The organism is Pseudomonas sp. BNK-7 (assembly GCF_048072025.1).
In the GTDB taxonomy this organism is placed as follows: domain Bacteria; phylum Pseudomonadota; class Gammaproteobacteria; order Pseudomonadales; family Pseudomonadaceae; genus Aquipseudomonas; species Aquipseudomonas danubii.
This window is the reverse complement of the sequence record NZ_CP182252.1, coordinates 1,048,366-1,103,606: the sequence shown is the minus strand read 5'-3', so window position 1 is coordinate 1,103,606 and position 55,241 is coordinate 1,048,366. Positions and strand designations below refer to the sequence as shown.

Here is a 55,241-nt window from a genome sequence, read left to right as displayed (position 1 = left end):
GTTCCGCGAAGGCAACCACGAAACGCCGCTGGTGCTGATGGGCTACTACAACCCGATCCACCATTACGGCGTGGCGCGCTTCATTGCCGACGCCAAGGCATCTGGTGTGGATGGCCTGATCGTGGTGGACATGCCGCCGGAACATAACAGCGAGCTGTGCGACCCGGCCCAGGCCGCCGGCATCGACTTCATCCGCCTCACCACCCCAACCACCGACGACGCGCGCCTGCCCAAGGTTCTCGACGGCAGTTCCGGCTTTGTCTACTACGTTTCGGTAGCCGGGGTGACCGGTGCCGGCGCCGCCACCCTGGAGCATGTGGAAGAGGCCGTGACCCGCCTGCGGCGCCACACTGACCTGCCCATCAGCATCGGTTTCGGCATCCGCACCCCGGAGCAGGCCGCCGCCATCGCCCGTCTGGCAGACGGCGTGGTCGTGGGCTCGGCACTGATCGACCACATCGCCAACGCCGAGTCTTCCGAGCAAGCGGTGGATGGCGTCCTGAGCCTGTGCGCAGCCCTTTCCGAAGGCGTACGCAAGGCTCGGGTCAGCTGAAGGTAAAGACCAGACCGCAAGATCAGGGGGGCGCAACCAAAGGTTGCGCCCCCCTTTTGCATGGTGTGCACGAGCAACCACCGGCTCCTTAGAACCACGTCAGATCCAGCGGCCGCATGGCCCCCATCCAGATCGCATGATCGGTGTGATCGAGCAAATCGTCCCCGGTATCCGGGTGCAGGAACACCACCAGCCCCCGGCGATTGAGAGCCAGCCACGGCACTACCTGGGCAAACACCTCAGGGGCGAACGCCAACTGGCAACTCCAGTCCGGATGGGGCCCCACCGGCCGCTCGTGGACCCGACCCATTTTCAGGTCAAACAGCTGCGCGGCCTGCTCGCACAAGGCCCGCGCCTGGTCGATGGTACTGGCGTCGAAGTAGACGTGGGCGTGATAGCCCTTGATCCGTTGCATGCAAACCCTCGCGATAAAAGACCAAGCCTCAAGGCTCGTCACAGAGGCTGAGCACCCTCTGTGGAAAAAACACCGGCCCCATGAAAACACCGAAAGCCGAGCAGCTCAAAGCGGTTGCGCCAGCGCGCCTGCCACCGCCAGCAACTGCTGGCGCAACCAGAGATGGGCCGGGTCTGCCGTGTTGCGTCCATGCCAGATCGCCAACAGCGACGACGCTTCAACCGCCAGTGGCAGCGCCCGCTGACACAGGCCAAAGCGCTGTTCGAAAGCCCGGGCCAGCGGCCCCGGCACAATCGCCACCAGCCGCGACTGTTCCAGCAACTGCGGCAGCACCAGGGCATGGGGCAGGGTGACCTTGTACTGGGGACTGCGGCCAATCGCCGCCAGCGCCTGCTCCAGGCGCTGGCGATCGAACATCTCCGACTGCCGGGCAATACCGCGCTCAAGAATGTAGCCGTTGACCGCGCCTTCCTCCTGCCCGCCTACCGACAGTGTGATCAATGGCTGGTCCGCCAGGACCTCAAGGGTCAACTCGGGCAGGTCGAGCAAGGGATGCTCGGGACACATCAGCAACACATCCTGCTGCTGCCAGAGACGGGCGCTGTGCACTCGCTGCGGCAGCTCGGCAAACACCCCCACGGCCAGGTCGATGCGCCCGACGTCGATCTGCTCGGCCAGATCCAGGCGGGTCGCCGGGCGCACCACCAGGTCCACCCCCGGAGCTTCCTGGGCCAGGCGCCGCAATAGCGGTGCCAGCAGCACCGAACTCAGATAGTCATTGGCGGCAAGGGTGAAGGTCCGCGTTGCGCTGGCGGGGTCGAACGCCTCCACGCCCACGGTGCGCTGAATGGTCAGCAGTGCTTCGCGCAGCGGGCCGGCAATGGCTTCGGCACGGGCCGACGGCTGCATGCCCTTGGCGGTGCGAATAAACAACTCGTCCTGCAGGGACTCACGCAACCGGGTCAAGGCATGGCTGACCGCCGACTGGCTCAGATGCAGGCGCTTGCTGGCCAGCAGGATGCTGCGGTCCTCATAGACGGCATCGAAAACCCGTAGCAGGTTGAGGTCGATACGCGGGACGCGGGGCACTTCATCACGGAGCATATTGCATATCCTGCAGGAGGCTATTGCGGATTGTTCCCTTGCCCCAAGGGGCGGGCGCGGGCAACTTTAGCGCATCCGACAAGCGAGCAGATGGCACTGAAAATCAAACCGTGCGATCACGGCCACGGCTTGCCCGAAGTTCAGTGAACGCAACTGACCTGAGTGTTTTTCGACCCCTTTAAACCTCGTCCTCAGTTGCGATCAAGACCGTGCTCAAGTTCAGGGAACGAAGATGCCCGCAAGCCCCGACCTCAATGACATTCGCGCCCACGATTGGGTCGCCAACCGGCTGCCCCGCTCCTGGCAGGCCTACGCCCGCCTGATGCGCCTGGACCGGCCCATCGGCACCTGGCTGACCCTGCTGCCGGCGCTGGCCGCGTTGATCCTCTGCGCCGGACGTATTCCGCAGGTCGGCACCGTGCTGGTGTTCGCCCTCGGCGCCCTGCTGATGCGCAGTGCCGGCTGCTGCATCAACGACATCCTCGACCGACGCTTCGACGCCCAGGTCAACCGCACCCGCCAGCGGCCCCTGGCCAAGGGCTCACTGAGCCTGAATCAGGCCCTGGCTTGCCTGGTCGTACTCTTGCTGCTGGCGGCCGCATTACTGCCAATGCTGCAACCACTGACGGTGCTGCTGGCCCTGGGCTGCGTGCCGCTGACCCTGGTCTACCCGCTGTTCAAACGCTTCACCCACTGGCCCCAGGCGTTTCTCGGCGCGGTGTTCAACTGGGGCGTGCTCATGGCCAGCGTGGAAACCACCGGCAGCCTGCAACCCAGTGCGCTGGCGCTGTGGCTGGGCTGCCTGTTCTGGCAGTTGGGCTACGACACGCTCTATGCCTACAGCGACCGTGAGGACGACCTGAACATGGGCCTGCGCTCCACCGCGACGCTGTTCGCCGAACGGGGCAAGACCTGGATCGCCGGGTTCTACGCCATGACCCTGCTGTGCTGGTGCGGCGCGGGCCTGCTGGCCGGTGCCAACCCGGGCTTTTTCATCCTGCTGCTGCCGATCACCCTGTCCCTGGCCTACCAGCTCAGCCTGTTCAGTCCGGACCACCCGGAGCCCTGCAACGACCTGTTTCGCAGCAACTTCCACGTCGGCGTGCTGCTACTGGCCGGCGCCTCGGTGGCCATCGTTTAACCGCTGAACACTCAGCAATCGGCAACATTCCCAACCACACAAGGACTTGTCATATGCCTGCCCGCTCAATCGCATCACCACTCTCGGCACCGGAACAATGGGCCGCTCTGTTCCTGCGCCTGGCCCTGGGCGCCATGTACATCGCCCATGCGCTGTTCAAAGTCCTGGTCCTGGGTTGGCCGGGCACCCTCAAGCTGTTCGGCGCCACCGGCATGCCCGAGTGGCTGACCTACCCGGCGGTGTGCGCCGAGCTGGTGGGGGGCTTGTTGCTGATACTCGGGGTCGGCGTGCGCTGGATCGCCCTGGGGCTGCTGCCGATGCTGCTGGGGGCGATTGTCTTCGTCCACGGCGCCCACGGCTGGATCTACACCAGCCCGGGCGGCGGCTGGGAATACCTGGCCTTCCTGGCGGTGGTGTCGGTGTCGCTGGTGTGCCTGGGCAACGGCGCACTGTCCCTGTTGAGCCTGTTCAAGGCGCCGCCTACAGGGCAATGGACGGCAACGACAGCCCCTTGAGAGATTGAGCGCTGCCGGCTTGCTCGGCCATCAGCCAGTCGACGAAGCGCTGGATCAACGGACCACGGCGCTTGCGTGGCGGCAGCACCACGTAGTAGCCGTAGGCGGACAGCGCACTCTGGGCGATCGGCCGGCACAACAGCCCCTGCGCCAGCAAATCGTCCACCAGATGACGCCAGCCGATGGCCACGCCCTGGCCGCCGATGGCCGCCTGGATCAGCAAGGTGTAGTTGTCGAAACGCAATTGCCCCGGGGGCGGGGCGCCAGCCAGGCCCAGTTCGCGGAACACCCCGCTCCAGTCGAACCAGTGGCTGGCGTTTTCACCCCGCAGGTGCAGCAGCGGCATCTCCAGCAGGGCATGGGCGGGCAGGGGAGCCAGACGCTCCTTGAGCAGCAGCGGGCTGCACACCGGAAATACTTCCTCGCTGAACAGCCAGCGACTTTCGCCATGCTTGAAACGCCCGTCGCCGAACAGCACTGCCACGTCGATATCGCTGCGCAGCATGCTGTGGCTGCGTTCACTGGTCACCAGGCTGACGTCCACCTGGGGATTGGCCTCATGAAAGCGATGCAGGCGCGGCATCAGCCAATAGGCGGCGAAGGCGAAGTCCGTGGCCACCTGCAACACCTCATGCTGATGCTGCTGGGCCAGAGCCGTGAGGCCGGCGTCGATGCTCTGCAGGCCGGCCTGCACCTGTTCCAGTAACAAGGCGCCGGATTCGGTCAGTTCGATACCGCGGTAGATCCGGTCGAACAGGCGCACGTTCAACCGCTCCTCCAACCGTTTGATCTGCTGGCTGATGGCCGGCTGGGTGGTCCCCAGTTCCACCGCCGCAGCGGTGAAGCTGCGCAAACGGGCCGCTGCTTCAAACACCCGGAGCAGGTCCAGGGACAGGTCGCCAAGGGCTTCATACATAAGCTGTGCTTATCCTAGTCATTGCCGTGCATGGGCTTTACCGCCAAAGACATGGAATCCATGCTCGATCGCAGCACTTTCGCATAACCATCGACTATGGAATGCCGCGAATCCATGAAGCGCAAGAACATTCTTTTCATCATGGCCGACCAGATGGCCGCGCCCTTGCTGCCGTTCTACGGTTCATCGCCGATCAAGCTGCCGCACCTGAGCCGCCTGGCCGCCCAGGGCGTGGTATTCGATGCCGCCTACTGCAACAGCCCACTGTGCGCGCCGTCGCGCTTTACCCTGGTCAGCGGGCAGTTACCGAGCAGAATCGGCGCCTACGACAACGCTGCGGACTTTCCCGCCGACGTACCCACCTACGCCCACTACCTGCGGCGCCTGGGCTACCGCACCGCGCTGTCGGGCAAGATGCACTTCTGCGGCCCGGATCAGTTGCACGGCTATGAAGAGCGCCTGACCACCGATATCTACCCCGCCGACTACGGCTGGGCGGTGAACTGGGATGAACCCGAAGTGCGTCCCAGCTGGTACCACAACATGTCCTCGGTGCTGCAGGCTGGGCCCTGCGTGCGCACCAACCAGCTGGATTTCGATGAAGAGGTGGTGTTCAAGGCCCAGCAGTACCTGTTCGACCATGTCCGCGAAGCCGCCGACCAGCCGTTCTGCCTGACGGTGTCCATGACCCACCCCCACGATCCCTACACCATTCCCAAGGCCTTCTGGGACCTGTACCGCGACGACGAAATCCCACTGCCCCAGACCCCGCCGCAGAGCGAACTGGACCCGCATTCCCAGCGCCTGCTCAAGGTCTACGACCTGTGGGACAAGCCGCTGCCTGTGGATAAGATCCGCGATGCACGACGGGCCTACTTCGGCGCCTGCAGCTACATCGACAGCAACGTCGGCAAGCTGCTGCAGACCCTGGAAGACACCGGGTTGGCGGACGACACCCTGATCGTGTTTTCCGGCGACCACGGCGACATGCTCGGCGAGCGCGGCCTCTGGTACAAAATGCACTGGTTCGAAATGGCTGCCCGGGTGCCGCTGTTGATCTGCGCGCCGGGGCAGTTCGCCGCCGGGCGAGTCAGCGCGGCAGTCTCCACCGCCGACCTGCTGCCGACCCTGGTGGAACTGGCCGACGGCCGGGTGGAAGCGGACCTGCCCCTGGACGGCCGCTCCCTGGTCCCCCATCTGCTGGGGCAGGGCGGCCACGATGAGGTCTTCGGCGAATACATGGCCGAAGGCACCATCAGCCCGCTGATGATGATTCGTCGGGGCGCCTACAAATTCATCTACAGCGAAGACGACCCCTGCCTACTCTTCGATGTAGCCAACGACCCTCAGGAACACCGCGACCTCAGCCAGTCGGCCGAGCATCGAGCGCTGTTCGACGCCTTCCTCGCCGAAGCCCGGGCCAAGTGGGACATCCCCACCCTTCACCAACAGGTCCTGGCCAGCCAGCGCCGTCGCCGCCTGGTGGCCGACGCCCTGGGCCGGGGCACACGCAAGAGCTGGGATCACCAGCCACTGGTAGACGCCAGTGCGCAATACATGCGCAACCACATCGACCTCGACGATCTGGAGCGCAAGGCGCGTTACCCACAACCCTGCCAACACCAATAATCCAAGGGGAAGAGCATGCAAAAGTTATCCACAGCGCTGGCCGTCGGGTTCCTGGCTCTGGGCAGCACAACCGCCTGGGCCGACTCGTGCGCAACCGTGAAGATGGCCGACCCGGGCTGGAGCGACATCGCCGCCACCAACGCCATCGCCAGCTTTCTACTGGACGGCATGGGCTACAAGGCCAAGATCGACACCCTGGCGGTGCCGATCACCTACGGCGGCCTCAAGGACGGCCAGGTGGATGTGTTCCTGGGCAACTGGATGCCGGCGCAACAGGGCTTCTACGACAAGTTCGTGGCCAATGGCGAGGTGATCCAGCTGGCGAAGAACCTGGAAGGCACCGAGTTCACCCTGGCAGTTCCAGACTACGTGTGGGACGCCGGGGTGCACGACTTTGCCGACCTGAGCAAGTTCGCCGACAAGTTTGACCAGAAGATCTACGGCATCGGCTCCGGTGCCCCGGCCAACCTGTCGCTGCAGGAAATCATCAAGAACAACGAGTTCAGCCTCGGCCAGTGGAAGCTGATCGAGTCCAGCGAGCAGGCGATGCTCGCCGAAGTGTCCCGGGCCACGAAAAAACAGCGCTTCGTGACCTTCCTCGGCTGGACCCCGCACCCGATGAACGTGCAGCTGAACATGCATTACCTGACCGGGGGCGAGAAGTACTTTGGCGCCAGCGGCAGCGTCTACACCCTGACGCGCAAAGGTTATGCACAGGCCTGCCCGAACGTCGGCAAGCTCCTGACCAATCTGCGGTTCACCCAGGACATGGAGAACGCCATCATGGCCGAGGTGGTGAACAAGAAGGTCAGCAACGCCGACGCCGCCAAGGCCTGGATCAAGGCCAACCCGGCGGTGCTGGAGCAATGGCTGGAAGGGGTCCGGACCATTGATGACAAAGAGGCCCTGGCGGCGGTGAAGGCCAAGTTGTAGCCCGAGGTGCGCCGGCCATTTGCCGGCAAGCCGGCTCCTGGGGGATCAGGGGCCGGCCTCGGCACATGCCCAAGACCGGACAATGCTTTACCCTGGCCCCCCCTGAATCTACCCACCCGTGAGGAACCATGGCCTGGCCCAACCGCCATTCACTCCTGCCTTTCCTCGGCTGGCTGCCACAGCAGACCCGGGCCAGCGTTGGCCGGGATCTGCTGGTGGGCCTGAGCGGCGCGATCCTCGCCCTGCCGCAATCGATCGCCTATGCGCTGATCGCCGGCCTGCCGCCGGAGTACGGCCTGTACGCGGCCATAGTCCCGGTGCTGATCGCCTGCCTCTGGGGTTCGTCCTGGCACCTGATCTGCGGGCCCACGGCAGCGATCTCCATTGTTCTGTATGCCAGCGTCAGCCCTCTGGCCGTGCCGGCATCCGAGGACTACATCACCCTGATCCTGCTGCTGACCCTGCTGGCCGGGGTCTTTCAGTGGCTGCTGGGGCTGCTGCGCTTCGGCGCCCTGGTGAACTTCGTCTCGCATTCGGTGGTGCTGGGTTTCACCCTCGGTGCCGCGGTGGTGATCGCCCTGGGGCAATTGCCCAACCTCCTGGGCCTGGACCTGCCGAACCAGGCCACCGCCCTCAATAGCCTGAGCTTGCTGCTGGAACACCTGGACGCTGTGGACAAGCCTTCGCTGTTGCTGGGGCTGGGCACCCTGATCGTCGGCCTCGGCCTGAAGCTGCTGGCGCCGCGCTGGCCCAGCCTGTTGCTCAGCCTGGTCCTCAGTGCGCTGGTGGTCTGGCTGCTGCCGGGGGTGTTCGGGCACGTCAAATTGGTCAGCGCCTTCGTGGGCCGGCTACCGCCCTTGAGCCCGTTGCCACTGGACCTGGATCTGGTCCTGCGGCTGTTGCCCAGTGCCGTGGCGGTGGGGATGCTGGGGCTGGTCACCAGCCTGTCGATTGCCCGCTCACTGTCGGCACGTTCGGAACAACTGCTCGACGCCAACCAGGAAGTCCGCGCCCAGGGCTTGTCGAACATGGTGGGGGCGTTTTTCTCCGGCTACCTGTCCTCCGGCTCCTTCACCCGCTCGGGCTTGAGTTATGAAGCCGGTGCCCGCTCGCCCCTGGCCGGGGTGTTCTCGGCGCTGTGGGTGGCACTGTTCGCGGTAGCCGGCGCCGGGCTGATCGCCCATATCCCGATTCCGGCCATGGCCGGGAGCATTCTGCTGATCTGCTGGGGCCTGGTGGATCATCGGGGCATCCGCGCGCTGTTCCGGGTCAGCCGCGCCGAATTTGTGGTGATGAGCCTGACCTGCATCGCCACCTTGCTCCTGGAGTTGCAGACGGCGATCTATGCCGGGGTCCTGGCGTCGCTGTTCTTCTACCTCAAGCGCACCTCCCAGCCACGGGTGCAGCACTCCAGCGAGGGCGATGCAGACATCCTGCGGGTGGGTGGCTCGATCTTCTTTGGCGCCAGTCATTACCTGCAAGTGCGCATGCAACGCTGCCACGCACCGAAACTGGTGATCGACGCCCGGCAGATCAACTTCATCGACTATTCAGGGGTGGCGATGCTGCACCAGGAGGCGCGCCGGCTGAAACGCCAGGACCGCAGCCTGACCCTGCGCCGGGCACGGCAGACGGTGAAAGAGGAATTGATCAAGCTCGAAGGACCGGAGCACTGCCCGATCCGCTTCGAAGACTGACCCCAAGGTTTGAGGGAGACACCACCTGTGGCGGGCGAGCTTGCTCGCGCTGGCTTGCGCAGCAAGCCCAAGGCCGACTTCCCGGTTTTGCCTGTTGCTGCGCGATAGCCGGTTTACGACCGCTGCGCGCCCGAGCGGGAGCAAGCTCCCTCGCCACACATAATCTTCAGGGGTTTACAGGGCCAACTGGCGGCGCAGTTCGGCCAGCACCGGGGCGCTGTCCGGGCGCACGCCGCGCCACAGGTAGAAGGCTTCCGCCGCCTGTTCGGCCAGCATGCCCAAACCATCAAGCACCAGCGCCGCGCCATGTTCACTGGCCCAACGGCAGAACGGCGTCGGCTCCTTGGCGTACATCATGTCGTAGCACACCGTTTTGCCCGGCTCGATCAGGCTGCTGGCAATCGGCGGCAGTTCACCCGACAGGCTGGCGGAAGTGGCATTGATGATCAGGTCCACCGACTCCTGCAACCAGTCGAAGCCGCTGGCCGACACCGGCCCCAGGTCGGCGAACAGTTCGGCCAGCAACTCGGCTTTTTCCACGGTGCGATTGGCGATCACCACCGACGCCGGCCGCTGCGCCAGCAACGGCTCCAGGGCCCCGCGCACGGCGCCCCCGGCGCCCAAAAGGAGGATGCGCTTGCCCTTGAGGCTGACCCCGGCGTTGACCGTCAGGTCGCGCACCAGTCCGGCGCCGTCGGTGTTGTCTCCCAGCAGAGTGCCGTCCGCTTGCTTGCTCAGGGTGTTCACCGCACCGGCCCGCTGGGCGCGCTCGGTCAGGCTGTCGCACAGGCGATAGGCATCTTCCTTGAACGGCACGGTGACGTTGGCACCGCGGCCCTGGGCGAAGAAATCGCGGGCGGCACCGGCGAAATCGTCCAGAGGCGCCAGCAGGGTGTTGTATTCCAGTTGCTGGCCGGTCTGCTGGGCGAACAGCCGATGGATCAAGGGTGATTTGCTGTGGCCGATCGGATTACCAAAGACAACGTACTGATCCATCTCTCATCCCATTTGCTCAACACACTGGCAGGAACCGTGTCCGCCTTGAAGGCCTCTTCACCGGCAAGCCGGCTCCTGCGCAGTGGGTGCGGTTTAGTTGCTGGCGGCCAGCCAGTCGCGGTCTTGCAGGAAGTATTCGGTCAGGCGCGCTTCTTCGCTGCCCGGCTCGGCCTTCCAGTCGTAGCCCCAGCGCACTTGCGGCGGCAGCGACATGAGGATCGACTCGGTGCGACCACCCGATTGCAGGCCGAACAGGGTGCCACGGTCGTAGACCAGGTTGAACTCCACATAGCGACCGCGACGGAACTCCTGGAACTCGCGCTGCTGCTCGGTATAGGCGTCAGCCTTGCGGCGCTGGACGATGGGCAGATAGGCCTCGATGTAGGCATCGCCGATGGCGCGCATGAAAGCGAAGCTGGTGTCGAAGTCCCATTCGTTGAGGTCGTCGAAGAACAGGCCACCGATGCCCCGCGGTTCGTTGCGGTGCTTGATGTGGAAATAGCTGTCGCACCAGGCCTTGTAGCGCGGGTAGACGTCGGCACCGAAAGGCGCACAGGCGCGCTCGGCAACCCGGTGCCAATGCACGCAGTCTTCCTCATTGCCGTAGTAGGGGGTCAGGTCGAAGCCGCCGCCGAACCACCAGACCGGCTCTTCACCTTCCTTCTCGGCAATGAAGAAACGCACGTTGGCGTGGGACGTCGGCACATGAGGGTTGTGTGGGTGAATCACCAGGGACACGCCCAGGGCCTCGAAACCCCGGCCGGCCAGTTCCGGACGGTGGGCACTGGCCGAGGGTGGCAGGCCGCTGCCGAACACATGGGAAAAGTTGACCCCACCCTTTTCGATCACTGCGCCGTCGCCGATCACCCGGGTGCGACCGCCACCGCCGGCAGGGCGGGTCCAGGCGTCCTCGATAAAGCGTGCGCCACCGTCTTCGGTTTCCAGTGCAGCGCAAATGCGGTCTTGCAGGTCGAGCAGGTAGGCTTTTACGGCCTCGGTGCGGGTAGTCATGGCATCACCTTGAATCGGGCAAAGCTACGCGGCGCTAGGGATGGAGCAGGGGACGCGCGCAAATGGGCGCGTAGCATAACACCGCGTCGGGGCGCTCCGCAGTTGACGAAGGTCAAGCACAGGAGTCCGATAGAGCACTTTCACGACACGACCAAGGAGAGAGTGCAGATGGCCAAACGTATCCAGTTCCGTGCCCATGGCGGCCCCGAAGTACTCGAGTATGTGGATTACCAGCCCGCCGAACCTGGACCACAGCAGGTTCGCGTCAGCAACAAGGCCATCGGCCTGAACTTCATCGACACCTATTTCCGCAGTGGCCTGTATGCCCCACCAGCATTGCCATCCGGCCTCGGCGCCGAAGGCGCCGGGGTGGTGGAAGCGGTGGGCAGCGCTGTGACGCGCTTCAAGGTAGGTGATCGTGTGGCCTATGGCAGCGGCCCACTGGGCGCCTACAGCGATGTGCATGTACTGCCGGAAGCCAATCTGGTGCATCTGCCAGAGGCCATCAGCTTCGAGCAAGCCGCCGGGGTCATGCTCAAGGGCCTGACCGTGCAGTACCTGCTGCGTCAGACTTATGAACTCAAGGGTGGCGAAACCGTACTGTTTCACGCCGCAGCGGGGGGCGTCGGTTCCCTGGCCTGCCAATGGGCCAAGGCCCTTGGGGTCAAACTGATCGGTACCGTCAGCTCACCGGAAAAGGCCGCCATTGCCAAAGCCCTCGGCGCCTGGGAAACCATCGACTACAGCCATGAAGACGTCGCCAAGCGCGTGCTGGAACTGACGGATGGCAAGAAGTGCCCGGTGGTGTATGACGGTGTCGGCAAAGACACCTGGCTGACCTCTCTGGATTGCCTGGCACCGCGCGGGCTGATGGTCAGCTTCGGCAATGCCTCGGGAGCGGTGGACGGGGTGAACCTGGGGATTCTCTCAGCCAAGGGCTCGCTGTACGTGACCCGGCCGACCCTGGCCAGCTACGCCAACAATGCCGAGAACCTGCAGCTCATGGCCGACGACCTGTTCGGCATGATTGCCAGCGGCAAGCTGAAGATCGAGATTGGCCAGCGCTTCGCTCTGGCGGACGCGGCCAAGGCCCATATCGAGTTGTCGGCCCGGCGTACTACCGGCTCGACCGTGTTGTTGCCTTAAGCGCTTTCGCCGGCAAGCCGGCTCCTACGGATGTTCATAGGAGACGGCTTGCCGGCGAAGCGGTTCAGGAAGGCCGCACCACCTTGCCGGTGGCCAGATCCCGAATCAGGCTCGGGTTCTTGCGCCCGCCCAGGCTGCCGGTGAGCACCAGGTCCAGTTGTCCACGGAAGTACTGCTCGATGCGCAACCGCGTACGCGCTGCCGGCCGCCCCTGGGGATTGGCCGAAGTGGAAATCAACGGCCCCACCAAGGCACAGAGTTCACGGACCAGCGGATGGTCGCTGACCCGCAACGCCACCGTGTCATGCACCCCGGTCACCCACTCCGGCAGCAGGTTCTGATGGGGCACCAGCCAGGTATTGGGCCCCGGCCAGGTACTGGACATGCGCTCGATCCAGGTATCCGGGAAATCCTCGAAGAGGAAATCGAACTGGTGGATGTTGTCGGCGATCAGGATCAGGCCCTTGTCCACCGACCGTGACTTGATTGCCAGCAGGCGATCCACCGCCTCTTCATTCCACGGATCGCACCCCAGGCCCCAGACCGCTTCGGTTGGATAGGCAATCACCGCCCCTGCGCGAATCTCTCGTGCGGCTTGCTGCACACGCCAACTGCTGACCATTGCCGAATCTCCAGATAAAAGCTGTGCGCAGTTTACCGATCCTGCCTATAAAACCTAGCTCAGACGCGCAAACCAGCGGCCGTTTTCGTTGACGGCCCGCGCCTCGATTTCCAGCTCGGTCAGTGCCGCCAGCACCCGGGGCAGGGACCAGCCGCTGGCAAGCGCCAGGGCCTCGCTGCTGTGGGGGGCCGCCTGAAGCAGCGCCAGCAGCGGATGCTCGCTGGCCTCCAGCGGCGCTGCGGCAGGCGGCGGCAGGTGTTGCCAACCTCTCAGGGTTTCCAGGATGTGCTGCACACTTTCCACCAGCACCGCGCCGTCACGGATCAGTTGATGACAACCCCGGGCACCAGGGTGATGAATCGAACCGGGGATCGCGTATACCTCGCGGCCTTGCTCGGCCGCCAGGCGGGCGGTGATCAGCGAGCCGCTGGCGACACTGGCTTCCACTACCAGCACCCCCAGGGACAAGCCACTGATGATCCGGTTGCGCCGGGGGAAGTGCTCCGGACGTGGGCCAGTGTCCAGGGGGAACTCGGAAATCACTGCGCTGCCCTGCTCGATCATCGCCCTGGCCAAGGCCCGATGCCGCTGTGGATAACATTTTTCCAGGCCCGTGCCCAACACCCCCACGGTACGCCCACCCACGTCCAGGGCCGCCTGGTGCGCAGCGCCATCGATGCCCAGGGCCAGGCCGCTGGTGATCACGAATCCGGCGGCGGCCAGACTCCGGGAAAACGCCGCGGCCGTGTCCAGTCCCGGACGCGAAGCCCGACGGCTGCCCACCAGCGCCAGCTGCGGCCGTTGCAGAATCGACGGATCGCCGGCCACGAACAACAGCGGTGGGGCATCCTCCAGTTGCGCCAGCAGCGGGGGATAGTCGGGCTGGTCCCACATCAGCAAATGCTGGGCCTGGTTGTCTATCCAGGCCAGTGCGCGGCGGGCGCCTTCCCGGACTTCGACACTGCGCCGGGCATCGGTACAGGCCGTCGGCAGACCCAGGGAGTGCCAGGCGCGGGCCGGGGCACTGAGGGCCTTGGAGGCTGAACCGAAGGCCTGGAGCAAACGCCCAAAGCGCATGGCGCCCAGGGCGGGCAGGCCATGCAAACGTAAACGGGCTTCCAGTTCCGCGGGGGAAATGGCAGCACTGATCGAGTGCGACATGGATCATCCTTGATCGTCATCGGTCCGGCGAAAGCCGGAACAAGCTGTGGATAAGTCTGTTGGTAACTTGTTGAGGAAAGGTTTCCCGCTGCGCCAGGGAGATGCCCTGCCGAGGTCGGCCATGCGCTGCCCAACCACCCGTGCAGCCAACCGCAAGCACGCCAATCAGGCCTGACGCAGCCGCTTGCAGGTCCGACCGATGGCGGTCCAGCCCAGTAGCAGCAGGGCGAACAGACATTTCCTCAGGGGCTGAATCCCTTTATTATGTGCGTTCGCGTAAAACGCCAGAGCCTGCGCGGCTCGCTCCTTTGCAGAGCACGTTTTGCATCGGCGGCCCAGGTCCAGGACCTGCCAGGACGCCGACTCCGCCCTTACTTCACACGTGTAGCAATTACGCTTATGGCCATTTTAAACATCCTCGAATTCCCCGATTCGCGCCTGCGCACTATCGCCAAACCCGTGGCCGTAGTGGACGACGAAGTGCGTCAGTTGGTCGATGACATGTTTGAAACAATGTATGAGGCCCCAGGCATTGGTCTGGCGGCGACCCAGGTCAACGTGCACAAACGCGTCGTGGTCATGGACCTGTCCGAAGATCGCAGCGAGCCCCGGGTGTTCATCAACCCCGAGTTCGAAGCCCTGACCGACGAGATGGACCAGTATCAGGAAGGCTGCCTTTCGGTGCCGGGTTTCTACGAGAACGTCGACCGTCCGCAGCGCGTCAAGATCAAGGCCCTGGACCGCGACGGCCAGCCCTATGAGCTGATCGCCGAAGGTTTGCTGGCGGTGTGCATCCAGCACGAATGCGACCACCTCAACGGCAAGCTGTTCGTCGACTACCTGTCCACGCTCAAGCGTGACCGGATCAAGAAGAAGCTGGAAAAGCAGCATCGCCAGCAGGCTTGATGACCGTCTTGCAAAGGCTTGCCACGGCAAGCCTTTTTCTTTTCCGCATGTTTAACATCGAGAATTCCCATGACTGAGCCACTGCGCATCGTCTTTGCCGGCACCCCCGAATTCGCCGCCGAACACCTCAAGGCCCTGCTCGACAGCCCTCACCAGATTGTCGCGGTCTACACCCAGCCGGACCGTCCGGCGGGGCGCGGGCAGAAGCTGATGCCAAGCCCGGTCAAACAGCTGGCCCTGGAGCACCAGATCCCGGTGCTGCAACCACCCACCCTGCGCAATGCCGAGGCCCAGGCCGAACTGGCGGCGCTCAAGCCGGACCTGATGGTGGTGGTGGCCTACGGCCTGATCCTGCCTCAAGTGGTGCTGGATATTCCGCGCCTGGGCTGCATCAACAGCCACGCCTCCCTGCTGCCGCGCTGGCGCGGTGCCGCGCCGATCCAGCGCGCCGTAGAAGCCGGCGACGAGGCCAGCGGCGTGACCGTGATGCGCATGGAAGCCGGCCTGGACACCGGGCCGATGCTGCTCAAGGTCAGCACCCCGATCAGCGCCCAGGACACCGGCGGCAGTCTGCACGACCGCCTGGCCGAGCTGGGCCCGCCGGCAGTGCTGCAAGCCATCGAAGGCCTCGCCGCCGGCACCCTGGAAGGCGAAATCCAGGACGACAGCCTGGCCACCTACGCCCACAAGTTGAACAAGGATGAAGCGCGCATCGACTGGAATCGCCCGGCCGTGGAGCTGGAGCGCCTGGTCCGGGCCTTCAATCCCTGGCCGATCTGCCACAGCACCCTCAATGGCGAAGCCCTGAAAGTCCTGGCAGCCACCCTGGCCGAAGGCCGTGGCGCCCCGGGCGAGATCCTCGGCGCCAGCAAGGATGGCCTGATCGTCGCCTGCGGTGAGCAGGCGCTGTGCCTGACCCGCCTGCAACTGCCCGGGGGCAAGGCGCTGAACTTCAGCGACCTGTTCAACAGCCGCCGCGAGAAATTCGCCATCGGCACCGTCCTCGGCCAGACGGCGGACGCCCAATGAACCCGCGCCTGGCCGCCGCCAAGGCCCTGACCGCGGTCCTCAACGGCAAGGCCTCGCTCAACAGCTCGCTGCCGGTCCAGCTGGACAAGGTCGAGGTCCGGGACCGCGGCTTCACCCAGGACCTGGCGTTCGGCACCGCGCGCTGGCAGCCGCGGCTGTCGGCGCTGGCGGCCAAGCTGCTGCAGAAGCCGTTCAAGGCCGCCGATGCCGATGTCGAGGCGCTGCTGCTGGTGGGTCTCTATCAGTTGCTCTACACCCGGGTGCCGGCCCACGCCGCCATCGGCGAAACCGTGGGCTGCGCCGACAAGTTGAAAAAGCCCTGGGCCAAGGCTCTGCTCAACGCCGTGCTGCGCCGCGCCCAGCGTGAAAGCGAGGCCCTGTTGGCCGAGCTGGAACATGATCCGGTGGTGCGCACCGCCCACCCACGCTGGCTGCAGAAGTCCCTCAAGGCCTTCTGGCCCGAGCACTGGGAAGCCATCTGCGCCGCCAACAACGCTCACCCGCCGATGATCCTGCGGGTCAATCGCCGTCATCACTCCCGGGATGCCTACCTGAAGCTGTTGAGCCAAGCGGGGGTTGCGGCCAAGGCCTGCGTCTACAGCCAGGACGGCATCATCCTCGACGAAGCCGGTGATGTGCGCAGCCTGCCGGGCTTTGCCGAAGGCTGGGTCAGCGTCCAGGACGAAGCCGCACAACTGGCTGCCGATCTGCTGGAACTGGCCCCGGGGCAACGGGTGCTGGATGCCTGCTGCGCCCCGGGCGGCAAGACCTGCCACATCCTCGAAGTGCAGCCGCAATTGGCTGGCGTGGTGGCAGTGGACCTGGAAGCCAAGCGCCTGGTGCGAGTGCGAGAAAACCTCGACCGCCTGGGGCTCGATGCCCAGCTGATTGCCGCCGACGGCCGGGATACCCAGGCCTGGTGGGACGGCCAGCCGTTCCAGCGCATCCTGCTGGACGCTCCCTGCTCGGCCACCGGGGTGATTCGTCGCCACCCGGATATCAAACTCACTCGCCAAGCCGAAGACATCGCCGCCCTGGCGCAATTGCAAGGCGAACTGCTGGACGCCCTGTGGCAGACCCTGGAAGTGGGCGGCATCCTGCTCTACGCCACCTGCTCGACCCTGCCCACCGAGAACACCGAAGTGATCGAGGCCTTCCTGTCCCGCACCCCGGGAGCTCGTGAGTTGGACATCGGCGGCCAACTGGGGCAGCCTGCGGCCGGCCTCAAGCAGCCCCACGGACGCCAGTTGCTGGCACAAGAGGGCGGCCACGACGGCTTCTATTACGCCAAACTGATCAAGATCGCCGCAGCTCGCGGCTAAACGGTTTTAAGGGAGTGACTGGATGAAGATCATCATCCTCGGCGCCGGGCAAGTGGGCGGCACGCTGGCGGAACACCTGGCCAGCGAAGCCAACGACATCACCGTGGTCGACACCGACGGCGAACGCCTGCGCGACCTCGGCGACCGCCTGGACATCCGCACCGTGCAGGGCCGCGCCTCGTTCCCGACGGTGCTGCGCCAGGCCGGCGCCGACGACGCCGACATGCTGGTGGCGGTGACCAACAGCGACGAAACCAACATGGTTGCCTGCCAGGTCGCCCACACCCTGTTCCACACCCCGACCAAGATCGCCCGGGTGCGCGAAGCCGCCTACCTGACCCGCGCCGGGCTGTTCGACAACGACGCGATCCCGGTGGACGTGCTGATCAGCCCCGAGCAGGTGGTGACCAACTACATCAAGCGTTTGATCGAACACCCCGGCGCCCTGCAGGTGATCGACTTCGCCGAAGGCAAGGCGCAACTGGTGGCGGTCAAGGCCTATTACGGCGGTCCGTTGGTGGGCCAGCAGCTGCGTCAGTTGCGCGAGCACATGCCCAATGTCGATACCCGGGTGGCGGCGATCTTCCGCCGCGACCGGCCGATCATGCCCAAGGGCGATACGGTGATCGAGGCCGACGACGAGGTGTTCTTCATCGCCGCCAAGGCCCACATCCGCGCGGTGATGAGCGAAATGCGCCGCCTGGAGGAATCCTACAAGCGCATCGTCATCGCCGGTGGCGGGCAGATCGGCGAGCGCCTGGCCGAGGCCATCGAAAGCCGCTACCAGGTGAAGATCATCGAGATGAACCCGGCCCGCTGCCGCTACCTGTCCGACACCCTGGACAGCACCGTGGTGCTGCAGGGCAGCGCCTCGGACCGCGATCTGCTGCTGGAAGAGAACATCGCCGACGCCGATATCTTCCTGGCCCTGACCAACGACGACGAGGCCAACATCATGTCCTCGCTGCTGGCCAAGCGCCTGGGGGCGAAGAAGGTCATGACCATCATCAACAACCCGGCCTATGTCGACCTGATCCAGGGCGGCGATATCGACATTGCCATCAGCCCGCAACTGGCCACCATCGGCACCCTGCTGGCCCACGTGCGCCGCGGCGATATCGTCAGCGTGCACTCCCTGCGCCGTGGCGCGGCGGAAGCCATCGAGGCCATCGCCCACGGCGACGCCAAGTCGAGCAAGGTGATCGGCCGCGCCATCGAGAGCATCGGCTTGCCGCCGGGCACTACCATCGGCGCGATCATTCGCGACGAGGAAGTGCTGATCGCCCACGACGACACGGTGATCGAAGCCGGCGACCACGTGATCCTGTTCCTTGTGGATAAAAAGCACATTCGCGACGTGGAAAAACTGTTCCACGTCGGCCTGAGCTTCTTCTGATCAACCACTGTGTATCCGCTGCCGCAGACTGCGATCGACTGCACCGCAGGCGCTGCCCTTGCACAGCCTGCGGCAGCGGCTACATGAGCCCACAGGAGTGACAACGATGCTTGAATCGCTGGAAAAAATGCTCGCCAAGGGTGTGGATAACGCCTTGCTGCGCTTTGGCCTGGGCAAGGGCTATCTGGACCAGGGCGATTTCGCCAGGGCCGCCGAGCACCTGCAGCACTGCGTGAGTTTCGATCCCAAGTATTCGGCGGCCTGGAAGCTGCTGGGCAAGGCTTGCCAGGGACAGGGCGACCTGGCGGCGGCGCGTCAGGCCTGGGAACAGGGCCTGGAAGCGGCCCGGGGGCATGGCGACAAACAGGCAGAAAAGGAAATGACCGTGTTCCTGAAAAAACTCGACCGCCAGTCTCAAGGCTGACCTCTATCCCCTGTAGCCGCTGCCGAAGGCTGCGAACGGCCCGCAGGGACGCAAAGATCTTGAGACGACACAGGTTCGGCTGGAGATCGCCAAGCAAGGCCCTTCGGTCCTTTTCCCAGCCTCGCGGGCTCGGCAGCGGCTACAGGACGATTTCACAGGTAGCGCAGGGCGATCCCTTCCGCGTCCGCCTGGACCACTTCCATGCGCACCCTGGGCGCCGCCGCCGGCAAGCCCTGCACCTGGCCATAGACCACCGCGCCCTTGGGCAATTGCGCCAGGACCGGGCTTTGCACATAGACGCCACTGGCAGACAGGTTGCGAGTCTGCCCCAGGCATTCGCCAATGCTCTCGTGGGAAATCTTGATGCGAAACGACTTGCGGTGCTCGGACATCTTCTGCGCCCTTGTTGTGTGTGCTGTGGATAACGCCCTACGCGAAGTTATCCACAGATCGTGCCAGCTCGGTCAGTACCAGCGTGCCTCACCCGGCGGGCGCTTCTTGAAGCGTTTCATGCTCCACATGTACTGGCTCGGATACGCCCCGACATAGCGCTCGACCACCTTGCTCATAGCCGCACAGGAGGTTTCGGTATCGGTGCTGTACATCTCTTGCGGCGCCGCCTCGAGGATCACCTTGTAGCCCGAGCCATCGGGCAGGCGCAGGGCATGGAGGAACACGCCCACGGCCTTGCCGCCGGCCAGCATGTTCGGCACGAACTTGCTGGTCAGCGCCTGGGTGGCGAAGAAGGGCACGAAGATCCCGGCGGATTCGGCCGGTTCCGGGTCGGCAGGAATGCCCACCGCACCGCCTTTGCGCACTTCCTTGATGACGCTGAGGATGCCTTCCTTGGTGGAGGCCGCCACGCGGTTGCCCAGTTGCACCCGCTGCTTGCGCAGCAGTTCGTCCACGGCCTTGAGCTTGGGCGGACGGTAGAAAATGATCGGTTTGCACTGGCTGCAATAGAAGTGGTTGAGCACTTCCCAGTTGCCCAGGTGGCTGGTGATGCCGACCACGCCCTTGCCCGAGGCCAGGGCGTCCTTGAGTACGTCCAGGCCCTCGACCTCTCGCACCAGAGCAATGGAGCGCTCCGCTGGCCAGATCCAGGCGCAAGCGCTTTCGGTCAGGGACTTGCCGATGTCTTTCAGGCTCTGTCCCACCAGACGCTCGCGCTCGGCGGGGTCCATCTGTGGAAAACATTTGGCCAGGTTGATGCGCACCACGTCGCGGGAGCGATTGGGGGTCTTCCACATGATCCAGCCGATGGCCGCGCCGACCGCCTGCACCGCGCGCCAGGGCAGCAGGGCAAACAACCGCAGAGCGCCCACCAGCAGGGCGCCTTTGAACTTATCCACAAATGACTCCTGATCTGTCGGTCTGAAGCGTGTCGCGAGCCGGCTATTCTAACCGCGCGTTGGTGAGGATGGCGTAACGATCACAGTCGCGGGTGTGATCCATGACCATGCCCGAAGCCTGCATCAGCGCGTAGCAGATGGTCGGGCCGACGAAGGTGAAACCGGCTTTCTGCAGGCCGCGGCTCATGGCTTCGGCCTCCGGGGTCACCGCCGGCACTTCGCTGCGGTCCCGGAAATGATTGATCTTGGGCACACCACCGACGAAGGACCAGAGAAAGGCCACCGGGTCTTCCAGCTCCAGCCAGGCCTGGGCATTGCGCCGGGCGGCGTTGAGCTTGAGGCGGTTGCGGATGATGCCGGGATCCTGCATCAGGTCCTCGATCTCGGCGTCGCTCATCTGCGCCACGCGCTGCACATCGAAGCCGAACAGCACCTGGCGATAGCGCTCGCGCTTCTTCAGCACGGTGATCCAGGACAGCCCGGCCTGGAACCCTTCGAGCAATAACAACTCGAACAGACGCTGTGCATCGCGCAGCGGCACGCCCCACTCCTGATCGTGATAAGCCATGTACAGCGGATCGTCGGAACACCAAAAGCAGCGTGGCATAAGGCTCCAGGGGGCGTGCGCAGGACTGAATCGGGTATACTCCCGCTCCTTAAATCGCAGCCCAAGTAACAGGTGAATTTCGTGAGCCAGCCTACGCCAGCCGTGCGTACCTTCCAAGACTTGATCCTCGCCCTCCAGCAGTACTGGGCCGAGCAAGGTTGTGTGGTACTTCAGCCCTACGATATGGAAGTAGGCGCCGGCACTTTCCACACCGCCACATTCCTGCGGGCCATCGGCCCGGAAACCTGGAACGCCGCTTATGTGCAGCCCAGTCGTCGCCCGACTGACGGCCGCTACGGCGAAAACCCCAACCGCCTGCAGCACTACTATCAGTTCCAGGTGGTCTTGAAGCCCAACCCGGAGAACTTCCAGGAGCTGTACCTGGGTTCCCTGAAGCACGTGGGCCTGGACCCGCTGGTGCACGACATCCGTTTCGTCGAGGACAACTGGGAATCGCCGACCCTGGGCGCCTGGGGCCTGGGCTGGGAAGTCTGGCTCAACGGGATGGAAGTGACTCAGTTCACCTACTTCCAGCAGGCCGGTGGCATCGAGTGCTACCCGGTGACCGGCGAGATCACCTACGGCCTGGAACGCCTGGCCATGTACCTGCAGGGCGTGGACTCGGTATACGACCTGGTCTGGGCCGACGGCCCGTTCGGCAAGGTCACCTATGGCGATGTGTTCCACCAGAACGAAGTGGAGCAGTCGACCTACAACTTCGAACACGCCAACGTCGAGAAGCTGTTCGAACTGTTCGATTTCTACGAAAGCGAGGCCAAGCGCCTGATCGAGCTGGATCAGCCGCTGCCGCTGCCGAGCTATGAAATGGTCCTCAAGGCCTCGCACACCTTCAACCTGCTGGATGCACGCCGGGCGATCTCGGTGACTGCGCGTCAGCAGTACATCCTGCGTGTGCGCACCCTGGCGCGTTCCGTGGCGCAAGCCTACCTGCTGGCTCGCGCCAAGCTGGGCTTCCCCATGGCGACCCCGGACCTGCGTGATGAAGTGTTGGCTAAGTTGGAGGCGGCACAATGAGTGCGCAAGATTTTCTGGTTGAACTGGGCACTGAAGAACTGCCACCCAAAGCCCTGAACACCCTGGCCGAAGCCTTCCTGGCCGGCATCGAGAAAGGCCTGCAGAGCGCCGGCTTGAGCTTTCAGGCCAAGCACGTGTACGCCGCGCCACGGCGCCTGGCGGTACTGATCACCCAGCTGGACACCCAGCAGCCGGATCGCAGCATCAACCTCGACGGCCCACCACGCCAGGCGGCCTTCGACGCTGAAGGCAACCCGACCCAGGCGGCCCTGGGTTTTGCCAAGAAGTGCGGCGTCGAACTCAGCGAGATCGATCAGAGCGGCCCGAAACTGCGCTACAGCCAGAGCATCAAGGGCAAGCCGACCGCCAGCCTGCTGCCGACCATCGTCGAAGACTCGCTGAACGACCTGCCGATTCCCAAGCGCATGCGCTGGGCCGCGCGCAAGGAAGAGTTCGTGCGTCCGACCCAATGGCTGGTGATGCTGCTGGGTGACGACGTCATCGACTGCACCATCCTGGCCCAGAAGGCCGGCCGCGATTCCCGTGGCCATCGCTTCCATCATCCGCAAAGCGTGCGCATCACCTCGCCGGCCAACTACCTGGCCGACCTGCGTGCCGCCCACGTACTGGCCGACGCCAACGAGCGTCGCGAGCTGATCAGCAAGCGCACCGCGGAACTGGCGACCCTGCAGGAAGGCACGGCGATCGTCCCGGCGGACCTGCTGGACGAAGTGACCGCCCTGGTGGAATGGCCAGTGCCACTGGTGTGCTCGTTCGAGGAGCGGTTCCTTGAAGTGCCCCAGGAAGCCCTGATCACCACCATGCAGGACAACCAGAAGTACTTCTGCCTGCTGGACGTGGACGGCAAGTTGCTGCCGCGTTTCATCACCGTGGCCAACATCGAGAGCAAGGACCCGCGCCAGATCATCGAGGGCAACGAGAAAGTCGTGCGCCCACGCCTGACCGACGCCGAGTTCTTCTTCAAGCAGGACAAGAAGCAGAAGCTCGAAGACTTCAACCTGCGCCTGCAGAACGTGGTCTTCCAGGAAAAACTCGGCAGCGTCTACGACAAGGCCGAGCGGGTGTCCAAGCTGGCCGCCTTCATTGCCCCGCGCATCGGCGGCGACGCCCAGCGCGCGGCCCGTGCCGGCCTGCTGTCCAAGTGCGACCTGGCCACCGAAATGGTCGGTGAGTTCCCGGAGATGCAAGGCATCGCCGGCTACTACTACGCCCTCAATGACGGCGAGCCGGAAGATGTGGCCCTGGCCCTCAACGAGCAGTACATGCCTCGTGGCGCCGGCGCCGAGCTGCCAAGCACCGTGACCGGTGCCGCCGTGGCCATCGCCGACAAGCTGGACACCCTGGTGGGGATCTTCGGCATCGGCATGCTGCCCACCGGCAGCAAGGACCCCTACGCCCTGCGTCGCGCGGCCCTGGGCGTGCTGCGTATCCTCATCGAGAAGAAGTTCGACCTCGACCTGAACGACGCCGTGGCCTTCGCCGTCAGCGCCTTCGGCAGCAAGGTCAAGGCCGCCGGCCTGGCCGACCAGGTGCTGGAGTTCATCTTCGACCGTCTGCGTGCCCGTTACGAAGACGAAGGCGTGGATGTGGCCACCTACCTGTCGGTACGTGCCCTGAAGCCGGGCTCGGCCCTGGACTTCGACCAGCGCGTGCAAGCCGTGCAGGCCTTCCGCAAGTTGCCGGAAGCCGCCGCCCTGGCCGCGGTGAACAAGCGCGTGTCGAACCTGCTGAGCAAGATCGAAGGCAATGTGCCGACCACCGTCGAAGCCAAGTACTTCGACAACGCCAACGAGTTCTCCCTGTACTCGGCGATCCAGCAGGCGGACCAGGCCGTCCAGCCGATGGCCGCAGCGCGTCAGTACAGCGAGACCCTGGCCCGCCTGGCCGCCCTGCGCGAGCCGGTGGACGCCTTCTTCGAGGCGGTGATGGTCAATGCCGAGGACGCCAAGGTGCGGGCCAACCGCTATGCGCTGCTGGCGCGTCTGCGGGGCCTGTTCCTGGGTGTGGCGGACATTTCGGTACTGAGCTGATCAGGTAAGGAACTGCTGTGAAACTGCTGATACTCGACCGTGACGGCGTGATCAATCACGACTCCGATGCCTACATCAAATCGGTGCAGGAGTGGATTCCAATCCCCGGCTCGATCGAAGCCATTGCGCAGTTGAGCAAGGCCGGCTGGACGGTGGCGGTCGCCACCAACCAGTCCGGCATCGCTCGCGGCTACTACGATCTGGCCACCCTCGATGCCATGCACGCGCGCCTGCGCGAGCTGGTGGCGGAGCAGGGCGGCGAGGTCGGGCTGATCGTCTATTGTCCCCATGGCCCCGACGAAGGGTGCGCCTGCCGCAAACCGAAACCGGGCATGCTGCGGACCATTGCCGAGCATTACCAGGCAGAACTGACAGGTCTATGGTTTGTCGGTGACAGTCTCGGTGACCTGGAGGCCGCAAAAGCCGTCGACTCTCAGCCAGTATTGGTAAAGACCGGGAAAGGCGAAAAGACCCTGGGGAAAACCCTGCCGGTAGGCACCTTGATTTTTGACGACCTGGCGGCCGTTGCCGCTGAACTTATCCACAATTAGGCCCCTTCTGGCATCCTGACCAAGGACTGTTCGGGAGAGCGCTTTTTAACAGGCGGGCATGCCCGCAATGGTAAATGCCGCTATGTCGATCCTGCAGGCCATCAGAACCTTCTTCTTTTACCTGCTGTTGGGCACCAGTTCCTTGCTGTGGTGCTCCCTGAGCTTTTTTATCGCGCCGTTCCTGCCCTTCAAGGCGCGCTACCGCTTTATCAACGTCTACTGGTGTCGCTGCGCGCTGTGGCTGACCAAGGTATTTCTGAACATTCGCGTGGAAGTGAAGGGCGCGGAAAACGTCCCCGAGCGGCCCTGCGTGATCGTCTCCAATCACCAGAGCACCTGGGAGACCTTCTTCCTCTCGGCCTATTTCGAGCCTTTGAGCCAGGTCCTCAAGCGTGAGTTGCTGTATGTGCCGTTCTTCGGCTGGGCCATGGCCATGCTGCGCCCCATCGCCATCGACCGCGACAACCCCAAGGCCGCGCTCAAGCAGGTGGCGAGCAAGGGCGACGAACTGCTCAAGGACAATGTCTGGGTGCTGATCTTTCCGGAAGGCACTCGCGTGCCCTATGGCACCGTCGGCAAGTTCTCCCGCAGTGGCAGTGCCCTGGCGGTAAACGCCGACCTGCCGGTGCTGCCAGTGGCCCACAACGCCGGCAAGTTCTGGCCGAAGACCGGTTGGGCCAAGCGGCCCGGTACCATTACCGTGACCATTGGCGCGCCCATGTACGCCGAAGGCAGCGGCCCACGCGCCATCGCCGAGCTCAACGACCGGGTGGCGGCCTGGAATGAGCAAGCCCAGCGAGATATGGGCTCATTGCCACCATTGGCGACTTCCACGGATAAGATTGCTGTATGAGCTTCTGTGGATAACCTGTGTACGACTATTCGTACAACGGCTGAAATCGACGCATAAATCACTGATTTATATGTATATTTCCCAAGCTCATAAAATGTGGAAAAACGTGCATAAGTTTTACCGCAGCCAAAAAAACCGGCCTTGATGCCGGTTTTTTTTCGCCTGGAATATCCCCGCGCCCTTATTCCTCCAACAAGGGCAGCTCAAGGATGAAACAGGAACCCTGGCCCACCTCGCTGCGGCAGCTGATCCGCCCTTGATGCCGGTCCACCACCGCCTTGACCATGGACAGTCCCAGGCCCAGGCCATCGATGCCCTTGGCCGAGGCAAACCGCTGGTACTGACCAAACAACAGGGGCAGTTCCTGGGCCGCAATGCCCCGGCCCTGGTCGATGATTTCGCAACGCAGCCAGCCCTCGGCACAGCTCACCCGAACACTGACGGTGGAATTCGCCGGGCTGTACTTGATGGCGTTTTCCAGCAGATTGAACAGGGCCCGGGTCAGCAGCGGCTGATCTGCCAGGACCATGCTCTCGCCTTCCTCGTCCAGATCGTGCACCAGGTGGATATGCTTCAACTGGGCCAGGGTCGTGGCCTGGTCGAAGGCGTCCAGGACCAGCATGGCAAACATGCTCGGCGCGAACTGATAGGCCTCCGACTCGGCCTTGGCCAATTGCACGAATGCCTCGGTCAGCCCCAGGGCTCGACGCACCTGCTGCTCGATCTGGCTGTAGACCTGCCTGGGTGGCGATGGCTGGCGGCTCTGCACGTCCAGCAGCGCGAGGATCGCCGAATGGGGCGCGCGCAGATCATGGGAAAGAAAACGCAGCAGTACGCCCCGTTGCTGTTCGGCGTCCCGCTCGACGCTGAGGTCGGTGAGGCTCAACAACCAACCGATGGCATTGTCACTGTCCACCGGCAGCAACGGCGCCAGTTCCATGCGCAGGCTGCGTTGCTGAATGTCGCGAAACTCCAGCGCCGTCAGTTGCTCAAGCCTGGGATAGTGCGCAGGTTCCGTCAGGCCCGGATAGCCCAGGGCGGCCAATTGCGCGATCAAGGGCTGCCCGACCAGTGAGTGGGCGAATACTTCCCGGGCATTGCGATTGGCCAGCAGAATCTTGCCGTCCGGGTCGCTGATCAGGGTCGCCACCGGCAGGTACTCCAAGCCGTCGGCGATAAAGCGCCGGGTATCCCGGGTCCGGCTCAGGGCCTGTTCCAGGGCGACGATCTGCCCTTGCAGCACATCACCGGCGGGGGTCTGGCTACGACGGCGCTCCGGCAACACCTTGGGCTCGTTGTCCAAGCGCTCCAGCTCCCAACCGAAATAGGCCAGGATCACGCTGAGCCGACGCCAGTTCCAGATCAGGTACGCCAGCAGCATGCCCAGCAGGCTGGCCACCGGCGACCACCAGTAGCCCAGACGCAACATCAGCACCGATCCCAAGAGCGCCAGGCCCATGCAACCCAGGGTTATCCACAAGGCGTGACGCGGTCGCCAGAGCAACAACCCGAGCAAGGCTGCGGTCAGGGCCATGGACCACAGCATCCCCGACCACTGGCCCAGGTCGACGATGCTGCGATGCTGCAACAGGCCATTGAGCAGGTTGGCCTGGATCTCCACCCCCGGGGTGGTGCCCTGGCTGCCGGATTGCGGGGTGACATAACGGTCGCCCAGCCCCGGGGCGGTGGAACCGACCAGGATCAGCCGGTCACGCAGCAACTCGGCGGGCACCTCGCCACGCAGCACGCTGACATAGGGCACGCTGGGAAAGCCCGCCGCCTTGTCGATAAAGGCAATACGTACCGGGTTGGCTCGCAGCCAACCCCTGCTGATCTGTGGAGTCGCGGGGCCCGGCATCAGCGGCGACAGCGGGTCGGCTTCGGTGAGCTGGTAGAGCAACCAGGTCAGCTGCGCCCGCGGTGCCTGCTGCGGACCTTCGCGCAGGTAGACGCTGCGCACGGTGCCGTCGGCATCCGCTTGCGCATTGATATGCCCCAGGCCCCGGGCGCAGTGGCGCAGCACCGGCACCGGTGGGATCTCCTCCAGGTCCTGGCCATAGCGAGCAACCCCCTCGCGCAGCACCGGCAGGAACACCGTGCCGGCGCGGCACAGGGCGGCGGCCAACCGGGTGTCGTTTTCCACAGAGCTGCCGGGCTCGCTGAGGATCACATCGAACAGCACGCCTTTGACCTTGGCATCCGTCAGCCGGTCCAGCAGCTGTCCATGCATCGTCCGGGGCCAGGGCCAGCGTCCCAGTTGCTGCAGGCTGTAGTCGTCGATGGTCACCAACAGAATGCGCGGATCGACCGGCAGCGGGGTAAAGCGTCGCAGGTTGTCATAGAACAGGTTGTTCAACGCCAGGCCCTGGCTCAGGGACAGCAAGGCCGTCAGGGGCAGCAGTATCAGGCCAACCCACAGCCATTCACGTACCAGGCGGCGAAACAGACGCTGGGCCTGGGTCGGTTCACGGCCGTTGGCCCTTTGCTTCCAGAGACTCATCGACGGTCTGCCGACGGCTTATTGAACACGAGTGGTCCTGGGGTAGTAGAAGATGTCATAGACCCCGGTTTCTCCTTCCAGGCCATGCTCGTCGAACGCCGAGAGCCGTACATGATAGAAAAACGCCTTCAGGCCAGTGAAGTTCACTTCCGGGGTGCTGGAGAACTGTTCCTGCTTGATGTTGAGGAAATCCTTGTCGGTGGCCACCTGGGCCCGATAGCGACGGGCACCCGGCAACGGTTGCAGGATCAGTTGCCAGACGGGCAGGGCGCCGGTTTGCCCGGCCTGCCCCAGCAGCCGGGGCGCGGCCAGCAGTTCCACCGGTTTGAGCTCGCCCTGCTTCTGAATACGCAAACCCTGGCGCGCCATGACCTGGACTTCCCCTGGCCGCGGACCTGCAGGTTTATCCACAACGCGCTTGCCGGTACGTTGAGCAGCCTTGCTCGGCGGCTCGTCTTCGCGGCTCACCGCCACCTGGCCGTTGAGCACCTCCACCAGGGATTGCTGATCGTCATTACGCACCCGGAAGTGAGTCCCTCGTACCCCCAACACGCCCACGGGGGTCACGATCTGGAAGCGGTCGTGGTCACTGTTGCGCTTGATCACATAGGACTCGATCTGGCCCTGTTCCAGGACCACCTGAGGAATGCTGTATTGCGTATTGAGTTGCAGGGTGACCTGGGAACTGGAGGGCAACACCACTCGCGAACCATCCCCAAGGGACAGGCTGACGAAAGCCGATGGCGAGGTTTTCACCCCTTCTTTCTCATCGATGCTCATGCCTTCTTCCAGGGCCACCTCGCGGCCCTTGGCATCCAGTTTCCAGGCATCACCCGTCAGATGCTCGACGGTAGCCGGCAAGGGCTGGCCACGGCATTGCTGGTTGTCATCTATATAGGGAGGGCGTTGCGGGGCAGCCTGCACGGCGCACGATGGCAGGATCAGACCCGCTAGCAGCAATGCGGCGCACGCCACCTGCAACCGGCCAACGGACGGAGAAGGGCAGAGGTCATTCATGAATATGCTTTGAGCCTTTGGGAAAACCACGGCGAAATCCTACGCACCATACCTGAGGCAGCGCGTGGGCAGAAAGCCGGACGCTGCGCGGCGTCGCCCAGAGGAGAGAGGACGAGTCGGAACCGGGAGGGAAGCGCACAGGGAGCGAAGAAAGTGACACGTCCCTGTGTCGGAACCGAGGCGACAGGTCGCCCGGCCCAAAGTCCTGAGGAGGCACTCCCTGTATTCCCCTTCAACGACGCACGCAAGCGCGCGTTGTGCCGCCAGCCTGGCGGTTGACACTCCCTGTGTCGGAGCACTTCCAGGTGCCCCCGTGTGCCACTCAGCGAGGAGCAATGTAACGCTGGCCGAGAGGCTGCGACGGATTTGCAATATTTGTTCAGAATCATCGCCGCGTCCTCTTAGAAGACCCACCGCGGCGCGGGTTGCTGCTGAGTCGAAGGCAGGGCTATCCGCCCTATCACCGGTTCGGCGTCCAGGGTCAGGGTCGAGTCACGGCTGACGGGCAAGACCGCCGTCGGCTGGTAGCCATCGACGCTTGTTGCCTGATAGCGGGGGCAGGTCAACGCAGGCAATGCACTGGCACTTATCCCCAGATAAGCAGCCAGCATCAAGCTGAAGAGGCGCACCGGGTCGTCGCCGCTGAATATTCTGACCAGCGCGACCTGGCCTTTCCTTAGCATGTTCCCCATGGTTCTTTTCCTTGCTTGTGCGAGCCGGTATCGTGCTGCTGCAGTAGCCCGCAGGCCCCCGTGCTCCAGGGGCCTTACCGGCTATTTGATATCAGCGTACCGAGGGACCGGGGGCTCAAGAGCAATTCGCCACAATTGTTCAGAATCAGCCAAGACACCTAAACTTCCCCCAGCCCACAGCGCACAAGCGGCTGCCTCGGGCACTCTCGAACCAGAAGGAACGGCCTTGCATGCGTGTCGCAATACTGGATGACGAACCCGCAGAACTGGCACGGGTGGAACAGACACTGCGAGAAATGCCCGGCCCGGGCGAACAGTCCTGGACCCTGCACCGTTTCGAACGGGGAGAGGACCTGTTACGCCAACTGCGGCGGGAAACCTTCGACCTGCTGATTCTCGACTGGCAAGTGCCAGACCTCAGCGGCCTGTCGTTGCTGCGCTGGACCCGCGAGCACATGGACTCGCCTCCGGCGGCCATCATGCTCACCAGCCGTGATGCCGAGAGCGATATCGTCCAGGCCCTGAACACCGGCGCCGATGACTACCTGAGCAAGCCTTTTCGTCCCAACGAACTCAAGGCCCGGGTCAATGCGGTGCTGCGCCGCCACGGCCTGCAGCGCAGCAGCAGCGAGGAGGTCCTGACCTTCAATGACTTGAGTTTCGATGACGCCGAACTGACCGTCACCCGCGCCGGTGCCCCCATCAGCCTGACCGAGCGCGAGTACCGCCTGGCCCGCTGCCTGTTCGCCAACCTGGGCCGGCCGCTGTCCCGGGAGTACCTGTACGAGCGTTTCTGGACCCACGAAGAAATGGTTTCCTCACGGCCCCTGGATACCCACATCTACCGTCTGCGCAACAAGCTCGGACTGACTGCGGACCGTGGCTGGCAGTTGCTGACGATCTACGGCTACGGCTACCGGCTGGAAAGTGTCACGTCACCTGACGAGCAGGGCAACTGACTGCTTGCCGTCAAAAGCGGCTTGAAATCACTGCGGGTCCTGCCAGACATCTTCATAGCCGGCGCGGTCGATGATGAAACGCGTCCCGCTCGGCAGATACAGGTAGTCGATCACCTCTGGCAACAGCTCGGTCAGGTGCTCGGCGCACAGGGGCTGGTAGAAATCCACGGCTGTGGAATGTTCGCCGCAGTGGATAAACCAACTGATCGTGCCGTTCTCCGGCAACTCGACCCGGGTGCCATAGATGGGCGACTGCGCCAGGGAACCGGTGGCCAGTGCAATCATCGGCTCCGGTGCCTGGGGGGCGAGGTCGTAGCGTTCACAGATAAGCTGCTGTCTTTCGTTCATTGCTCCAGCCACCAATTGAGCAAGGTCTCGTCATCGGTGTCATCGAGGTTTTTATAGATGTTGGCGTAGTACCACTCGATGCCCGTGGTCTCGCGGAAGCGGTTGAAGAACCGGGCGATGTTGTCCATGCCGTTTCGCGCCGGCACCGACAATGTCAGATTTCCCTTGTAGCGCCCGTCGAGCATGCCGCCCAATTCGCTCGCCACATCCGCCGCCAGGGCAACGATATGTTCTTCAGGAATGTGATCCGCATAAATGTGGATGCAGAAGTTGCCACCTCGCTTGAGCACCACGGCGGGGGCCTGGGGGTCCTTGATTGAAATGATGTCGCCCTTGGCCAGGTTCAGCGTCAGCCCCGGTGAGTAGAGAATCTCGTAACTGTCCTCATCGAGCCGCCGTACATGCAGCGGCTCATAGACCGGGCCGTGGCTGTTCTGCCCCGCAACAACCCGGATCGATATTTCCTGGTTTTCATCATCCATAACAAATTTCCGAGCAATTGCTGTTTTAAAAAAAGGGTGAAAAGAGCCTGGCCGGGCCCAGCCGCCGCTCGAAGAACAATGACGACTCTCCGCGCTGGGCAAAATCCAGCGTGGTTTTTTCATGGCATTGAAACAGGCTGGGCACTGGAATGAACCGGCCCCACGGCACCTGTGACTCTGCCTGATCAAACAGTACAACGCGCTGTTTATCGTCAGCACTCAGACCACAATCTGCGGCGTTGAAACGCCAGGCGATGGGGAAGCGTGCTTCATCGCATAGGTGGCTGCTTGTACCTGCCAAGGTCAACGTCCTTATTGTCCAGTTAGCCTTCCACTTCCCAGGCCAGATCGGGATCAGCCGAGCCATAGGCCGAGAAATAAGCCAGGGCCTGTCTCGCTCGCTCTTTAACCACACACTGATACCGAGGGTAACTGCCGGACTGGCCGCCGGCGAACAACTCAACCTGCTGATCGTCAGGACTGTCTGCGCTGAGCAGGGTCTGCAACGATTGATCGACGTCCTGGGCGATAAAGACCACATACTGATCGGCCGCACCGCCCCCGATATGCATCAGGGTCTGGTCGCTGAAGAAAAAAACCGTCGAGCTGAAAGCCTTTCCGTCCAGGCGGTTGAACGCGGACAGCACCTGCGTCGAGTCGGGATTCAACCACTCATGGGTGTGACAACGATTACCGGCATATTCATCTTCAATGATTTTCTTGAGCATTTGCCATGACTGCCTTGTGCGGATAAAAACGCAAATCGTTATGGATGAGGGATTGAACAATCTGCCAATAAAAAAGGCCAACGCAAGCGTCGGCCTTTTTATTGTCAGCTGTGTCGCTGGATCAGAAGTCCAGGTTGGACACCGCCAGGGCGTTGCTTTCGATGAAGTCGCGACGAGGCTCGACCGCATCACCCATCAGGGTGTTGAAGATCTGGTCGGCGCCGATGGCGTCTTCGATGGTCACCTTGAGCATGCGGCGCATGCTTGGGTCCATGGTGGTTTCCCACAGCTGGTCAGGGTTCATCTCGCCCAGACCTTTGTATCGCTGGATGGTGTGGCGCTTGGTGCTTTCCGCCATCAGCCAGTCCAGGGCTTCCTTGAACTCGGTGACGGCTTTCTTGCGTTCGCCGCGCTGAACATACGCGCCTTCGTCCAGCAGGGTGCTCAGTTGAGCGCCGAGGGAGACGACGGTCTTGTAGTCGTTGCTGCCGAAGAAGTCGCGGTTGAAGGTGACGTAGTTGGACAGGCCGTGGGAGATCAGCTCGACCTCTGGCAGCCACACATTGCGTTCACGGTCTTCGCGCAGGCTGGCCTTGTAGACCAGGCCCGACTTCTCGGAGGTGCGCAGGCGGGCGTCGTACTTGGCCAGCCAATCCTGCATGGCGGCGTGATCGGACAGTTGCTCCATGGTCACGGCCGGCAGGTAGATGAAGTGCTCGGTCAGTTCCTGCGGGTACAGGCGCGACAGGCGCTTGAGGGTCTTCATCACCATGCGGAAATCGTTGACCAGGCGCTCCAGCGCCTCGCCGGAGATCCCCGGAGCTTCATCGTTCAGGTGCAGGCTGGCATCTTCCAGAGCCGACTGGGTCATGTAGTCTTCCATGGCCTCGTCGTCTTTGATGTACTGCTCTTGCTTGCCTTTCTTGACCTTGTACAGCGGCGGCTGGGCGATGTAGATGTAGCCGCGCTCGATCAGCTCCGGCAACTGACGGAAGAAGAAAGTCAGCAGCAGGGTACGGATGTGCGAACCGTCAACGTCAGCATCGGTCATGATGATGATGTTGTGATAACGCAGCTTGTCGATGTTGTACTCTTCGCGGCCGATGCCGCAGCCCAGCGCGGTGATCAAGGTGCCGACCTCTTGCGAGGAGATCATCTTGTCAAAGCGCGCCTTCTCGACGTTGAGGATCTTGCCCTTGAGCGGCAGGATCGCCTGGGTCTTGCGGTTGCGTCCCTGCTTGGCGGAACCGCCAGCAGAGTCACCTTCCACCAGGTAGAGTTCGGACAGGGCAGGGTCCTTTTCCTGGCAGTCCGCCAGTTTGCCCGGCAGGCCAGCGATATCCAGCGCGCCTTTACGACGGGTCATTTCACGGGCTTTACGCGCCGCTTCACGAGCACGAGCAGCGTCGATCATCTTGCCCACCACCAACTTGGCTTCGTTGGGGTTTTCCAGCAGGAAGTCGGAGAAGTACTTGCCCATTTCCTGTTCGACAGCGGTCTTCACTTCGGAAGACACCAGCTTGTCCTTGGTCTGGGAGCTGAACTTAGGGTCCGGCACCTTCACCGAGATGATCGCGGTCAGGCCTTCACGAGCGTCGTCACCGGTGGTGGCAACCTTGTGCTTCTTGGCCAGGCCTTCGGCTTCGATGTAGGTATTCAGGTTACGCGTCAGAGCAGAACGGAAGCCCACCAAGTGGGTGCCGCCATCGCGCTGTGGAATGTTGTTGGTGAAGCACAACAGGTTCTCGTTGAAGCTGTCGTTCCACTGCAGGGCGATTTCCACGCCGATGCCGTCTTCACGCTGGATGTTGAAATGGAACACCTGGTTGACCGCTGTCTTGTTGGTGTTCAGGTATTCAACGAAGGCACGCAAGCCACCTTCGTACTTGAACAGTTCTTCCTTGCCGCTGCGCTCGTCCTTGAGGACGATGCCGACACCGGAGTTGAGGAAGGACAGTTCACGAATCCGCTTGGCCAGGACGTCCCAGCTGAAGTGGATGTTCTTGAAGGTTTCAGCCGAAGGCTTGAAGTGGATCTGGGTACCGGTGGTTTCGCTGTCGCCAACGATCTTCATCCGCTCTTGTGGAACACCGTGGACATAGGTCTGTTCCCAGATCTTGCCGCTGCGGCGCACAGTGAGGATCAGCTCTTCGGACAGGGCGTTCACTACCGATACACCTACGCCGTGCAGACCGCCGGAGACCTTGTAGGAGTTATCGTCGAACTTACCGCCGGCGTGGAGCACGGTCATGATGACCTCTGCCGCCGAGACGCCTTCTTCTTTATGCACATCCACCGGGATGCCGCGACCGTTGTCGCGAACGGTGATGGATTCGTCCGGGTGGATGATGATGCTGATGTCGTCGCAATGACCGGCCAGCGCTTCGTCGATGGAGTTGTCGACCACCTCGAACACCATGTGGTGCAGACCGCTGCCGTCATCGGTGTCGCCAATGTACATACCGGGACGTTTGCGTACGGCATCCAAACCTTTCAGCACCTTGATGCTGGTCGAGTCGTACGTATTTTCTTCGCTCATGCCTTCACTCCCGATGGTCGTGGGTCTGGGTGATACGGCCTTGTTCCACGTGGAACAAAGCGACTGGCGTTTCCGTCTGCCAGCCTTCCCTCAATAATTCGTGGTCTACACAGGTGATAAACACCTGGCAGCGTAAGTCTTCCAACAAGCGACAAAGTGCGCGGCGATGCTGCTCGTCCAACTCGGACGGCAAGTCATCCACCAGATAAATACACTGACCGCGACGGGCCTGGCTCACCAGGTGCCCCTGGGCAATGCGCAAGGCACAGACCACCAACTTCTGCTGGCCACGGGACAAGATGTCCGCGGCGTTGTGTCCGCCTAAGCGCAGACGCAAATCAGCACGTTGTGGACCGGCCTGGGTATGACCCATTTGCTGATCACGGTGCAGGGCGGCCGCGAGCACTTCACTGAGCTCTCGGTCCTTGTCCCAACCACGGTAATAGCTAAGCGTCAGGCCCTCGAGCTGCAACAACTCGCCCAAGGTCCGCTCAAAGACTGGTTTCAAGGCTTTGATGTATGCGCGGCGGTATTCATCGATTTCAGCGCTGGCCTGACACAGTTCCCGGTCCCAGGCCGCTTGCGAAGCGGCGTCAAGTGTACCATGCCGCAGCCATGAGTTCCGCTGCCGCAGGGCCTTCTGCAACCGCTGCCAGGTGGACATGAAGCGAGGTTCCACATGGAACACTCCCCAGTCCAGGAACTGTCGGCGGATCTTTGGAGCGCCTTCCAGCAGACGAAAGCTGTCCGGATTGATCAGTTGCAGCGGCAGGATTTCCGCGAGCTGCGCCGCACTGCGGGCATTCTGACCGTCGATGCGGATCTGGAACTCCCCCTGACGATCCCGGGATATCCCCAGGCTGCTGTGCCCACCCTGGGCCAACTCCACCTGGCCAAAGACCGTACAAGCCAGCTGTTCATACTGGATCACCGGCAGCAGGCGGGCACTGCGAAACGAGCGGGCAAGCCCCAGCAGGTGGATGGCTTCCAGCACGCTGGTCTTGCCACTGCCGTTGGCGCCGTAGAGAAGGTTGATGCGGGGAGAGGGGGAGAAGGTCACCGGGTGCAGATTGCGCACCGCGGTGACCGAGACGCGACTGAGGGACATCTAGCTTCTGCTGAGCATGATTACAGGCGCATCGGCATGACAACGTAAGCCGAGTCGTCGTTGTCGGATTCCTGCACCAGCGCACTGCTGTTGGAATCGGACAGGATCAGGCGCACCTGTTCGGTGGTCATCACGCCCAGCACGTCCAGCAGGTAGCTGACGTTGAAGCCGATTTCCAGCGAGCCGCCGTTGTATTCAACACCCACTTCTTCTTCCGCTTCTTCCTGCTCCGGGTTGTTGGCCTGGATCTTCAACTGACCATTGGCCAGTTGCAGACGGATACCGCGGTACTTCTCGTTGGACAGGATCGCGGTACGGCTGAAAGCTTCACGCAGGGCCTGACGGTCACCCAGTACCAACTTGTCACCGCCTTTTGGCAGCACGCGCTCGTAGTCAGGGAACTTGCCGTCCACCAGCTTGGAGGTGAAGGTGAACTCGCCGGTAGTGGCGCGAATGTGGTGCTGACCCAGGACGATGCTGACGTTGCCATCGGGCTCGGTGAGCAGACGGGCCAGCTCCAGGATGCCTTTACGCGGCACGATCACCTGGTGACGATCGGGCTGGCCGATATCCGCCTGCATCGAGCACATGGCCAGACGGTGACCGTCGGTGGCCACGGCGCGGATGATCCCGGCGGACACTTCCAGCAGCATGCCGTTGAGGTAGTAGCGCACGTCCTGCTGGGCCATGGCGAAGCTGGTGCGTTCGATCAGGCGACGCAGGCGGCTCTGCTCCAGCTGACAGGTCAGCGAACCCGGGCCTTCTTCCACGGTAGGAAAATCGTTGGCCGGCAGGGTCGACAGAGTGAAGCGGCTACGACCGGCCTTCACCACCAGTTTCTGCTCGTCGACCTTGATGTCGATCAGCGCGTCGTTGGGCAGGCTCTTGCAGATGTCCATCAGCTTGCGCGCGGGAACGGTGATTTCCCCCGGCTCTGCAGGCTCTTCAAGTTGCACACGACCGACCAGCTCGACTTCCAGGTCGGTACCGGTCAGCGACAGTTGCTGGCCTTCGACAACCAGCAGCACGTTGGAAAGTACCGGCAAGGTCTGACGGCGTTCGACGACGCCGGCGACCAGTTGCAGGGGTTTCAACAGGGCTTCGCGTTGAATGGTGAAATGCATGGTCTAGTCCCTTGCCTTAATAAGCTGCGTTGGAGTCATCAAGTGGTCAGAGTACGCAGCAGGTTCTTGTAGTCCTCGCGGATGTCCGCGTCGGATTCCTTAAGTTCATTGATCTTGCGGCAGGCGTGCAGCACCGTAGTGTGGTCGCGGCCACCGAACACATCGCCGATTTCCGGCAGGCTGTGGTTGGTCAGTTCCTTGGACAGGGCCATGGCCACCTGACGGGGGCGGGCTACCGAACGCGAACGTCGCTTGGACAGCAGATCGGAAATCTTGATCTTGTAGTACTCGGCGACGGTGCGCTGGATGTTATCCACAGACACCAGCTTGTCCTGCAGCGCCAGCAGGTCCTTCAACGATTCGCGAATCAGCTCGATGGTGATGTCGCGCCCCATGAAGTGCGAGTGGGCGATGACCCGCTTGAGTGCGCCTTCCAGTTCACGGACGTTGGAACGAATTCGCTGAGCAATGAAGAACGCCGCATCGTGGGGCAGTTCGACTTTAGCCTGGTCGGCCTTCTTCATAAGGATCGCCACCCGGGTTTCCAGTTCCGGCGGTTCGACCGCTACCGTCAGGCCCCAGCCGAAGCGGGACTTGAGGCGTTCTTCCAGGCCTTCGATTTCCTTCGGATAACGGTCGCTGGTGAGAATCACCTGCTGGCCGCCTTCGAGGAGGGCATTGAAGGTGTGGAAGAACTCTTCCTGGGAACGCTCCTTGCGAGCGAAGAACTGGATATCGTCGATCAGCAATGCGTCGACCGAACGATAGAAGCGCTTGAATTCGTTAATGGCGTTGAGCTGCAACGCCTTGACCATATCCGCAACAAAACGCTCGGAATGCAGGTACACGACCTTGGCATTCGGGTTCTTCTTTAATAAGTGGTTACCCACGGCATGCATCAAGTGGGTCTTACCCAGACCGACGCCGCCATAAAGGAAGAGCGGGTTATAGCCATGCTTGGGGTTGTCCGCCACCTGCCAGGCCGCTGCCCGAGCCAGTTGGTTGGACTTACCCTCGACGAAGTTTTCAAAGGTGAAGGTGCGGTTCAGGTAGCTGGTGTGCTTGAGCGCACCTTCTACCTGGACAGTACGCTGCTCAGCGCGTACCGGTGCCTGCTGCGAGCTGGCGCCCGCCATCGGGTCGAAGCTGTCACGAGAGGGTTCTTCGCTGACCTCGGCACTCTTCTGCGCCGCGGCTTTCTTGGCCGGAGCTGAAGTGGGTACCGGAGTTGGCGCAGGAGCCGCCGCCGGGGTGGCATTGGCTGCTGCCGCTTGCAGCGCTTGCGAGGCAGCGGCGGCCAGTGGCGCATTAGGTGCAGCGCGAGGCGCCGAACTGCGTTTGCTGCCTATTAATAAGGAAAGAACCGGCGCACTGCCGTCGCCGTGTTCATCCAGCAGCTCGAGCACGCGGCCCAGGTACTTTTCGTTGACCCAATCGAGAACAAAACGATTCGGTGCGTAGACACGCAACTCGTCGCCTTCGGCTTCGACCTGTAGCGGACGGATCCAAGTGTTGAATTGCTGGGCAGGCAGCTCATCACGCAGAAGCTCCACGCACTGCTGCCAAAGTTCCACTGACACGGATATCCCCTAAGTTGAAAGCCGGTGAGGCAAAAACAAGCGGCCATTGTAGCGATCAGCCGTCCACTTATCCACATGTAGCGTGCCCTCAGGACACTAAGAATCAACGCCTTACCCCGAATAAACACGACCAGTGGTATGTGAATAAGCTCTGTGGATAACCCCACCTGAGGTCATTGCACAACTCGGGTCAAAACTCTGTGGGTAACTCGCCTGTGGATAACCTCTCGTTCCACACACAGGTTTTCCGATAGCGCAGCACAGGCAGAGCACCGTTTCTCAACCGTGTTGTCATCCTCTGTACAGTACGGAATATAAGGGCTTAAGCAAGTTATCCACAGAAGGTGCCGTCCCTAGCCTTTATAAGCTTTACAGAAAAGCTTTAAATACTTTCCTTCTTTATTTTTATATCTAGCCAAGACTGACTCACAACCCAGGACCCGGACATACATAGATAAAGGAAAAGCTGGTTGGAAATTGACCTAGAGGCTTGCTTTCTCTAGAATCGCCGATCTCTTAAAACGGGGGCCATTCCGGCCCGTTGTGGACGAACCAGGTAACACGACATGAAACGTACTTTCCAACCAAGCACTATCAAACGCGCTCGTACCCACGGTTTCCGTGCTCGCATGGCTACCAAGAACGGTCGTGCCGTCCTGTCGCGTCGTCGCGCCAAAGGTCGTGCGCGTCTGGCAGTTTGATAATCCGGCACTGGAGGTGAGTCAGGACTTCAGTCGGGAAAAGCGTCTGCTTACCCCCCGGCACTTCAAGGCGGTCTTTGACTCCCCTACCGGCAAGGTTCCGGGGAAAAATCTCCTGCTCCTTGCGCGCAACAACGACCTGGATCATCCCCGTCTGGGGCTCGTGATCGGGAAAAAGAGCGTAAAGCTCTCCGTTGAGCGCAATCGCCTCAAGCGTCTGATGCGCGAATCGTTTCGTCTCCACCAGGACTCACTGGTCGGATGGGATATCGTTATCGTCGCGCGCAAAGGTTTGGGCGATGTAGAAAACCCCGAATTGATTCAGCATTTCGGCAAACTCTGGAAACGTCTGGCGCGCAACAAGCCGGAACCAGCAGTCAAATCCGAAACTGTAGGGGTAGACAGTCCCGATGCGTAAACTGGCACTCGTTCCGATCCAGTTTTACCGCTATGCCATTAGTCCTCTGATGGCCAATCACTGTCGTTTCTACCCCAGTTGTTCCTGCTACGCGTTAGAAGCCATCGAAAATCATGGCCTTCTGCGCGGTGGCTGGCTGACCTTTCGTCGTTTAGGTCGCTGTCATCCGTGGAATCCCGGTGGTTATGACCCGGTTCCACCTATCCCTACCTCCCGTTCTTCTTCGATGGCCGAGTAATCATGGATATCAAACGCACGATCCTGATCGTCGCCCTGGCAATCGTGTCCTATGTCATGGTTCTTAAATGGAACCAGGATTATGGCCAGGCTGCCCTGCCGACTCAGAATGTTGCTTCCAGCACGACCGCTCCGGGCTTGCCGGATACGCCAACTGGCACTTCCGCTGCCAACGACGACATTCCACGCGCCGCAAGCGATACCACTGCACCCGCAGAAGCGCCGGTTGCTGCAAGCAAAGATCTCATTCAGATCAAAACGGATGTGCTCGACCTGGCTGTCGATCCACAAGGTGGGGATATCGCGCAACTGCGTTTGCCACTGTATCCACGTCGTCAGGACCACCCGGAAATTCCTTTCCAGCTGTTCGATAACGGCAACGAACGGACTTATCTGGCACAAAGTGGCCTGATTGGCAGCAACGGCCCGGACGCCAACCCGGCCGGTCGCCCGATCTACTCGGCAGAGAAGAAAAGTTATCAACTGGCTGACGGTCAGGACCAATTGGTGGTCGACCTGAAGTTCAGCAAGGACGGCGTCAACTACATCAAACGCTTTACCCTGAAGCGTGGCCTGTACGACATCACCGTTTCCTACCTGATCGATAACGAAAGCGCGCAACCTTGGACCGGTGCGATGTTCGCCCAGCTCAAGCGCGACGCCAGTTCCGATCCATCCTCCAGCACCGCCACCGGCACCGCGACTTACCTGGGCGCCGCCCTGTGGACAAGTTCCGAGCCGTACAAGAAAGTGTCCATGAAAGACATGGACAAGGTGAACGAGGACAAAACCAAGGCGCCCATCACTGAAAATGTTCAGGGTGGCTGGGTAGCCTGGCTGCAGCACTACTTCGTGACCGCCTGGATTCCGCCAAAAGGCGAAAACAACCAGGTTCTGGCGCGCAAAGACAGCAAAGGCAACTACATCATTGGCTACACCGGCCCTTCGATGACCGTTGCTCCAGGCGCCAAGGCCGAAACCAGTGCCATCCTGTACGCCGGTCCGAAAAGCCAGGCGGTGCTGAAAGAGTTGTCCCCAGGTCTGGAACTGACTGTCGACTACGGCTTCCTGTGGTTCATTGCCCAGCCGATCTTCTGGCTGCTGCAACATATCCACAGCCTGGTGGGTAACTGGGGCTGGTCGATCATCTTCCTGACCATGCTGATCAAGGGGATCTTCTTCCCACTGTCGGCTGCCAGCTACAAGTCGATGGCGCGCATGCGTGCCGTGGCTCCTAAACTGGCCGCGCTGAAGGAAAAATTCGGCGACGATCGTCAGAAAATGTCCCAGGCGATGATGGAGCTGTACAAGAAAGAGAAGATCAATCCGCTGGGCGGCTGCTTGCCGATCCTGGTGCAGATGCCGGTCTTCCTGTCCTTGTACTGGGTACTCCTGGAAAGCGTGGAAATGCGCCAGGCACCGTTCATGCTGTGGATTACCGACCTGTCGATCAAGGATCCGTTCTTCATCCTGCCGATCATCATGGGCGCCACCATGTTCATCCAGCAGCAGTTGAACCCGACGCCTCCGGATCCGATGCAGGCCAAGGTGATGAAAATGATGCCGATCATCTTCACCTTCTTCTTCCTGTGGTTCCCGGCCGGTCTGGTGCTGTACTGGGTAGTGAACAACTGCCTGTCGATTGCACAACAGTGGTACATCACTCGTAAGATCGAAGCGGCTACCAAGAAAGCGGAAGCCTGACCTACGCTGTGGATAACCACACAAGACGCCCCCTAGTGGGGCGTTTTGCTATCTGTCACTTTTGTCTGGATGTCGGGTTATGAATGTCCCTCGTGAAACCATCGCCGCTGTCGCCACTGCCCAAGGTCGCGGTGGCGTGGGCATCGTACGGATTTCCGGGCCCCTGGCGAGCCTGGCCGCCAAGGCCATCAGCGGCCGTGAATTGAAACCGCGGTTTGCGCATTACGGCCCCTTTCTCAGTGAACAGGGAGAGGTGCTGGATGAAGGCATTGCCCTGTATTTCCCGGGGCCGAACTCCTTCACCGGCGAAGATGTGCTGGAGCTGCAGGGCCATGGCGGCCCCATCGTCCTCGACATGTTGCTGCAGCGCTGCCTGGAGCTGGGTTGCCGGCTGGCCCGACCTGGAGAGTTCAGCGAGCGCGCCTTTCTCAATGACAAGCTCGATCTGGCACAAGCCGAAGCCATTGCCGACCTCATCGAGGCCAGTTCTGCACAGGCCGCGCGCAACGCCTTGCGCTCGCTGCAGGGCGCATTCTCCCAGCGTGTGCATAACTTGACCGAACAGCTGATTGCCCTGCGGATCTATGTCGAAGCAGCGATTGATTTTCCCGAGGAGGAAATCGACTTCCTCGCCGATGGCCATGTGTTGAGCATGCTCGATGCGGTCCGCGACGAGTTATCCACAGTACTGAGGGAGGCCGGGCAGGGCGCCTTGCTCCGTGACGGCATGACGGTGGTGATCGCTGGCCGTCCGAACGCCGGCAAGTCCAGCCTGCTCAATGCCCTGGCCGGGCGTGAGGCGGCCATCGTCACTGATATCGCCGGCACAACTCGGGACATTCTCAAGGAACATATCCACATCGACGGCATGCCGTTGCACGTGGTGGACACCGCCGGCCTCAGGGACACCGAGGATCAAGTGGAAAAAATCGGCGTCGAACGTGCGCTCAAGGCCATCAGTGAAGCCGACCGGGTATTGCTGGTGGTGGACGCCACTGCAGCAGAAGCGGCTGATCCCTTCGCCCTGTGGCCTGAATTTCTTGAGCAGCGTCCGGACCCGGCCAAGGTGACCTTGATCCGCAACAAGGCCGATCTGACTGGCGAGCCCATCGCTCTTGAAACCTGTGAGGATGGCCATGTGACCATCAGCCTCAGTGCCATGTCTGCCGGTGCCGGGCTGGATTTGCTACGTGAGCATCTCAAGGCTTGCATGGGTTATGAACAGACGTCGGAAAGCAGCTTCAGTGCCCGCCGCCGGCACCTCGAAGCGTTGCGCTACGCCAGTGCCGCACTGGAGCATGGCCGTGCCCAGCTGACCTTGGCCGGCGCCGGTGAGCTACTGGCCGAGGATCTGCGGCAGGCCCAGCAGTCCCTGGGAGAAATCACCGGGGCCTTCAGTTCCGATGACCTGTTGGGACGGATCTTTTCCAGCTTCTGCATCGGCAAGTAGAGCCGCACCCAGTGCGCTCCGGCAGAGGTTATCCACACCCCTGCCGGTAGCGGACGGCGTTTATTCCACCGACAGGTAGATGCGTGTCTGCAACTGTGCGGGTGGGGTGACGCGTGGATCGTTCACATAGTGTTCGAACATCGGAAAATCCCCTGGTGTCAGCCCACTGTCAGGCAGCCACTCGGAGAACATCCAGGCATAGGCTTTATCCATCTCGTTGTAGGGGCCCACGTAATTCAGGATTGCGTAGCGCCCTGGAGGAATGTCGAACCTTTCCAGCTGTTCGCCCAGGTCTGCATCGGGCGCGACCGCGACTCCGGCTAGCGAGCGCAATTGCTCAGTCGGGACCTGCTCGGGGTCGTTGAAGTAGACACCGAATCCGCTGGTGTCCGAATGCATGAGCCCCCGGCTGGCGGCCAGCATGAAAGCGCGGGTGAACACCGGACCGATTTCCTGGTAGGAGCCCTGATGAGGCAGGGCTGCCAGAACAACGCCGGGGAAGGTTTCGATTGTGATGGGGTACATATTTGACACCTCAGGGTCGAAAGGACGGGAACGGGTTGCGCGATAACGCCCAGGCGGCAACCCGAAAACACCAGAGAATGCCCGGTTGAATGCCGCCCCCGACTCGTAGCCGGCACGCAAAGCCACCTCGGCCAGATCCGCGTCAGTGCCTGCCAGCGCTGCGGCTGCCAGGTGCATGCGAATGCGTTGCACCGTGGCGTTCAGCGTTTCTCCCATCATTGCGCGGTAGATGCGATGAAAGTGGTAAGCCGACATACAGGCCAGGTCCGCCAGGTGGTACAGGTCCGGATCGCTGTGTGGATGGCTTGCCAGCCAACGCAGCACCGGCTCCATGCGCTGGCCGTAATGGATTCGGGTTGCAGGTTTCATAAGGCCTCCTTGGTACTCCACTGTAGCGACGGCAGATTTGCAGATTTTGCGATTTTTACCGGCCCCGGGGGACAACGACGTTACCTTTACCCCCTTTCCCGATTCCAGCCGATGAACCTGCGGTCTTGAGTAACAGGTCCATTTCGTAAATGGGCTCAAGTTTCCGCCATTTATCCGCACCATCCGACGCGTTCGGCACTTTTATCCTTCATTCCCCAAGTGGTACCTGATTTGCATCTTGATAGATGTACAGGTTTGTACACCTGAGGAAATAGTCCGGCTATTGCCCCTGGGTCGGCCGATGGACGCCGACGGGGTCGACAGTCCGGCATTCAAGGAACAGAAATGGCTAGCACGACTGCGTTAAACCGTGGCTTGAGCACCCGGCACATCCGTTTCATTGCGCTGGGTTCAGCCATCGGCACCGGGTTGTTCTACGGTTCGGCGGCCGCCATCAAGCAGGCCGGTCCTTCGGTACTGCTGGCGTACCTGATCGGCGGAGCGGCGATCTACCTGACCATGCGCGCCTTGGGGGAAATGGCTGTCAGAAACCCGGTATCGGGTTCCTTCGGGCATTACGCCAGTTGTTATCTCGGACGCTTTCCGGGGTTTCTCACCGGCTGGAGTTATGCTTTTTCGATGCTCATGGTGTGCTTGGCGGACGTCACCGCCTTTGGTGTCTACATGAGCTTGTGGTTCCCCGATACGCCCCGCTGGATCTGGGTGCTGAGCATCGTGCTGGGGATCGGCGCCTTGAACCTGTGCAATGTGCGGATCTTTGGCGAAATGGAGTTCTGGCTATCACTGCTCAAGGTCGCGGCGATCATCGCAATGATCGGCGGAGGCTTTGCGGTACTGCTCTTCGGTATCCAGCTGGGTGACGGACAGCATTCTGTGGGCCTGAGCAACCTGTGGGCCTATGGTGGTTTTTTCCCCAATGGCCTGGAGGGCATGATCGCCTCGTTCACCATTGTCATGTTCGCCTTTGGCGGGATCGAGGTCATTGGCATCACGGCGGGCGAAGCCAAGGACCCGCAACGCATGATTCCCAAAGCGATCAACTCCGTGCCACTGCGGATTCTGATCTTCTACATCCTGACCCTGCTGGTGTTGCTGATGCTGTTTCCCTGGTCCGGTATCGGCAGCCAGGGCAGTCCCTTCGTGCAGATCTTCAGCGGCCTGGGGATAAATTCAGCGGCAACGGTACTGAACCTGGTGGTGATCTCCGCGGTGTTCTCGGCGATCAACAGCGACATTTTCAGTGCCGGCCGCATGATGTACGGCATGGCGGCGATCGGTCAGGCCCCTGCGGCGTTTGCCAGCACCTCGCGCTTCGGAGTCCCCTGGATGACGGTGCTGGTGATGTCCGTGGCTCTGCTGTTCGGTGTCTTGCTCAACTACCTGGTACCCGAGGAATTGTTCCTGGTGTTTGCTTCGCTGGTGACCTTCTCGGTGGTCTGGGTATGGCTGATGATCCTGCTCTCGCAGATGGCCATGCGCCGTAGCATGAGCCCGGAGGAAAGCGCTGCCCTGGGCTTTCCCGTACCTTTCGGCGCCGCTGGCCAGGTCTGCGCGGTGCTCTTCATGCTGTTCATCTTTGTGGTGCTCGGCGCCTTTGCGCAAACCCGCCTGGCGCTTTATGTCGGTGTCGGCTGGCTGGCCTTGCTGTCACTGGCCTACTGGATATGGATCAGGCCGAACACCGCCCTCACTGATGTGCCCCTCCCGGACTGAGGATCTCGGCCGTTGTGCCGCCCTCCATTGGATGAAAAGGAAAACACCATGCAAGCGTTCCACCTGCCCCCTTCAACCATCGAGGCGTTTCAGCGCGATGGTGCCGTGTGTATTCGCCAGCTGTTCAGTGCCGACGAAGTGGCGCTGCTGGAGCGGGGGATCGAACACAATCTGGCCAGCCCCAGCGAGCGGGCCAAGGTCGCTAGCCAGGCGGATGATCCTGGCTGGTTCTTCGAGGACTTCTGCAACTGGCAGGACAACCCCGACTACAGGCGCTTCATCTTCAACAGCCGGGTAGGCCATGTCGCCAGCCAGCTGATGCAAAGCGACAACGTGCGGCTCTATCACGATCACCTGCTGGTCAAGGAGCCCAACACTCGGCAAGCCACGCCCTGGCATCAGGATCAGCCGTACTACAACGTCGAGGGCCAACAAAACTGCAGCATGTGGATGCCCGTGGACCCGGTGGCGCGGGCATCCACACTGGAGTTTGTCGCCGGTTCCCACCGTGGTCCCTGGCTGATGCCGCGAACCTTCCTGGACAATCAGGCCAAATGGTTTCCCGAAGGCAGTCTGGCGGACCTGCCGGACATCGAAGCCGATCGCTCGGCCTTCACTATCCTTGGCTGGGCCCTGGAACCCGGGGACGCGGTGTTCTTCCACATGCTCACCCTGCATGCCTCTGGCGGTGTGGGGGGAGATCGCCGGCGTCGGGCATTTTCGCTGCGTTTTCTGGGAAATGACATGCGTCATGCCCCCCGACCCTGGCGCACCTCGCCCGAGTTTCCAGGGCTGGCCACGGCTCTGCCTGCCGGGGCGCCGATGGAACATGAGCTTTTCCCTTACTTGTGGACATGCCAGGGCAAATGAAGCCTGTGCAGAAACCAGCGGATCAGCGGCTTGAGGCCGTCGGAAGAATCGGAATCAGCTGATATTCATTCGTTCAAGCCCCGGCCAGCATCCGCGGTCGCTGCTATCAAATGGATGGAAAGGTGTTTATGCGCTTTTGTAGCTATCTCGCGGTACTGGGTCTGGCCCTTGTCTGCCAAGGCAGTTGGGCTCAACTTCCCTCGGATCAGGCGCCTGTGGCGGAGGGTGTCGCCGCCTTCGAGCCGTCCGCCGTTTCGGCCCAGAACTCCCCAGAGGCTGAAGCTCAAAGCTTGAACGACGGGATCTCGACGAACCCATCTCTGGCGGGCAATGACATGGCCAGCGCCTCGATACTCGATAGCGCCAAGGCTGGTTTGAAGAAATACTGGCTGGTCCTGGTCATTGTCACGCTGGCGTTGAGTTGGTGGATACAAGGTCGCCTGGTCAAGCGCCCCGAGTAACCGCTGCAATCATCACCTGGTGTTATCCACAGACAGGCTCGCGCAGCCTGTCTGTTTCTCCCTCTCCCTGATCGATCCGTTGTAGCCGTTGAGGCCACAACAAGGTCGACCTGTGCCTGAGTTTCCCTGGACGCGGATGTTTTCTGTGGATTAAGCCCTGTGAATAACTGCCCTTCAGCGCGGTTGATAACCAGGCTTCAAAACTGAGGAAAACCACGCCTGTGGATAACCACCCCATTCATCCACAGGTTTAAACCGCTTATCCAAGGGTCTCCTGGCCACCTAATCACAGAGTTTAAAACCTCTGTACATATTGAATATAAAGGTCTGTAGCAATCTATCCACAGAAAGACGTGTGTATAAGAATAAACATAAAAACAAGGATTTAATAAATTTCTCTCTTTTAATTTCTATTGACCGTGATTCATCCACAGCTGGTTAAATTTTGTGCAAAGGGTTCTTTAGGAAGGGCTAAGTCCCTATACTTGCCGCCTTGGTCCAAAAACCAACCCGACAACTACTCCTAATTACTCCTACTTGAAGCAGGCACGAGGTGCGTGGTGGATTTCCCTTCCCGTTTTGAAGTGATCGTCATCGGCGGCGGTCATGCCGGTACCGAGGCAGCACTTGCATCAGCACGCATGGGGGCCAAAACCCTGTTGCTGACGCATAACGTGGAAACCCTCGGAGCAATGAGCTGCAACCCCGCAATTGGTGGGATCGGCAAGAGCCATCTGGTCAAGGAAATCGATGCCCTAGGTGGCGCGATGGCCATGGCGACCGATAAGGGCGGTATTCAGTTTCGTGTGTTGAACAGCCGCAAAGGCCCAGCCGTGCGCGCTACCCGCGCCCAGGCCGACCGTGTTCTGTACAAGGCGGCGGTGCGCGAGATCCTCGAGAACCAGCCGAACCTGTGGATATTTCAACAAGCCGCAGATGACCTGATCGTTGAACAGGATCAGGTACGCGGTGTTGTGACCCAGATGGGTCTGCGTTTCTTCGCGGAATCCGTGGTGCTTACCACCGGAACCTTCCTCGGTGGACTTATCCACATCGGAATGCAGAACTACTCCGGCGGTCGCGCAGGTGATCCACCTTCGATCGCCCTTGCACAACGTCTGCGGGAGTTGCCACTGCGGGTCGGCCGCCTGAAAACCGGTACTCCGCCACGCATCGATGGCCGTTCTGTGGATTTCTCGGTCATGACCGAACAGCCTGGGGATACACCGATTCCGGTGATGTCGTTCCTGGGCTCGAAAGAACAGCATCCACAACAGGTCAGTTGCTGGATTACTCACACCAACGCCCGCACCCACGAGATCATCGCCTCGAACCTCGATCGTTCGCCGATGTATTCCGGGGTGATCGAAGGCATTGGCCCGCGTTACTGCCCGTCGATCGAAGACAAGATCCATCGCTTTGCCGACAAGGAAAGCCATCAGGTGTTTATCGAACCTGAAGGCCTGACCACTCACGAGCTGTACCCGAACGGGATATCCACATCCCTGCCGTTCGACGTGCAGTTGCAGATCGTGCAATCGATCCGCGGCATGGAAAACGCACACATCGTGCGCCCGGGTTATGCCATCGAGTACGACTACTTCGATCCGCGGGATTTGAAATACAGCCTGGAAACCAAGGTCATTGGCGGCCTGTTCTTCGCCGGTCAGATCAACGGCACCACCGGGTACGAAGAAGCCGGCGCCCAGGGTTTGCTGGCCGGGGCCAACGCCGCACTGCGTGCCCAGGGCAAAGACAGCTGGTGCCCGCGCCGCGATGAAGCCTATATCGGTGTGCTGGTGGATGACCTGATTACCCTGGGTACCCAGGAACCGTACCGGATGTTCACTTCCCGGGCCGAATACCGCCTGATTCTGCGCGAAGACAATGCCGACCTGCGTCTGACCGAAAAAGGTCGCGAGCTGGGTCTGGTGGATGACGTGCGCTGGGCCGCTTTCTGCAAGAAACGCGAAGGCATTGCCCAGGAAGAGCAACGCTTGAAGTCCACTTGGGTCCGTCCTGGCACCGAGCAGGGCGATGCCATTGCTCAGAAATTCGGTACGCCGCTGACCCACGAGTACAACCTGCTGAACCTGCTGAGCCGTCCGGAAATCGACTACGCTGGTCTGGTCGAAGTGACCGGATACGGCGCAGAAGATCCACAGGTCGCGGAACAGGTCGAGATCAAGACCAAGTACGCCGGCTACATCGATCGCCAGCAGGACGAAATTGCCCGTCTGCGCGCCAGTGAAGACACCAAGCTGCCTGTGGATATCGATTACACCGGCATTTCTGGCCTGTCGAAGGAGATCCAGAGCAAGCTCGGCGCAACTCGTCCGGAAACCCTGGGCCAGGCGTCGCGTATTCCCGGCGTGACCCCGGCGGCGATTTCCCTGTTGATGATTCATTTGAAAAAACGCGGCGCGGGCCGTCAGTTGGAGCAAAGCGCTTGAGTTCTATGGTCACCCCACAACACGCGGATGAGTTATCCACAGGCGCTCGCCAGCTCGGTGTCAATCTGAGCGCAGCCCAGCACGAATTGCTGCTGGGTTACCTGGCCCTGTTGATCAAGTGGAACAAGGCTTACAACCTGACGGCGGTGCGCGACCCGGATGAAATGGTCTCCCGCCATCTGCTCGATAGCTTGAGCGTAATGTCGTTCATCGAAAACGGCCGCTGGCTGGATGTTGGCAGTGGCGGCGGGATGCCCGGTATCCCTCTGGCAATCCTGTTTCCCGAGTCGCAAGTCACCTGCCTGGACAGCAACGGCAAGAAAACCCGCTTCCTGACACAGGTCAAACTCGAACTCAAGCTGGATAACCTGCAAGTTATCCACAGCCGGGTCGAGGCCTTCACGCCTGAACAGCCTTTCAACGGGATCATTTCCCGGGCGTTCAGCAGCATGGAGAACTTCACCAACTGGACCCGCCACCTGGGCGACCGCGATACACGCTGGCTGGCAATGAAGGGCGTCCATCCCTCGGATGAGCTGTTAGCATTGCCGGCAGACTTCCACCTCGATAGCGAACACGCCTTGGCCGTACCCGGTTGCCAAGGCCAACGCCATCTGCTGATACTGCGCCGCACGGCATGATTGGGAACACAAGCAAGAATGGCTAAGGTATTCGCGATAGCGAACCAGAAAGGTGGCGTGGGCAAGACCACCACCTGCATCAACCTCGCAGCATCCCTGGTAGCGACCAAGCGCCGGGTGCTGTTGATCGATCTCGATCCACAGGGCAACGCCACCATGGGTAGCGGTGTGGATAAACACGGTTTGGAAAACTCGGTCTATGACCTGCTGATTGGTGAATGCGACCTGGCCCAGGCCATGCACTTCTCCGAACACGGTGGTTATCAATTGCTGCCGGCCAACCGCGACCTGACGGCCGCGGAAGTGGTGCTGCTGGAAATGCAGATGAAGGAAAGCCGTCTGCGCAGCGCCCTGGCGCCGATTCGTGAAAACTACGACTACATCCTGATCGACTGCCCGCCGTCGCTGTCGATGCTCACCCTCAACGCCCTGGTGGCCGCCGATGGGGTGATTATCCCCATGCAGTGCGAGTACTACGCGCTGGAAGGCCTGAGCGACCTTGTGGATAACATCAAGCGTATCGCTGAACTGCTCAACCCCGAGCTGAAGATCGAAGGCTTGCTGCGTACCATGTTCGACCCGCGCCTGAGCCTGATGAACGATGTTTCCGCGCAGCTCAAGGAACACTTCGGCGATCAGCTGTACGACACCGTGATTCCGCGCAACATCCGTTTGGCCGAGGCGCCGAGCTACGGCATGCCGGCATTGGCGTACGACAAACAATCCCGTGGCGCGCTGGCCTACCTGGCCCTGGCGGGCGAGATGGTTCGCCGGCAACGTAAACAATCGCGCGTCGCAGCCGCCCAGCCAACTTAAGGAATCCCCATGGCCGTCAAGAAACGAGGTCTCGGACGTGGACTGGATGCACTGTTGAGTGGTCCGACTGTCAGCGCACTGGAAGAACAAGCGGTGCAGGCCGACCAGCGTGAGTTGCAACACCTGCCTCTGGACCTGATCCAGCGTGGCAAGTACCAGCCACGCCGGGACATGGACCCGCAGGCACTGGAAGAACTGGCCAATTCGATCAAGAGCCAGGGTGTGATGCAGCCGATCGTGGTCCGTCCCATTGGTGGTGGTCGTTTCGAGATCATCGCCGGTGAACGCCGCTGGCGCGCCAGCCAGCAGGCCGGCCAGGAAACCATCCCGGCGATGGTCCGCGATGTACCGGATGAAACCGCTATCGCCATGGCGCTGATCGAGAATATCCAGCGCGAAGACCTCAATCCCATCGAGGAAGCGGTGGCCCTGCAGCGCCTGCAGCAGGAATTTCAGCTGACTCAGCAACAGGTCGCCGAAGCGGTGGGCAAGTCCCGCGTCAGTGTGGCCAACCTGCTGCGCCTGATTGCCTTGCCTGAGGTAATCAAGACCATGCTGTCCCACGGCGACCTGGAAATGGGTCATGCCCGTGCCTTGCTCGGATTGCCGGAAAATCAACAGGTTGAAGGGGCGCGACACGTTGTCGCACGAGGTCTCACTGTACGTCAGACCGAGGCGCTGGTTCGCCAGTGGCTGAGCGGTAAACAGGAGCCTGCTGAACCGGTCAAGCCAGACCCGGATATCGCCCGTCTCGAGCAGCGCCTGGCCGAGCGCCTAGGCTCTGCGGTGCAGATTCGTCATGGGAAGAAGGGCAAGGGACAGCTGGTGATCGGCTATAACTCCCTGGATGAGCTGCAAGGCGTCCTCGCTCACATTCGCTGAAACATTTCCTCATGTAGCGCGCAGTCGGAAATCACTACCCGGCAGTTGAATAGGGGCTGAACCGCCCCTATACTCTGCGCGCATTTTGTCGGCACAAATTATGCCAAGTTATTGAATTCTGGCGGCCGACCCTTGAGGAGCAAGAGCGATGGAAACCCGCACGCCAAACCGCTTGCCGTTTCATCGCTTGGCGGTTTTTCCGGTTTTATTGGCTCAGTTGGTCATTCTGCTGATAGCCGCTCTGGCGCTTTGGCAATGGCGTGGAGTCGTTGCCGGGTACTCAGGCCTTTGCGGAGGACTGATAGCCTTGCTACCCAATGTGTATTTCGCTCACAGGGCATTTCGGTTTTCCGGCGCTCGAGCGGCCCAAGCCATAGTCCGGTCTTTTTATGCCGGTGAGGCGGGCAAACTGATTTTGACGGCGGTGCTGTTTGCACTGACGTTCGCAGGTGTGAAGCCATTGGCGCCGCTGGCTGTATTCGGCGTCTTCGTGCTGACCCAACTGGTCAGCTGGTTCGCTCCCCTGCTAATGAGAACAAGACTTTCGAGACCTTAGGGCGTTTGAGGCAACCATGTCAGCAGAAACAACCGCTTCGGGCTATATCCAGCACCACTTGCAGAACCTGACCTTCGGTCAGCTACCCAATGGGAGCTGGGGCTTTGCCCACTCCGCAGCAGAAGCCAAGGAAATGGGCTTCTGGGCATTCCACGTCGATACCCTCGGCTGGTCTGTCGCACTGGGTGTGATCTTCATTCTTCTGTTCCGCATGGCGGCTAAGAAGGCGACTTCCGGCGTGCCGGGCGCTTTGCAGAACTTCGTTGAAGTCATGGTTGGCTTCGTCGATGGCAGCGTGAAGGACAGCTTCCACGGTCGCAGCCCGGTGATCGCACCGCTGGCGCTGACCATTTTCGTCTGGGTGTTCCTGATGAACGCCATCGACCTGGTACCGGTGGACTGGATTCCACAACTGGCCATGTTGATCTCGGGCGATCCGCACATTCCATTCCGTGCCGTATCCACCACTGACCCGAACGCCACCCTGGGCATGGCCCTGTCGGTATTCGCGCTGATCATTTTCTACAGCATCAAGATCAAGGGCATCGGCGGCTTCATCGGCGAGTTGACCCTGCATCCGTTCGGCAGCAAGAACATCTTCGTTCAAGCGCTGCTGATTCCGGTGAACTTCCTGCTGGAATTCGTGACCCTGATTGCCAAGCCGATCTCTCTGGCACTGCGTCTGTTCGGCAACATGTATGCCGGCGAACTGGTGTTCATCCTGATCGCTGTGATGTTCGGCAGTGGTCTGCTGTGGCTCAGCGGCATGGGTGTGGTTCTGCAATGGGCGTGGGCTGTGTTCCACATCCTGATCATTACCCTGCAGGCCTTTATCTTCATGATGCTGACCATCGTCTACCTGTCGATGGCGCACGAAGAGAACCATTAAGACCAGTCTCGACTAGTCTGATGTCCCTCTCGTTGCGGCGAGAGGGGGCCCGTCTCTCGGGCTCGATGAAACGATTTGTTTTACCGCTTTAATCTAAAAAACCTAAACCATACGACGTAAAAGTCGGGAGGAAAGATGGAAACTGTAGTTGGTCTAACCGCTATCGCTGTTGCACTGTTGATCGGCCTGGGCGCACTGGGTACCGCAATTGGTTTCGGCCTGCTGGGCGGCAAGTTCCTGGAAGGCGCTGCGCGTCAACCAGAAATGGTTCCAATGCTGCAAGTTAAAATGTTCATCGTTGCCGGTCTGCTCGACGCCGTAACCATGATCGGTGTTGGTATCGCTCTGTTCTTCACCTTCGCAAACCCCTTCGTTGGTCAACTCGCTGGCTAATCACTCGAGTATTCGAGTTGATTGGTGTGACGGACAACGAACGAGCGAGGTGTTGGCGTGAACATTAATGCAACCCTGATTGGCCAGTCCGTTGCGTTCTTAATTTTTGTATTGTTCTGCATGAAGTTCATTTGGCCTCCGGTCATTGCTGCTTTGCACGAACGTCAAAAGAAGATCGCGGATGGACTGGACGCTGCCAGCCGAGCAGCTCGTGACCTGGAACTGGCCCAAGATAAAGCGGGTCAGCAACTGCGCGAAGCTAAAGCTCAGGCAGCTGAAATCATTGAGCAAGCCAAGAAGCGCGGTTCTCAGATCGTCGACGAAGCCCGTGAACAGGCTCGTGTCGAAGCTGAACGTGTGAAGGCTCAGGCTCAGGCCGAGATCGAACAGGAACTGAACGGTGTCAAAGACGCGCTGCGTGCCCAACTGGGTAGCCTGGCCGTCAATGGCGCAGAGAAGATCCTGGGTGCCACAATCGATCAAAACGCGCACGCAGAGCTGGTTAACAAACTGGCTGCTGAAATTTAAGCGAGGGCGATCATGGCAGAACTGACCACGTTGGCCCGACCTTACGCTAAGGCGGCCTTCGAGCACGCTCAGGCCCACCAGCAGCTGGCCTCTTGGTCAGCCATGCTCGGCCTGGCTGCAGCGGTGTCACAAGATGACACCATGCAGCGCGTGCTTAAGGCCCCGCGACTGACGAGCGCAGAAAAGGCCAACACTTTTATCGAAGTGTGTGGCGACAAGTTTGATGCACAGGCACAGAATTTCATTCACGTTGCCGCCGAGAACGACCGTCTCCTGCTGTTGCCGGAGATCGCCGCTCTGTTCGACCTGTACAAGGCCGAGCAAGAGAAATCGGTGGATGTGGATGTAACCAGTGCGTTCGCATTGAACCAAGAACAGCAAGACAAACTCGCCAAGGTTCTCAGTGCACGGCTCGGCCGGGAAGTGCGACTGCACGCTGCGGAGGATGCCAGCCTTATTGGTGGCGTCGTAATCCGCGCCGGCGACCTGGTTATCGATGGCTCGATTCGCGGCAAACTCGCGAACCTTGCCGAAGCATTGAAATCTTGAGTTTGAAGGGGCAGCAGAGCAATGCAGCAACTCAATCCTTCCGAAATAAGTGAAATTATCAAGGGCCGCATCGACAAGCTCGATGTGACCTCCCAAGCCCGTAACGAAGGCACTGTCGTCAGCGTATCTGACGGCATCGTGCGGATTCACGGTCTGGCCGACGTCATGTACGGCGAGATGATCGAGTTTCCGGGCGGCGTCTACGGTATGGCCCTCAACCTGGAGCAAGACTCCGTAGGTGCCGTTGTATTGGGCGCGTACACCAGTCTGGCTGAAGGCATGAGCGCCAAGTGCACCGGCCGCATCCTCGAAGTTCCGGTTGGTAAGGAACTGCTGGGTCGCGTAGTCGACGCACTGGGTAACCCAGTTGACGGCAAAGGTCCGCTGAACAACACCGAGACCGATGCGGTCGAGAAAGTTGCTCCAGGCGTGATCTGGCGTAAGTCGGTAGACCAGCCTGTACAGACTGGCTACAAGGCTGTCGATGCCATGATCCCTGTCGGCCGTGGCCAGCGTGAGCTGATCATCGGTGACCGTCAGATCGGTAAGACCGCTCTGGCGATCGACGCGATCATCAACCAGAAAGACAGCGGCATTTTCTGCGTCTACGTAGCGATCGGTCA

Annotated in this window: 57 protein-coding genes (2 of these 57 only partly in view); 35 read left to right on the top strand and 22 right to left on the bottom strand. The window is 61.4% G+C overall.

The annotated features are described in order from the left end of the window. Window positions 1-553: the 3' portion of a tryptophan synthase subunit alpha gene (gene trpA, locus ACMGF8_RS05195; protein WP_102862456.1), read on the top strand. The gene continues 260 nt to the left of window position 1, outside the view; only the last 553 of its 813 coding nucleotides appear in the window; its start codon lies beyond the left edge, outside the window; the stop codon is at window positions 551-553. Between the two features lie 88 nt (window positions 554-641). Here the strand turns inward: trpA and ACMGF8_RS05190 are convergent, their stop codons facing one another. After that, the gene (locus ACMGF8_RS05190) at window positions 642-968 is read right to left on the bottom strand and encodes a DOPA 4,5-dioxygenase family protein (protein WP_416758903.1); all 327 of its coding nucleotides are present in this window, start codon (window positions 966-968) and stop codon (window positions 642-644) included. 105 nt (window positions 969-1,073) lie between these two features. After that, complete coding sequence (locus ACMGF8_RS05185) at window positions 1,074-2,072, bottom strand: LysR family transcriptional regulator (RefSeq protein ID WP_416758901.1); 999 nt, start codon at window positions 2,070-2,072, stop codon at window positions 1,074-1,076. Window positions 2,073-2,304: 232 nt separating this feature from the next. On the opposite strand from ACMGF8_RS05185, the gene ubiA reads away from it, so the two are divergent. Together ubiA and ACMGF8_RS05175 are read left to right on the top strand one after the other, a co-directional pair. Continuing rightward, window positions 2,305-3,213, top strand: a complete 909-nt coding sequence (ubiA, locus tag ACMGF8_RS05180; RefSeq protein WP_416758899.1) for a 4-hydroxybenzoate octaprenyltransferase — start codon at window positions 2,305-2,307, stop codon at window positions 3,211-3,213. A 53-nt stretch (window positions 3,214-3,266) separates the two neighbouring features. Further along, entirely contained in the window at window positions 3,267-3,728 is a 462-nt protein-coding gene (locus tag ACMGF8_RS05175) for a DoxX family protein (RefSeq protein ID WP_102862452.1), read from the top strand. Here ACMGF8_RS05175 and ACMGF8_RS05170 read toward each other — a convergent pair. Then, entirely contained in the window at window positions 3,694-4,644 is a 951-nt protein-coding gene (locus ACMGF8_RS05170; RefSeq protein WP_416758897.1) for a choline sulfate utilization transcriptional regulator, read from the bottom strand. The genes ACMGF8_RS05175 and ACMGF8_RS05170 overlap by 35 nt on opposite strands. Window positions 4,645-4,758: 114 nt before the next feature. On the opposite strand from ACMGF8_RS05170, the gene betC reads away from it, so the two are divergent. From betC to ACMGF8_RS05155, 3 genes are all read left to right on the top strand, one after another. Beyond that, window positions 4,759-6,273, top strand: coding sequence for a choline-sulfatase (betC, locus tag ACMGF8_RS05165; protein ID WP_416758895.1), 1,515 nt, complete (start codon window positions 4,759-4,761; stop codon window positions 6,271-6,273). Window positions 6,274-6,288: 15 nt separating this feature from the next. Beyond that, the gene (gene choX, locus ACMGF8_RS05160; protein WP_102862449.1) at window positions 6,289-7,206 is read left to right on the top strand and encodes a choline ABC transporter substrate-binding protein; all 918 of its coding nucleotides are present in this window, start codon (window positions 6,289-6,291) and stop codon (window positions 7,204-7,206) included. Between the two features lie 128 nt (window positions 7,207-7,334). Beyond that, entirely contained in the window at window positions 7,335-8,903 is a 1,569-nt protein-coding gene (locus tag ACMGF8_RS05155) for a SulP family inorganic anion transporter (RefSeq protein ID WP_207166824.1), read from the top strand. Window positions 8,904-9,077: 174 nt separating this feature from the next. Here ACMGF8_RS05155 and aroE read toward each other — a convergent pair whose 3' ends face one another. Continuing rightward, a complete protein-coding gene (aroE, locus tag ACMGF8_RS05150; RefSeq protein WP_115581293.1) occupies window positions 9,078-9,899 on the bottom strand; it encodes a shikimate dehydrogenase in 822 nt (273 codons plus the stop codon). A 93-nt stretch (window positions 9,900-9,992) separates the two neighbouring features. Further along, complete coding sequence (gene hemF / locus ACMGF8_RS05145) at window positions 9,993-10,910, bottom strand: oxygen-dependent coproporphyrinogen oxidase (RefSeq protein WP_207166822.1); 918 nt, start codon at window positions 10,908-10,910, stop codon at window positions 9,993-9,995. 168 nt (window positions 10,911-11,078) lie between these two features. Between hemF and ACMGF8_RS05140 the strand changes: the two genes are divergently transcribed. Continuing rightward, window positions 11,079-12,056: an NADPH:quinone reductase gene (locus ACMGF8_RS05140; protein ID WP_102881414.1), complete on the top strand. Its 978-nt coding sequence runs from the start codon at window positions 11,079-11,081 to the stop codon at window positions 12,054-12,056. A 64-nt stretch (window positions 12,057-12,120) separates the two neighbouring features. On the opposite strand, the gene ACMGF8_RS05135 is transcribed toward ACMGF8_RS05140, so the two are convergent. Together ACMGF8_RS05135 and dprA are read right to left on the bottom strand one after the other, a co-directional pair. Further along, on the bottom strand, window positions 12,121-12,678 hold the full coding sequence (locus ACMGF8_RS05135) for an L-threonylcarbamoyladenylate synthase (protein WP_102862444.1): 558 nt from the start codon (window positions 12,676-12,678) through the stop codon (window positions 12,121-12,123). Window positions 12,679-12,732: 54 nt separating this feature from the next. Further along, window positions 12,733-13,839 (bottom strand): DNA-processing protein DprA, encoded by a 1,107-nt coding sequence (dprA, locus tag ACMGF8_RS05130; RefSeq protein ID WP_207166821.1) that lies wholly within the window; start codon window positions 13,837-13,839, stop codon window positions 12,733-12,735. A 399-nt stretch (window positions 13,840-14,238) separates the two neighbouring features. On the opposite strand from dprA, the gene def reads away from it, so the two are divergent. From def to ACMGF8_RS05105, 5 genes are all read left to right on the top strand, one after another. Next, the gene (gene def / locus ACMGF8_RS05125; protein ID WP_102862442.1) at window positions 14,239-14,745 is read left to right on the top strand and encodes a peptide deformylase; all 507 of its coding nucleotides are present in this window, start codon (window positions 14,239-14,241) and stop codon (window positions 14,743-14,745) included. 69 nt (window positions 14,746-14,814) lie between these two features. After that, a complete protein-coding gene (gene fmt, locus ACMGF8_RS05120) occupies window positions 14,815-15,774 on the top strand; it encodes a methionyl-tRNA formyltransferase (RefSeq protein ID WP_102862441.1) in 960 nt (319 codons plus the stop codon). After that, window positions 15,771-17,096 carry a 16S rRNA (cytosine(967)-C(5))-methyltransferase RsmB gene (rsmB, locus tag ACMGF8_RS05115; RefSeq protein WP_416758890.1) on the top strand — a complete coding sequence of 442 codons (1,326 nt, stop codon included), beginning with the start codon at window positions 15,771-15,773 and terminating at the stop codon, window positions 17,094-17,096. The genes fmt and rsmB overlap by 4 nt, the downstream gene beginning before the upstream one ends. A gap of 22 nt (window positions 17,097-17,118) precedes the next feature. After that, a complete protein-coding gene (gene trkA / locus ACMGF8_RS05110; RefSeq protein ID WP_102862439.1) occupies window positions 17,119-18,492 on the top strand; it encodes a Trk system potassium transporter TrkA in 1,374 nt (457 codons plus the stop codon). A 106-nt stretch (window positions 18,493-18,598) separates the two neighbouring features. Beyond that, window positions 18,599-18,916: a tetratricopeptide repeat protein gene (locus ACMGF8_RS05105; protein ID WP_102862438.1), complete on the top strand. Its 318-nt coding sequence runs from the start codon at window positions 18,599-18,601 to the stop codon at window positions 18,914-18,916. Window positions 18,917-19,068: 152 nt separating this feature from the next. Here the strand turns inward: ACMGF8_RS05105 and ACMGF8_RS05100 are convergent, their stop codons facing one another. From ACMGF8_RS05100 to ACMGF8_RS05090, 3 genes are all read right to left on the bottom strand, one after another. After that, window positions 19,069-19,308 carry a PilZ domain-containing protein gene (locus ACMGF8_RS05100; protein ID WP_092318073.1) on the bottom strand — a complete coding sequence of 80 codons (240 nt, stop codon included), beginning with the start codon at window positions 19,306-19,308 and terminating at the stop codon, window positions 19,069-19,071. Window positions 19,309-19,380: 72 nt separating this feature from the next. After that, complete coding sequence (locus ACMGF8_RS05095; protein WP_102862437.1) at window positions 19,381-20,268, bottom strand: lysophospholipid acyltransferase; 888 nt, start codon at window positions 20,266-20,268, stop codon at window positions 19,381-19,383. Between the two features lie 43 nt (window positions 20,269-20,311). Then, window positions 20,312-20,875, bottom strand: a complete 564-nt coding sequence (locus ACMGF8_RS05090; RefSeq protein WP_115581289.1) for a DNA-3-methyladenine glycosylase I — start codon at window positions 20,873-20,875, stop codon at window positions 20,312-20,314. Between the two features lie 81 nt (window positions 20,876-20,956). On the opposite strand from ACMGF8_RS05090, the gene glyQ reads away from it, so the two are divergent. The 4 genes from glyQ to ACMGF8_RS05070 all read left to right on the top strand — a co-directional run bounded on the left by glyQ (window position 20,957) and on the right by ACMGF8_RS05070 (window position 25,365). Beyond that, a complete protein-coding gene (gene glyQ, locus ACMGF8_RS05085) occupies window positions 20,957-21,910 on the top strand; it encodes a glycine--tRNA ligase subunit alpha (protein ID WP_003177094.1) in 954 nt (317 codons plus the stop codon). Continuing rightward, window positions 21,907-23,961 carry a glycine--tRNA ligase subunit beta gene (glyS, locus tag ACMGF8_RS05080; protein ID WP_416758886.1) on the top strand — a complete coding sequence of 685 codons (2,055 nt, stop codon included), beginning with the start codon at window positions 21,907-21,909 and terminating at the stop codon, window positions 23,959-23,961. The genes glyQ and glyS overlap by 4 nt, the downstream gene beginning before the upstream one ends. A 17-nt stretch (window positions 23,962-23,978) precedes the next feature. Further along, window positions 23,979-24,512, top strand: a complete 534-nt coding sequence (gmhB, locus tag ACMGF8_RS05075) for a D-glycero-beta-D-manno-heptose 1,7-bisphosphate 7-phosphatase (protein ID WP_092318060.1) — start codon at window positions 23,979-23,981, stop codon at window positions 24,510-24,512. Window positions 24,513-24,594: 82 nt separating this feature from the next. Next, window positions 24,595-25,365 carry a lysophospholipid acyltransferase family protein gene (locus ACMGF8_RS05070; RefSeq protein ID WP_102862434.1) on the top strand — a complete coding sequence of 257 codons (771 nt, stop codon included), beginning with the start codon at window positions 24,595-24,597 and terminating at the stop codon, window positions 25,363-25,365. 181 nt (window positions 25,366-25,546) lie between these two features. Here the strand turns inward: ACMGF8_RS05070 and ACMGF8_RS05065 are convergent, their stop codons facing one another. The 3 genes from ACMGF8_RS05065 to ACMGF8_RS05055 form a co-directional block, all read right to left on the bottom strand. Continuing rightward, the gene (locus ACMGF8_RS05065; protein ID WP_416758883.1) at window positions 25,547-27,865 is read right to left on the bottom strand and encodes a CHASE2 domain-containing protein; all 2,319 of its coding nucleotides are present in this window, start codon (window positions 27,863-27,865) and stop codon (window positions 25,547-25,549) included. Between the two features lie 18 nt (window positions 27,866-27,883). Continuing rightward, window positions 27,884-28,882, bottom strand: a complete 999-nt coding sequence (locus ACMGF8_RS05060) for a FecR family protein (RefSeq protein ID WP_416758881.1) — start codon at window positions 28,880-28,882, stop codon at window positions 27,884-27,886. Window positions 28,883-29,283: 401 nt separating this feature from the next. Next, window positions 29,284-29,574 carry a hypothetical protein gene (locus ACMGF8_RS05055; RefSeq protein WP_102862431.1) on the bottom strand — a complete coding sequence of 97 codons (291 nt, stop codon included), beginning with the start codon at window positions 29,572-29,574 and terminating at the stop codon, window positions 29,284-29,286. Window positions 29,575-29,804: 230 nt separating this feature from the next. Here ACMGF8_RS05055 and ACMGF8_RS05050 point away from each other — a divergent pair, with 230 nt between their 5' ends. Continuing rightward, window positions 29,805-30,533, top strand: coding sequence for a response regulator transcription factor (locus tag ACMGF8_RS05050; protein WP_102862430.1), 729 nt, complete (start codon window positions 29,805-29,807; stop codon window positions 30,531-30,533). 27 nt (window positions 30,534-30,560) lie between these two features. On the opposite strand, the gene ACMGF8_RS05045 is transcribed toward ACMGF8_RS05050, so the two are convergent. From ACMGF8_RS05045 to dnaA, 8 genes are all read right to left on the bottom strand, one after another. Continuing rightward, window positions 30,561-30,881 (bottom strand): hypothetical protein, encoded by a 321-nt coding sequence (locus tag ACMGF8_RS05045; protein ID WP_416758879.1) that lies wholly within the window; start codon window positions 30,879-30,881, stop codon window positions 30,561-30,563. After that, complete coding sequence (locus ACMGF8_RS05040; protein ID WP_102862428.1) at window positions 30,878-31,363, bottom strand: DUF4265 domain-containing protein; 486 nt, start codon at window positions 31,361-31,363, stop codon at window positions 30,878-30,880. The genes ACMGF8_RS05045 and ACMGF8_RS05040 overlap by 4 nt, the downstream gene beginning before the upstream one ends. Window positions 31,364-31,388: 25 nt before the next feature. Beyond that, window positions 31,389-31,664, bottom strand: coding sequence for a hypothetical protein (locus ACMGF8_RS05035; RefSeq protein ID WP_207814922.1), 276 nt, complete (start codon window positions 31,662-31,664; stop codon window positions 31,389-31,391). 22 nt (window positions 31,665-31,686) lie between these two features. Further along, window positions 31,687-32,091, bottom strand: coding sequence for an Imm1 family immunity protein (locus ACMGF8_RS05030; protein ID WP_102862426.1), 405 nt, complete (start codon window positions 32,089-32,091; stop codon window positions 31,687-31,689). Window positions 32,092-32,212: 121 nt separating this feature from the next. Then, a complete protein-coding gene (gyrB, locus tag ACMGF8_RS05025; protein ID WP_102862425.1) occupies window positions 32,213-34,630 on the bottom strand; it encodes a DNA topoisomerase (ATP-hydrolyzing) subunit B in 2,418 nt (805 codons plus the stop codon). A 4-nt stretch (window positions 34,631-34,634) separates the two neighbouring features. Continuing rightward, the gene (recF, locus tag ACMGF8_RS05020) at window positions 34,635-35,738 is read right to left on the bottom strand and encodes a DNA replication/repair protein RecF (protein ID WP_102862424.1); all 1,104 of its coding nucleotides are present in this window, start codon (window positions 35,736-35,738) and stop codon (window positions 34,635-34,637) included. A 20-nt stretch (window positions 35,739-35,758) separates the two neighbouring features. Then, window positions 35,759-36,862, bottom strand: a complete 1,104-nt coding sequence (dnaN, locus tag ACMGF8_RS05015; RefSeq protein ID WP_011058392.1) for a DNA polymerase III subunit beta — start codon at window positions 36,860-36,862, stop codon at window positions 35,759-35,761. Between the two features lie 38 nt (window positions 36,863-36,900). Beyond that, window positions 36,901-38,442 (bottom strand): chromosomal replication initiator protein DnaA, encoded by a 1,542-nt coding sequence (gene dnaA / locus ACMGF8_RS05010; RefSeq protein ID WP_416758874.1) that lies wholly within the window; start codon window positions 38,440-38,442, stop codon window positions 36,901-36,903. A gap of 566 nt (window positions 38,443-39,008) precedes the next feature. Here dnaA and rpmH point away from each other — a divergent pair. The 5 genes from rpmH (at window position 39,009) to mnmE (ending at window position 42,952) form a co-directional block, all read left to right on the top strand. Then, complete coding sequence (gene rpmH, locus ACMGF8_RS05005) at window positions 39,009-39,143, top strand: 50S ribosomal protein L34 (protein ID WP_003213577.1); 135 nt, start codon at window positions 39,009-39,011, stop codon at window positions 39,141-39,143. A gap of 16 nt (window positions 39,144-39,159) precedes the next feature. Beyond that, window positions 39,160-39,561: a ribonuclease P protein component gene (rnpA, locus tag ACMGF8_RS05000; RefSeq protein ID WP_197662869.1), complete on the top strand. Its 402-nt coding sequence runs from the start codon at window positions 39,160-39,162 to the stop codon at window positions 39,559-39,561. Then, a complete protein-coding gene (gene yidD, locus ACMGF8_RS04995) occupies window positions 39,554-39,799 on the top strand; it encodes a membrane protein insertion efficiency factor YidD (protein WP_003213574.1) in 246 nt (81 codons plus the stop codon). The genes rnpA and yidD overlap by 8 nt, the downstream gene beginning before the upstream one ends. Before the next feature lie 2 nt (window positions 39,800-39,801). Next, window positions 39,802-41,502, top strand: coding sequence for a membrane protein insertase YidC (gene yidC / locus ACMGF8_RS04990; protein ID WP_102862422.1), 1,701 nt, complete (start codon window positions 39,802-39,804; stop codon window positions 41,500-41,502). Between the two features lie 79 nt (window positions 41,503-41,581). Continuing rightward, window positions 41,582-42,952 carry a tRNA uridine-5-carboxymethylaminomethyl(34) synthesis GTPase MnmE gene (gene mnmE / locus ACMGF8_RS04985; RefSeq protein ID WP_207166815.1) on the top strand — a complete coding sequence of 457 codons (1,371 nt, stop codon included), beginning with the start codon at window positions 41,582-41,584 and terminating at the stop codon, window positions 42,950-42,952. Window positions 42,953-43,012: 60 nt separating this feature from the next. On the opposite strand, the gene ACMGF8_RS04980 is transcribed toward mnmE, so the two are convergent. Continuing rightward, window positions 43,013-43,846, bottom strand: coding sequence for an AraC family transcriptional regulator (locus ACMGF8_RS04980; protein WP_102862420.1), 834 nt, complete (start codon window positions 43,844-43,846; stop codon window positions 43,013-43,015). Between the two features lie 345 nt (window positions 43,847-44,191). Between ACMGF8_RS04980 and ACMGF8_RS04975 the strand changes: the two genes are divergently transcribed. The 13 genes from ACMGF8_RS04975 to atpA form a co-directional block, all read left to right on the top strand. Continuing rightward, complete coding sequence (locus tag ACMGF8_RS04975) at window positions 44,192-45,580, top strand: amino acid permease (RefSeq protein WP_416758870.1); 1,389 nt, start codon at window positions 44,192-44,194, stop codon at window positions 45,578-45,580. Between the two features lie 48 nt (window positions 45,581-45,628). Then, the gene (locus tag ACMGF8_RS04970) at window positions 45,629-46,450 is read left to right on the top strand and encodes a phytanoyl-CoA dioxygenase family protein (protein ID WP_416758868.1); all 822 of its coding nucleotides are present in this window, start codon (window positions 45,629-45,631) and stop codon (window positions 46,448-46,450) included. A gap of 122 nt (window positions 46,451-46,572) precedes the next feature. After that, window positions 46,573-46,911 (top strand): hypothetical protein, encoded by a 339-nt coding sequence (locus ACMGF8_RS04965; RefSeq protein WP_416758866.1) that lies wholly within the window; start codon window positions 46,573-46,575, stop codon window positions 46,909-46,911. 560 nt (window positions 46,912-47,471) lie between these two features. Further along, window positions 47,472-49,364, top strand: a complete 1,893-nt coding sequence (gene mnmG / locus ACMGF8_RS04960) for a tRNA uridine-5-carboxymethylaminomethyl(34) synthesis enzyme MnmG (RefSeq protein WP_110594158.1) — start codon at window positions 47,472-47,474, stop codon at window positions 49,362-49,364. Window positions 49,365-49,369: 5 nt separating this feature from the next. Beyond that, the gene (rsmG, locus tag ACMGF8_RS04955) at window positions 49,370-50,005 is read left to right on the top strand and encodes a 16S rRNA (guanine(527)-N(7))-methyltransferase RsmG (RefSeq protein WP_170001428.1); all 636 of its coding nucleotides are present in this window, start codon (window positions 49,370-49,372) and stop codon (window positions 50,003-50,005) included. Window positions 50,006-50,023: 18 nt separating this feature from the next. After that, window positions 50,024-50,821: a ParA family protein gene (locus tag ACMGF8_RS04950; RefSeq protein ID WP_011064388.1), complete on the top strand. Its 798-nt coding sequence runs from the start codon at window positions 50,024-50,026 to the stop codon at window positions 50,819-50,821. A 9-nt stretch (window positions 50,822-50,830) separates the two neighbouring features. Beyond that, a complete protein-coding gene (locus tag ACMGF8_RS04945; protein WP_011064387.1) occupies window positions 50,831-51,703 on the top strand; it encodes a ParB/RepB/Spo0J family partition protein in 873 nt (290 codons plus the stop codon). Between the two features lie 148 nt (window positions 51,704-51,851). Then, window positions 51,852-52,259 (top strand): F0F1 ATP synthase subunit I, encoded by a 408-nt coding sequence (locus ACMGF8_RS04940; protein WP_016964883.1) that lies wholly within the window; start codon window positions 51,852-51,854, stop codon window positions 52,257-52,259. 16 nt (window positions 52,260-52,275) lie between these two features. Beyond that, the gene (gene atpB, locus ACMGF8_RS04935) at window positions 52,276-53,148 is read left to right on the top strand and encodes a F0F1 ATP synthase subunit A (protein ID WP_102862414.1); all 873 of its coding nucleotides are present in this window, start codon (window positions 52,276-52,278) and stop codon (window positions 53,146-53,148) included. Between the two features lie 135 nt (window positions 53,149-53,283). Continuing rightward, window positions 53,284-53,541: a F0F1 ATP synthase subunit C gene (gene atpE, locus ACMGF8_RS04930; RefSeq protein ID WP_002555987.1), complete on the top strand. Its 258-nt coding sequence runs from the start codon at window positions 53,284-53,286 to the stop codon at window positions 53,539-53,541. 57 nt (window positions 53,542-53,598) lie between these two features. Next, window positions 53,599-54,069 (top strand): F0F1 ATP synthase subunit B, encoded by a 471-nt coding sequence (locus ACMGF8_RS04925; RefSeq protein WP_011064385.1) that lies wholly within the window; start codon window positions 53,599-53,601, stop codon window positions 54,067-54,069. 12 nt (window positions 54,070-54,081) lie between these two features. Beyond that, complete coding sequence (locus ACMGF8_RS04920; protein WP_102862413.1) at window positions 54,082-54,618, top strand: F0F1 ATP synthase subunit delta; 537 nt, start codon at window positions 54,082-54,084, stop codon at window positions 54,616-54,618. A 21-nt stretch (window positions 54,619-54,639) separates the two neighbouring features. Continuing rightward, window positions 54,640-55,241: the beginning of a F0F1 ATP synthase subunit alpha gene (gene atpA / locus ACMGF8_RS04915; RefSeq protein ID WP_102862412.1), read on the top strand. It continues 943 nt past the right edge of the window; 602 of the gene's 1,545 nt are visible here — the first part of the coding sequence; the start codon lies at window positions 54,640-54,642; the stop codon falls past the right edge of the window.

What these genes read in the sequence shown, in the direction of transcription:
- ACMGF8_RS05105 (WP_102862438.1), top strand. Translation starts at nt 18,599, where the DNA reads ATGCTTGAATCGCTGGAAAAAATGCTCGCCAAGGGTGTGGATAACGCC.
- ACMGF8_RS05100 (WP_092318073.1), bottom strand. Translation starts at nt 19,308, where the DNA reads ATGTCCGAGCACCGCAAGTCGTTTCGCATCAAGATTTCCCACGAGAGC.
- ubiA (WP_416758899.1), top strand. Translation starts at nt 2,305, where the DNA reads ATGCCCGCAAGCCCCGACCTCAATGACATTCGCGCCCACGATTGGGTC.
- ACMGF8_RS04945 (WP_011064387.1), top strand. Translation starts at nt 50,831, where the DNA reads ATGGCCGTCAAGAAACGAGGTCTCGGACGTGGACTGGATGCACTGTTG.
- ACMGF8_RS05185 (WP_416758901.1), bottom strand. Translation starts at nt 2,072, where the DNA reads ATGCTCCGTGATGAAGTGCCCCGCGTCCCGCGTATCGACCTCAACCTG.
- ACMGF8_RS05090 (WP_115581289.1), bottom strand. Translation starts at nt 20,875, where the DNA reads ATGCCACGCTGCTTTTGGTGTTCCGACGATCCGCTGTACATGGCTTAT.
- ACMGF8_RS05170 (WP_416758897.1), bottom strand. Translation starts at nt 4,644, where the DNA reads ATGTATGAAGCCCTTGGCGACCTGTCCCTGGACCTGCTCCGGGTGTTT.
- ACMGF8_RS04970 (WP_416758868.1), top strand. Translation starts at nt 45,629, where the DNA reads ATGCAAGCGTTCCACCTGCCCCCTTCAACCATCGAGGCGTTTCAGCGC.
- rpmH (WP_003213577.1), top strand. Translation starts at nt 39,009, where the DNA reads ATGAAACGTACTTTCCAACCAAGCACTATCAAACGCGCTCGTACCCAC.
- def (WP_102862442.1), top strand. Translation starts at nt 14,239, where the DNA reads ATGGCCATTTTAAACATCCTCGAATTCCCCGATTCGCGCCTGCGCACT.
- ACMGF8_RS05070 (WP_102862434.1), top strand. Translation starts at nt 24,595, where the DNA reads ATGTCGATCCTGCAGGCCATCAGAACCTTCTTCTTTTACCTGCTGTTG.
- ACMGF8_RS04920 (WP_102862413.1), top strand. Translation starts at nt 54,082, where the DNA reads ATGGCAGAACTGACCACGTTGGCCCGACCTTACGCTAAGGCGGCCTTC.
- ACMGF8_RS04950 (WP_011064388.1), top strand. Translation starts at nt 50,024, where the DNA reads ATGGCTAAGGTATTCGCGATAGCGAACCAGAAAGGTGGCGTGGGCAAG.
- ACMGF8_RS05190 (WP_416758903.1), bottom strand. Translation starts at nt 968, where the DNA reads ATGCAACGGATCAAGGGCTATCACGCCCACGTCTACTTCGACGCCAGT.
- ACMGF8_RS05135 (WP_102862444.1), bottom strand. Translation starts at nt 12,678, where the DNA reads ATGGTCAGCAGTTGGCGTGTGCAGCAAGCCGCACGAGAGATTCGCGCA.
- ACMGF8_RS04940 (WP_016964883.1), top strand. Translation starts at nt 51,852, where the DNA reads ATGGAAACCCGCACGCCAAACCGCTTGCCGTTTCATCGCTTGGCGGTT.
- ACMGF8_RS04980 (WP_102862420.1), bottom strand. Translation starts at nt 43,846, where the DNA reads ATGAAACCTGCAACCCGAATCCATTACGGCCAGCGCATGGAGCCGGTG.
- ACMGF8_RS05050 (WP_102862430.1), top strand. Translation starts at nt 29,805, where the DNA reads ATGCGTGTCGCAATACTGGATGACGAACCCGCAGAACTGGCACGGGTG.
- dprA (WP_207166821.1), bottom strand. Translation starts at nt 13,839, where the DNA reads ATGTCGCACTCGATCAGTGCTGCCATTTCCCCCGCGGAACTGGAAGCC.
- ACMGF8_RS05155 (WP_207166824.1), top strand. Translation starts at nt 7,335, where the DNA reads ATGGCCTGGCCCAACCGCCATTCACTCCTGCCTTTCCTCGGCTGGCTG.
- rsmG (WP_170001428.1), top strand. Translation starts at nt 49,370, where the DNA reads ATGGTCACCCCACAACACGCGGATGAGTTATCCACAGGCGCTCGCCAG.
- yidD (WP_003213574.1), top strand. Translation starts at nt 39,554, where the DNA reads ATGCGTAAACTGGCACTCGTTCCGATCCAGTTTTACCGCTATGCCATT.
- gyrB (WP_102862425.1), bottom strand. Translation starts at nt 34,630, where the DNA reads ATGAGCGAAGAAAATACGTACGACTCGACCAGCATCAAGGTGCTGAAA.
- dnaN (WP_011058392.1), bottom strand. Translation starts at nt 36,862, where the DNA reads ATGCATTTCACCATTCAACGCGAAGCCCTGTTGAAACCCCTGCAACTG.
- aroE (WP_115581293.1), bottom strand. Translation starts at nt 9,899, where the DNA reads ATGGATCAGTACGTTGTCTTTGGTAATCCGATCGGCCACAGCAAATCA.
- atpE (WP_002555987.1), top strand. Translation starts at nt 53,284, where the DNA reads ATGGAAACTGTAGTTGGTCTAACCGCTATCGCTGTTGCACTGTTGATC.
- ACMGF8_RS05040 (WP_102862428.1), bottom strand. Translation starts at nt 31,363, where the DNA reads ATGGATGATGAAAACCAGGAAATATCGATCCGGGTTGTTGCGGGGCAG.
- mnmE (WP_207166815.1), top strand. Translation starts at nt 41,582, where the DNA reads ATGAATGTCCCTCGTGAAACCATCGCCGCTGTCGCCACTGCCCAAGGT.
- choX (WP_102862449.1), top strand. Translation starts at nt 6,289, where the DNA reads ATGCAAAAGTTATCCACAGCGCTGGCCGTCGGGTTCCTGGCTCTGGGC.
- ACMGF8_RS04975 (WP_416758870.1), top strand. Translation starts at nt 44,192, where the DNA reads ATGGCTAGCACGACTGCGTTAAACCGTGGCTTGAGCACCCGGCACATC.
- ACMGF8_RS05175 (WP_102862452.1), top strand. Translation starts at nt 3,267, where the DNA reads ATGCCTGCCCGCTCAATCGCATCACCACTCTCGGCACCGGAACAATGG.
- ACMGF8_RS05045 (WP_416758879.1), bottom strand. Translation starts at nt 30,881, where the DNA reads ATGAACGAAAGACAGCAGCTTATCTGTGAACGCTACGACCTCGCCCCC.
- fmt (WP_102862441.1), top strand. Translation starts at nt 14,815, where the DNA reads ATGACTGAGCCACTGCGCATCGTCTTTGCCGGCACCCCCGAATTCGCC.
- glyS (WP_416758886.1), top strand. Translation starts at nt 21,907, where the DNA reads ATGAGTGCGCAAGATTTTCTGGTTGAACTGGGCACTGAAGAACTGCCA.
- betC (WP_416758895.1), top strand. Translation starts at nt 4,759, where the DNA reads ATGAAGCGCAAGAACATTCTTTTCATCATGGCCGACCAGATGGCCGCG.
- trkA (WP_102862439.1), top strand. Translation starts at nt 17,119, where the DNA reads ATGAAGATCATCATCCTCGGCGCCGGGCAAGTGGGCGGCACGCTGGCG.
- hemF (WP_207166822.1), bottom strand. Translation starts at nt 10,910, where the DNA reads ATGACTACCCGCACCGAGGCCGTAAAAGCCTACCTGCTCGACCTGCAA.
- ACMGF8_RS05065 (WP_416758883.1), bottom strand. Translation starts at nt 27,865, where the DNA reads ATGAGTCTCTGGAAGCAAAGGGCCAACGGCCGTGAACCGACCCAGGCC.
- ACMGF8_RS05055 (WP_102862431.1), bottom strand. Translation starts at nt 29,574, where the DNA reads ATGGGGAACATGCTAAGGAAAGGCCAGGTCGCGCTGGTCAGAATATTC.
- ACMGF8_RS05030 (WP_102862426.1), bottom strand. Translation starts at nt 32,091, where the DNA reads ATGCTCAAGAAAATCATTGAAGATGAATATGCCGGTAATCGTTGTCAC.
- ACMGF8_RS05140 (WP_102881414.1), top strand. Translation starts at nt 11,079, where the DNA reads ATGGCCAAACGTATCCAGTTCCGTGCCCATGGCGGCCCCGAAGTACTC.
- ACMGF8_RS05060 (WP_416758881.1), bottom strand. Translation starts at nt 28,882, where the DNA reads ATGAATGACCTCTGCCCTTCTCCGTCCGTTGGCCGGTTGCAGGTGGCG.
- rsmB (WP_416758890.1), top strand. Translation starts at nt 15,771, where the DNA reads ATGAACCCGCGCCTGGCCGCCGCCAAGGCCCTGACCGCGGTCCTCAAC.
- recF (WP_102862424.1), bottom strand. Translation starts at nt 35,738, where the DNA reads ATGTCCCTCAGTCGCGTCTCGGTCACCGCGGTGCGCAATCTGCACCCG.
- atpB (WP_102862414.1), top strand. Translation starts at nt 52,276, where the DNA reads ATGTCAGCAGAAACAACCGCTTCGGGCTATATCCAGCACCACTTGCAG.
- yidC (WP_102862422.1), top strand. Translation starts at nt 39,802, where the DNA reads ATGGATATCAAACGCACGATCCTGATCGTCGCCCTGGCAATCGTGTCC.